Origin of the sequence: Aliiglaciecola sp. 2_MG-2023 (genome assembly GCF_030548145.1) — a bacterium.
GTDB lineage: Bacteria > Pseudomonadota > Gammaproteobacteria > Enterobacterales > Alteromonadaceae > Aliiglaciecola > Aliiglaciecola lipolytica_A.
The window spans coordinates 346,027-403,697 of sequence record NZ_JAUORY010000001.1 but is presented as its reverse complement, the minus strand read 5'-3'; the positions used below and the strand labels follow the sequence as shown (position 1 = coordinate 403,697).

49 protein-coding genes (2 of these 49 only partly in view) are annotated in these 57,671 nt (G+C 39.9%); 23 read left to right on the top strand and 26 right to left on the bottom strand.

Annotated features, from left to right (window positions below):
• Positions 1–785 carry the 3' portion of an HlyC/CorC family transporter gene (locus Q4567_RS01660; protein WP_216048321.1) on the top strand. 508 nt of this gene lie to the left of the window's left edge, so the window shows 785 of its 1,293 coding nt (coding positions 509–1,293); its start codon lies off the left edge, out of view; the stop codon is at positions 783–785.
• 37 nt (positions 786–822) lie between these two features.
• Here the strand turns inward: Q4567_RS01660 and Q4567_RS01655 are convergent, their stop codons facing one another.
• Both Q4567_RS01655 and sixA read right to left on the bottom strand, forming a co-directional pair.
• A complete protein-coding gene (locus tag Q4567_RS01655; RefSeq protein ID WP_216048320.1) occupies positions 823–1,002 on the bottom strand; it encodes a hypothetical protein in 180 nt (59 codons plus the stop codon).
• Positions 1,003–1,076: 74 nt separating this feature from the next.
• Positions 1,077–1,556: a phosphohistidine phosphatase SixA gene (gene sixA / locus Q4567_RS01650; protein WP_216048319.1), complete on the bottom strand. Its 480-nt coding sequence runs from the start codon at positions 1,554–1,556 to the stop codon at positions 1,077–1,079.
• A 355-nt stretch (positions 1,557–1,911) separates the two neighbouring features.
• Here sixA and Q4567_RS01645 point away from each other — a divergent pair, with 355 nt between their 5' ends.
• From Q4567_RS01645 to Q4567_RS01635, 3 genes are all read left to right on the top strand, one after another.
• Positions 1,912–4,677, top strand: coding sequence for an insulinase family protein (locus Q4567_RS01645; RefSeq protein ID WP_303499104.1), 2,766 nt, complete (start codon positions 1,912–1,914; stop codon positions 4,675–4,677).
• Positions 4,678–4,945: 268 nt separating this feature from the next.
• Positions 4,946–9,472, top strand: coding sequence for an EAL domain-containing protein (locus Q4567_RS01640; protein WP_252729084.1), 4,527 nt, complete (start codon positions 4,946–4,948; stop codon positions 9,470–9,472).
• Positions 9,473–9,820: 348 nt separating this feature from the next.
• Entirely contained in the window at positions 9,821–10,051 is a 231-nt protein-coding gene (locus tag Q4567_RS01635) for a hypothetical protein (RefSeq protein WP_303499101.1), read from the top strand.
• Between the two features lie 79 nt (positions 10,052–10,130).
• Here the strand turns inward: Q4567_RS01635 and Q4567_RS01630 are convergent, their stop codons facing one another.
• From Q4567_RS01630 to fadI, 3 genes are all read right to left on the bottom strand, one after another.
• Complete coding sequence (locus tag Q4567_RS01630; RefSeq protein WP_216048316.1) at positions 10,131–10,328, bottom strand: hypothetical protein; 198 nt, start codon at positions 10,326–10,328, stop codon at positions 10,131–10,133.
• 192 nt (positions 10,329–10,520) lie between these two features.
• Positions 10,521–12,710, bottom strand: coding sequence for a fatty acid oxidation complex subunit alpha FadJ (fadJ, locus tag Q4567_RS01625; protein WP_216048315.1), 2,190 nt, complete (start codon positions 12,708–12,710; stop codon positions 10,521–10,523).
• Between the two features lie 10 nt (positions 12,711–12,720).
• A complete protein-coding gene (gene fadI / locus Q4567_RS01620; RefSeq protein ID WP_216048314.1) occupies positions 12,721–14,031 on the bottom strand; it encodes an acetyl-CoA C-acyltransferase FadI in 1,311 nt (436 codons plus the stop codon).
• Between the two features lie 255 nt (positions 14,032–14,286).
• On the opposite strand from fadI, the gene Q4567_RS01615 reads away from it, so the two are divergent.
• The 9 genes from Q4567_RS01615 to Q4567_RS01575 all read left to right on the top strand — a co-directional run bounded on the left by Q4567_RS01615 (position 14,287) and on the right by Q4567_RS01575 (position 24,632).
• Positions 14,287–15,243, top strand: a complete 957-nt coding sequence (locus Q4567_RS01615; RefSeq protein WP_303499098.1) for a MoxR family ATPase — start codon at positions 14,287–14,289, stop codon at positions 15,241–15,243.
• A 10-nt stretch (positions 15,244–15,253) separates the two neighbouring features.
• Positions 15,254–16,201: a DUF58 domain-containing protein gene (locus Q4567_RS01610; protein WP_216048312.1), complete on the top strand. Its 948-nt coding sequence runs from the start codon at positions 15,254–15,256 to the stop codon at positions 16,199–16,201.
• Positions 16,198–16,704 (top strand): DUF4381 domain-containing protein, encoded by a 507-nt coding sequence (locus Q4567_RS01605; protein ID WP_303499096.1) that lies wholly within the window; start codon positions 16,198–16,200, stop codon positions 16,702–16,704. Before Q4567_RS01610 ends, Q4567_RS01605 begins: the two co-directional genes overlap by 4 nt.
• The gene (locus tag Q4567_RS01600; protein ID WP_216048310.1) at positions 16,697–17,701 is read left to right on the top strand and encodes a VWA domain-containing protein; all 1,005 of its coding nucleotides are present in this window, start codon (positions 16,697–16,699) and stop codon (positions 17,699–17,701) included. The genes Q4567_RS01605 and Q4567_RS01600 overlap by 8 nt, the downstream gene beginning before the upstream one ends.
• Positions 17,698–19,584 (top strand): VWA domain-containing protein, encoded by a 1,887-nt coding sequence (locus tag Q4567_RS01595; protein WP_303499094.1) that lies wholly within the window; start codon positions 17,698–17,700, stop codon positions 19,582–19,584. The genes Q4567_RS01600 and Q4567_RS01595 overlap by 4 nt, the downstream gene beginning before the upstream one ends.
• Position 19,585: 1 nt before the next feature.
• On the top strand, positions 19,586–21,334 hold the full coding sequence (locus Q4567_RS01590) for a BatD family protein (protein ID WP_216048308.1): 1,749 nt from the start codon (positions 19,586–19,588) through the stop codon (positions 21,332–21,334).
• An 18-nt stretch (positions 21,335–21,352) separates the two neighbouring features.
• Entirely contained in the window at positions 21,353–23,206 is a 1,854-nt protein-coding gene (locus Q4567_RS01585) for a DUF885 family protein (protein ID WP_216048307.1), read from the top strand.
• A gap of 162 nt (positions 23,207–23,368) precedes the next feature.
• A complete protein-coding gene (locus Q4567_RS01580) occupies positions 23,369–23,926 on the top strand; it encodes a sigma-70 family RNA polymerase sigma factor (protein ID WP_216048306.1) in 558 nt (185 codons plus the stop codon).
• On the top strand, positions 23,919–24,632 hold the full coding sequence (locus Q4567_RS01575; RefSeq protein WP_216048305.1) for a DUF3379 family protein: 714 nt from the start codon (positions 23,919–23,921) through the stop codon (positions 24,630–24,632). Before Q4567_RS01580 ends, Q4567_RS01575 begins: the two co-directional genes overlap by 8 nt.
• A 102-nt stretch (positions 24,633–24,734) precedes the next feature.
• Here the strand turns inward: Q4567_RS01575 and Q4567_RS01570 are convergent, their stop codons facing one another.
• Positions 24,735–25,241, bottom strand: a complete 507-nt coding sequence (locus Q4567_RS01570; protein ID WP_216048304.1) for a DUF3087 domain-containing protein — start codon at positions 25,239–25,241, stop codon at positions 24,735–24,737.
• Between the two features lie 130 nt (positions 25,242–25,371).
• On the opposite strand from Q4567_RS01570, the gene Q4567_RS01565 reads away from it, so the two are divergent.
• The 3 genes from Q4567_RS01565 (at position 25,372) to Q4567_RS01555 (ending at position 27,067) form a co-directional block, all read left to right on the top strand.
• Positions 25,372–25,896 carry a hypothetical protein gene (locus Q4567_RS01565; protein ID WP_216048303.1) on the top strand — a complete coding sequence of 175 codons (525 nt, stop codon included), beginning with the start codon at positions 25,372–25,374 and terminating at the stop codon, positions 25,894–25,896.
• A 23-nt stretch (positions 25,897–25,919) separates the two neighbouring features.
• Positions 25,920–26,114, top strand: coding sequence for a YwbE family protein (locus Q4567_RS01560; RefSeq protein ID WP_216048302.1), 195 nt, complete (start codon positions 25,920–25,922; stop codon positions 26,112–26,114).
• Between the two features lie 95 nt (positions 26,115–26,209).
• On the top strand, positions 26,210–27,067 hold the full coding sequence (locus Q4567_RS01555) for a PA4780 family RIO1-like protein kinase (protein WP_303499090.1): 858 nt from the start codon (positions 26,210–26,212) through the stop codon (positions 27,065–27,067).
• 57 nt (positions 27,068–27,124) lie between these two features.
• Here Q4567_RS01555 and flhB read toward each other — a convergent pair whose 3' ends face one another.
• The 19 genes from flhB to Q4567_RS01460 all read right to left on the bottom strand — a co-directional run bounded on the left by flhB (position 27,125) and on the right by Q4567_RS01460 (position 46,290).
• Positions 27,125–28,249, bottom strand: coding sequence for a flagellar biosynthesis protein FlhB (flhB, locus tag Q4567_RS01550; RefSeq protein WP_216048300.1), 1,125 nt, complete (start codon positions 28,247–28,249; stop codon positions 27,125–27,127).
• Between the two features lie 11 nt (positions 28,250–28,260).
• Positions 28,261–29,043: a flagellar biosynthetic protein FliR gene (fliR, locus tag Q4567_RS01545; RefSeq protein ID WP_216048299.1), complete on the bottom strand. Its 783-nt coding sequence runs from the start codon at positions 29,041–29,043 to the stop codon at positions 28,261–28,263.
• Positions 29,044–29,047: 4 nt separating this feature from the next.
• A complete protein-coding gene (fliQ, locus tag Q4567_RS01540) occupies positions 29,048–29,317 on the bottom strand; it encodes a flagellar biosynthesis protein FliQ (RefSeq protein WP_216048298.1) in 270 nt (89 codons plus the stop codon).
• A 12-nt stretch (positions 29,318–29,329) separates the two neighbouring features.
• Positions 29,330–30,079 carry a flagellar type III secretion system pore protein FliP gene (fliP, locus tag Q4567_RS01535; protein WP_216048297.1) on the bottom strand — a complete coding sequence of 250 codons (750 nt, stop codon included), beginning with the start codon at positions 30,077–30,079 and terminating at the stop codon, positions 29,330–29,332.
• Entirely contained in the window at positions 30,072–30,485 is a 414-nt protein-coding gene (gene fliO, locus Q4567_RS01530) for a flagellar biosynthetic protein FliO (protein WP_252729157.1), read from the bottom strand. The genes fliP and fliO overlap by 8 nt, the downstream gene beginning before the upstream one ends.
• Positions 30,486–30,519: 34 nt before the next feature.
• Complete coding sequence (gene fliN, locus Q4567_RS01525; RefSeq protein ID WP_216048295.1) at positions 30,520–30,933, bottom strand: flagellar motor switch protein FliN; 414 nt, start codon at positions 30,931–30,933, stop codon at positions 30,520–30,522.
• Positions 30,934–30,960: 27 nt separating this feature from the next.
• Complete coding sequence (gene fliM, locus Q4567_RS01520; RefSeq protein ID WP_216048294.1) at positions 30,961–32,019, bottom strand: flagellar motor switch protein FliM; 1,059 nt, start codon at positions 32,017–32,019, stop codon at positions 30,961–30,963.
• Between the two features lie 31 nt (positions 32,020–32,050).
• Positions 32,051–32,572 (bottom strand): flagellar basal body-associated protein FliL, encoded by a 522-nt coding sequence (fliL, locus tag Q4567_RS01515; RefSeq protein ID WP_216048293.1) that lies wholly within the window; start codon positions 32,570–32,572, stop codon positions 32,051–32,053.
• Between the two features lie 93 nt (positions 32,573–32,665).
• On the bottom strand, positions 32,666–34,954 hold the full coding sequence (locus Q4567_RS01510) for a flagellar hook-length control protein FliK (protein WP_303499087.1): 2,289 nt from the start codon (positions 34,952–34,954) through the stop codon (positions 32,666–32,668).
• A gap of 41 nt (positions 34,955–34,995) precedes the next feature.
• Positions 34,996–35,433 carry a flagellar export protein FliJ gene (gene fliJ, locus Q4567_RS01505; RefSeq protein ID WP_216048291.1) on the bottom strand — a complete coding sequence of 146 codons (438 nt, stop codon included), beginning with the start codon at positions 35,431–35,433 and terminating at the stop codon, positions 34,996–34,998.
• Positions 35,433–36,767: a flagellar protein export ATPase FliI gene (gene fliI / locus Q4567_RS01500; protein WP_303499085.1), complete on the bottom strand. Its 1,335-nt coding sequence runs from the start codon at positions 36,765–36,767 to the stop codon at positions 35,433–35,435. The genes fliJ and fliI overlap by 1 nt, the downstream gene beginning before the upstream one ends.
• 3 nt (positions 36,768–36,770) lie before the next feature.
• Positions 36,771–37,580, bottom strand: coding sequence for a flagellar assembly protein FliH (fliH, locus tag Q4567_RS01495; protein WP_303499084.1), 810 nt, complete (start codon positions 37,578–37,580; stop codon positions 36,771–36,773).
• A gap of 28 nt (positions 37,581–37,608) precedes the next feature.
• On the bottom strand, positions 37,609–38,646 hold the full coding sequence (gene fliG / locus Q4567_RS01490) for a flagellar motor switch protein FliG (protein WP_216048289.1): 1,038 nt from the start codon (positions 38,644–38,646) through the stop codon (positions 37,609–37,611).
• Positions 38,647–38,654: 8 nt separating this feature from the next.
• Positions 38,655–40,358, bottom strand: coding sequence for a flagellar basal-body MS-ring/collar protein FliF (fliF, locus tag Q4567_RS01485; RefSeq protein ID WP_216048288.1), 1,704 nt, complete (start codon positions 40,356–40,358; stop codon positions 38,655–38,657).
• A 19-nt stretch (positions 40,359–40,377) separates the two neighbouring features.
• A complete protein-coding gene (gene fliE, locus Q4567_RS01480) occupies positions 40,378–40,698 on the bottom strand; it encodes a flagellar hook-basal body complex protein FliE (protein WP_216048287.1) in 321 nt (106 codons plus the stop codon).
• Between the two features lie 272 nt (positions 40,699–40,970).
• Positions 40,971–42,314 (bottom strand): sigma-54 dependent transcriptional regulator, encoded by a 1,344-nt coding sequence (locus Q4567_RS01475; protein WP_216048286.1) that lies wholly within the window; start codon positions 42,312–42,314, stop codon positions 40,971–40,973.
• Complete coding sequence (locus Q4567_RS01470) at positions 42,311–43,492, bottom strand: PAS domain-containing sensor histidine kinase (protein WP_216048285.1); 1,182 nt, start codon at positions 43,490–43,492, stop codon at positions 42,311–42,313. The genes Q4567_RS01475 and Q4567_RS01470 overlap by 4 nt, the downstream gene beginning before the upstream one ends.
• Before the next feature lie 179 nt (positions 43,493–43,671).
• Positions 43,672–45,141 (bottom strand): sigma-54 dependent transcriptional regulator, encoded by a 1,470-nt coding sequence (locus Q4567_RS01465; protein ID WP_216048284.1) that lies wholly within the window; start codon positions 45,139–45,141, stop codon positions 43,672–43,674.
• A gap of 348 nt (positions 45,142–45,489) precedes the next feature.
• Positions 45,490–46,290, bottom strand: coding sequence for a flagellin (locus tag Q4567_RS01460; RefSeq protein ID WP_216048283.1), 801 nt, complete (start codon positions 46,288–46,290; stop codon positions 45,490–45,492).
• Between the two features lie 291 nt (positions 46,291–46,581).
• Here Q4567_RS01460 and Q4567_RS01455 point away from each other — a divergent pair, with 291 nt between their 5' ends.
• Positions 46,582–50,187, top strand: coding sequence for a 6-hydroxymethylpterin diphosphokinase MptE-like protein (locus Q4567_RS01455; RefSeq protein WP_303499083.1), 3,606 nt, complete (start codon positions 46,582–46,584; stop codon positions 50,185–50,187).
• Positions 50,188–50,214: 27 nt separating this feature from the next.
• Here Q4567_RS01455 and Q4567_RS01450 read toward each other — a convergent pair whose 3' ends face one another.
• Positions 50,215–51,150, bottom strand: a complete 936-nt coding sequence (locus tag Q4567_RS01450) for a hypothetical protein (RefSeq protein ID WP_303499081.1) — start codon at positions 51,148–51,150, stop codon at positions 50,215–50,217.
• 293 nt (positions 51,151–51,443) lie between these two features.
• On the opposite strand from Q4567_RS01450, the gene Q4567_RS01445 reads away from it, so the two are divergent.
• The 6 genes in view from Q4567_RS01445 to Q4567_RS01420 are tightly spaced (at most 8 nt apart) and all read left to right on the top strand, a layout consistent with a single transcriptional unit that may run on beyond the window.
• The gene (locus Q4567_RS01445) at positions 51,444–52,157 is read left to right on the top strand and encodes an SDR family oxidoreductase (protein WP_303499080.1); all 714 of its coding nucleotides are present in this window, start codon (positions 51,444–51,446) and stop codon (positions 52,155–52,157) included.
• Entirely contained in the window at positions 52,151–54,532 is a 2,382-nt protein-coding gene (locus tag Q4567_RS01440) for an FAD-dependent oxidoreductase (RefSeq protein WP_303499078.1), read from the top strand. The genes Q4567_RS01445 and Q4567_RS01440 overlap by 7 nt, the downstream gene beginning before the upstream one ends.
• A gap of 8 nt (positions 54,533–54,540) precedes the next feature.
• Positions 54,541–55,620, top strand: coding sequence for a hypothetical protein (locus Q4567_RS01435; RefSeq protein WP_303499076.1), 1,080 nt, complete (start codon positions 54,541–54,543; stop codon positions 55,618–55,620).
• Positions 55,620–56,666, top strand: a complete 1,047-nt coding sequence (locus Q4567_RS01430) for a class I SAM-dependent methyltransferase (RefSeq protein ID WP_303499074.1) — start codon at positions 55,620–55,622, stop codon at positions 56,664–56,666. Before Q4567_RS01435 ends, Q4567_RS01430 begins: the two co-directional genes overlap by 1 nt.
• The gene (locus Q4567_RS01425) at positions 56,659–57,348 is read left to right on the top strand and encodes an acylneuraminate cytidylyltransferase family protein (RefSeq protein ID WP_303499073.1); all 690 of its coding nucleotides are present in this window, start codon (positions 56,659–56,661) and stop codon (positions 57,346–57,348) included. The genes Q4567_RS01430 and Q4567_RS01425 overlap by 8 nt, the downstream gene beginning before the upstream one ends.
• On the top strand, positions 57,345–57,671 hold the start of the coding sequence (locus tag Q4567_RS01420; protein ID WP_303499071.1) for a Gfo/Idh/MocA family protein. The gene runs 627 nt beyond the window's last position; the window shows 327 of its 954 coding nt (coding positions 1–327); the start codon lies at positions 57,345–57,347; its stop codon lies beyond the right edge, outside the window. The genes Q4567_RS01425 and Q4567_RS01420 overlap by 4 nt, the downstream gene beginning before the upstream one ends.

Below are 57,671 nucleotides of genomic sequence, written 5' to 3'. Positions count from 1 at the left end.
TAAGTCGAGAAGAGCTACGCACAGTTGTGCATGAAGCCGGTGCCTTGATCCCTCAGAAGCACCAAGAAATGCTAGTCGGTATTTTAGATTTAGAAAAAGTTACCGCTGAAGACATTATGATCCCACGTAGTGAAATTGTATCGATTGATATTAATGACGAATGGAAGGATATTCAGCGCCAATTAGTCAACGCACAACACACTCGTGTGCTGTTGTATCGAGACAGTATTGACGATGCAGTTGGCTTTGTTCACATGCGTGACGCATTAAGATTGTTGTCTAAAGATCAATTTACAAAGGCGAGCCTGTTGCGTGCAGTGCGAGAAATTTACTTCACTCCAGAATCAACACCTCTGCACACCTTAATGTATCAATTTCAAGCGGCCAAAGAACGAATTGGTTTAGTCGTTGATGAATACGGCGATATACAAGGCTTAGTCACACTTGAAGATATCCTAGAAGAAATTATTGGTGATTTCACCACTAGTATTGCGCCAGATCATTCCAAAGAAGCAAATATTCAACAAGATGGCAGTGTCTTGGTTGATGGCAGTGCTAACCTTAGAGAATTGAATAAAGAAATGGATTGGCATTTTCCGACCGAAGGTCCAAAAACACTAAATGGACTTATATTAGAGCACTTAGAAGACATTCCAGACGCAAACATCAGTGTTCGTCTTTATGGTTATCCTATAGAGGTTATTGAAATTAAAGATAACATGGTGAAAACCGTGAGAGTATTACCAGCTTATTACAGCATGCCACCTGAAGAAGACACGAATTAACCGTAAATTTTCCTAGCGCGTAAAATTACTTTCCGTATTAAGATTGTTTTTGTGCACGCTTGAGTAGGATGGCTTGCTTCATTTTCTCTACGTTTTCGTTAAGTTTTGCTAAGCGCACGTAAATATTCTCCAACTCATCATCATGAGTTAGTTGCGATTGTTCCACGTGCTGCTGCAATGCCTGCTGTAAGTAAGCAGGTAAACTTTTACTAGACATAGGCCTCCCCTCAGATTTTTATCGGAATAAAACGCAAAAACTGTAGGATATTGAAGCGGAATTTAGCAGATATATTATTTAGGGGTGTATGTTTTAACGATGTGACCTTTCGACTCTTCAACATTATAGTCAATACAAACAATTGTACCGGTAGAAAACATTCTCAATTCATCTATTTCACACATCTCATCAACCAGATAACTGACAAATGGCATATGGCTAACTAAAAGCAATCCAGTAACATTTGGGTGTTGTTCAGCAAATTGGTCAATAGAATAATGTAATGCCTGACAATTGCCGCTAGGCACTAAATCTGAATTAGAGCGTATATCAACAATCTTTGTCGCAAGGTTTACTTGCTGAAATGTTTGTTGCGCCCTTACAAATGGGCTCACCATGGCGTGGCTTAGTGGTACCTTTGACTCTTCTGCAAACGATTGCAGCCAATTCCCACTTTGCTTAGCCTGAGAAATACCATAGTCATTTAACGGTCTTAATTGATCATTTTGCAAAGATGGTTTGGCTTCACCATGGCGCATCACAAAAATGTACATAATTGGTCCATATTACGAGAGCTTTCAACACAAACTATTGTGCAGATTGTTATGAATATCAATATTGCCTGAATTCAATTTCATATAGTAGAGTCGAAATGCAATAAAAACGATATGTTTTAGAGGTTTATTTTTTAATTTAGACAAAATAGCTGTTAAGGGTAAGTTAACTACTCATTTATTGAGATTTAAAGTCGATATGAATAATTAAGCACGAAAAATAAACAGGTTCAATTCGTTTCTACTTTTTCATTTTTCCAATTCGTCATTTTTTAATAAACAAATTCAGCCAGTTTATTTAAAAAAATTTTTATTGAGTTATGCTTGTTATCAAACTTCCAAGAAGGTGATCTAGTTGCAGCTAAGTATAAACGACAAACGGGCCTATCTACAGGTTACACTTGCCAATGGCCTGCGAGTATTATTAGTGAATGATGCTGATTGTCGAAAATCTGCAGCAGCAGTGTGCGTTCAAGCCGGACATTTTGATGATCCGGCTGATATTCATGGCCTAGCCCATTTACTTGAACATATGCTATTTAATGGCAGTGAGATGTTTCAAGATGCAGACAACTTAGATAAATTCCTTTCGCCCCATAGCGGCAGTGTTAACGCTTATACCGGCACGGAATTTTCGAATTACCATTTCGATGTATCACATACATATTTGCCAGAGGGGCTGCAGCGGTTTGCTGACATGCTGTTTAACCCGCTATTTAGCAAAAAGGCAATCGACAAAGAAATAAAAGCCATTGATGCTGAGTTCAACTTAAAAATACATGACGATTTGCGACGCCTCTACCAAGTACACAAAGAAACATGCAATCCAAATCACCCATTTAGTAAATTTTCAGTGGGTAACGGAGAAACGTTCTGCGCGCACTCCATAGAAAAAATTCAAAGTGCGCTAATTGAGCTGCATAAAAAGCACTATATACCCAACAATATGACCTTATGTGTTGTCAGTAACATGTCTTTAGAAGAACAACAAAAATGTGTAGAAGACAGGTTTGGCACAATCAAATCTGGTAGTGATTTTGAGCGCCCCACGCCACCACCTTTGTATTTGCCAAACCAGTTGGGTGTCAAAATAAGTATTAAACCGATCAAAGATGCGCGCCGCTTAATAATTAGTTTCGCATTACCAGACATGCAACATTATTGTGATTCAAAACCACTGGAATTTATTAGTCATTTATTAGGGGATGAGGGTAAAGGTAGTCTACTGACGCATTATAAGCGCATGAATTGGGCGACTAACCTAAGTGCTGGAGGCGGCATCAATGGAACTGGCTTCAAAGATTTTAATGTCAATTTACAACTTACTGAAGTCGGCAAAGACAATATTTCAGAAGTGCTAAATAGTCTATTTTATTACCTCAAGCTCATTCGCAATAATGCACTTGACGAATGGCGCATTAAAGAGAAAGCCATTTTAGGAAAATTGGCTTTTGACCACATCGAAAATGCAAAACCCTTAGATGACGCAATACAATTTTCCAATTTAATGTTTCACTACCCTGAAGCCGATATTTTAACAGGTGATTATTTAATTACCGATTTTTCAGTGCAACCAATTGAGACTTGCTTAACTTTCATGAGTCCAGAGAATATGCGCTTGAAGTTAATCAGTAAAGACGTGCAAACAAACAAAGTTGCACGTTGGTACGAAACCCCTTATGCGATTGAATCTATAGATGGGAATTTATTAAAAGCACTGTCGACACCTAGCGACCTCGATGACGTTCATTTGCCTCCCCCCAATCCATACATAACAGAATCCTGTGAACTGGTAGACGTGGATGACAAATATCTCTTACCTAGCAAAATTTTGCATGAGCAAAACTTACAGGTATGGTTTGCGCAGGATTCACTGTTTAGTCAACCCAAAGGAGATTGCTTTATTTCGTTTGATTGCGAGGCAGTTACCCAAGGGGCCAAAATTTCGGCCTACAAGCGTTTATGGGTTGCATTGATGGTGGAGCATTTAAACGACCAATTTTACCATGCCGGTGTTGCTGGGTTGCATTATCATTTGTATGCGCATCAAGGTGGTTTTTCTATTCACACAAATGGTTTTTCGCACAACCAACTTGAACTCAGTATAAATATTTTAAATCAAGTGATGGCCGACGTTGATCTAAAACCGCTGTTTGAACAGGTAAAACACAAACAACTTCAAAACTTACAAAATTCACTATTAAATAAACCGATTAACCGTTTGTTTTCGCGGCTTTCAGGCTTAATTCAGCGCTTTACTTATGCGCCACTAGAATTATTACCACTGGTTGAAAATGCCACAATAGAAGATATCTACTGGCTCAAAGAGCAATTATTTAAAAATTACTCGGTTGAGGCGTTTGTGTTTGGCAATTGGACAATGCAACAATCTAAGCAGTTTGCAAGTAGATTGAAAGATATGCCTAAACCTAGTCAAACGGGAAGTCAAATAAAGCGTGAAGTAGTTGATTTAAAGCATACTATTCACTATAAAAATCAGGTAATGAGTCAACACCCAGATTCTGCAGTAGTGCTTTATTTACAAACACCTACAGCCTCAATTAAAGATGTTGCGTTAACCATTTTAGTGGAACAGCTATTGGCCTCACCCTTTTTTCATGAAATTCGAAATGAAAAACAATTAGGTTACTTGGTTGGCAGTGGTTATTTACCCCTTAATCAACACCCCGGCATGGTTTTTTATGCACAATCACCTAATTTCAGCGCGAAACAAATTTTGATTGAAATACAGAGTTTCCTTGCACAAATCACTGCAAGCATAGATGACTATGAAGAAGTTTGGTCGCACGTTAGAACCAGCGTGTCTAAACAGTTGCAAGGTAATGACACCAATCTAACCGCTAAAGCACAAAGGTTATGGCTTGCCATTGGTAACCAAGACCTTGAGTTTAATTTACAGACAGCAATAGCAAAAGCCCTTTTTTCATTAACCTTTGACGACATCAAGACCTTCTGTCAACTACTGATAGCGCCTGCAAATGTTGGGACCCTCGTACTATATTGTTGTGGAGATAAAAATAAGCCGGAAGATATTCCAGCAGATGGCAAAGAGATCGATGATTTAACGGCGTTTAAACATCAAGCAAGTTACATTATCTAAATTTTGAGGTTGCGCAAAGTGACATGGCGCTTAACTACCATCACTTCCAATTTGCATGTTCCTGACTTTTTAAACCAGTATTTTAGAACGGTTTTTAAACGAAAATGTAAATATTTGTTATTTAAACGGTAAAGAAGTCACTCAGAACTTGTACAGTGCACTTAAATTGGGCATATTAGCTACCTTAGTTCGTCACATTGTCATTGCTTTTTATGAAAATAATAATAATAAAAAAACAAAATGCATTTGAGATAGGTGAAACATCGATTTGAGACGATTATTTCAGTCTACTGGGCTAATCGCATTAATCATGCTTTTGTCCTTATCCTATTCTAAATCCTACGCCAATGTAGCAGATATTCAGCTTCGTAATTTCTCGGTGCAACAAGGCCTGTCTCAAAGAACCGTTTTAGATATTATTGAAGATAAAGATGGATACATTTGGTTCGCCACAGTCGATGGCTTGAACCGTTTTGACGGCACAGATTTCAAACAATATACCCCTAAATTACCAGACGAAAAACAGTTTCCCATTGAAGTGATTCGAAAATTATTTATCGATTCCAACAATAACCTATGGTTTTCAAGTATGGGGGCAATTGCCAGGTACCTACCGGAAAAAGATGATTTCCAAGTGTATGGCCGAAAGAACTCTAATTTAAAATCCAATATATTTTGGGCTATTGGTGAAACCAAACAAGGTAAATTACTTTTTTCAGGTGAAACATCACTTTACGAATATAACCCAGAATTAGATGACTTTACTGTCGTTGAATTTAGTAACGGTGCTAAATTAAATGACTCAGTAAGAACTATTTACGCTGAAGACGATATTATTTGGTTAGGTACTGAAAAAAGCGGCATTTATGCTATCGACCCAAAAACTAACTATTTATACAATTTACAAGAGAAAAACCCCTGGAATATTCAGTTAAATGCGAAAACCCTGTTTGATATAGTAAAAATTGATAACCAGTATTGGTTAGGTACTTCGGTTGGCGCTATTGTTTTATCAGAAGATTACCAGATAGAGTTACAACTGGATGCCTTGCGAAATGATCAACTGAAAATTATTAACAACACTGTTCGTACCATAGTACAAAGCGATGATGGCAACGTTTGGTTAGGTACCACAGATGGTATCAGTATTTATGATAGTAGAGAGCAGTCAGTATTTTCCATTGACCGAGATAATGGGAAATACATAGGGTTAATTAACACAATCATTATTAAAGCTTATAAAAGTAGTAATAATTCAATTTGGTTTGGTACACATGCGGCAGGTCTTTTCCAATATCATAAATTGTTTTCCGCGATTAAACATTTCAAAATAGTTAATGATAATTTGCCGGGCATTAGTAATAGTGTCTGGGGGTTTGCAGATAACGGTGATAAAACTATATGGATAGCTCCGTTAAGTGGAGGAGTCAGTCTATATAATATCCAAACAGGTGAATTTAGACGCTTTTTGCAAGAATCCACTACTCTCGTCTGGGATGTGGAGGTTGATGCAGAAAAACGCTTGTGGCTGGCCACTGATACCGGTATTCATGTTTATGAATTCAAAGATGACAATTTAAATCATGTAAAAACGTTATTTTCAGGAACACCGATAACCGAATTAGAGCCGATGCAAGAGCAGTTCTGGGTAAAAGACATTAAGGAGCATTCTTTTTTAGTCGATGCTAAAGACCTAGCCAAAACACCAACAGAAATATCTTATAAAGGCTTGAATAGTGGAGTGATAGCCCAACTGCTTTTAGATAGCCAAAACAATATATGGCTAAAAACTGATGCAGGCATTGTTGTTACCGATCAAAACTACGCAAACTCTACTCGTATCTTATTACAAAACAATTTAGACGAAGATCAACCCGTGGTTTATAACGTTCATGAAACGGCTGATGCGTTTTGGGCGTCCACAGGAAAACACGGAATTTTCAAACTTGATAAAAAAACATATGCCCCGATAGAACAGATCCACCCCCGTGGATATAACGTGAGAGGCATTGTCGTAAATTCCGTACTAGATACCCAAAATCAAACATCGGTATGGCAATGTAGTCAATCAGAAATTTGGCAAATTTCATTGGAAACAGGTGAGATATTACAGTTAATTCCTCGACAAACTTTGGATTACAATGATTTGAACCAAGGCGCCACCTTGATGACAGCAGAAGGTATGTTGTTTTTTGGTGGCACAGATGGCTTCCATGTTTTTAATCCCCAAAAACTCACAGATTTAACGCTGGGAAATAGCGGAACAGCATCCCCCTTACCAACTTTAAGTCCGCCCAAAATCACTGAATTATGGATTCACAATAAACCTGTAGCTATCGGTGTTGAAGGCTCGCCATTAACTAAACCCTTGAGTTTAACTAGTTCTATCTCTTTGTCTTACGAAAACATTCCATTTACTTTGTATTTCGATCATATTAATTCGTTGTATCAAAATGAGTTGAACTATCGTTATCGATTACTGGGTTGGCGAGATACCTGGATTGAAACCGGCAATAATGGAAGGTTTGCTTCCTTTTCCATTGAAACCTATGGAAACCATGTTTTTGAAGTCCAAGGACGTATTGGTGATGGGCCTTGGTCCAAGACCGCAAGACTTAACATAATGATTTCACCGCCGCTTTGGCTAGATACACCAGCCATGGCGTTGTATGGATTGTCCGCCATTCTTGTATTATTGCTGATGTTACGGCAATACAGGCGTAAACTGGCGGTACAAAATGCCATTAAAGAAAGTGAAGAACGTCTAAAGCTTACCCTTTGGAGCAGTGGAGATGAACTCTGGGATTGGGATGTTTACCGAGGGCAGGTATATCGTGCCAATACATGGGGAACGATGGATTTTCCGCAAGACGACATTCGTTCGAACAGTTCCTATCAAGCCAATATCCATCCCAATGATATGTTACGGGTTCAAGAAGCGCTAAAGACCCACATCGATAAAAAATCGGACTATTTCCAAGTTACCTATCGAGCTCGCACATTTAAAGGTGATTGGGTTTGGATTTTAGATAGAGGGATGATTGTCAAGCGGGATAATAATGATCAGCCGATTAGGATGACTGGTACCCTTAAGAATATCAGTCATTTAAAACAAGCCGAAGAACAGCTTAAACTTTACGAACGTTCAATTGAAACCATTTCTGACGGTGTGTTTATTGCCGATACAACCTTCCGCTTTATTTCAGTTAATCAGTCTTATTGTAATTACACCGGTGAAACCCGTGAGCAGGGTTTAGCTAGCTATCTTAAATTCAATCAATACCCGGAAGCTTTCACCGAGGAAGTGAAAAAAGCACTGCGTCAAAAAGGCAATTGGAATGGCGAAGTTGAATCTAGACGCGCCAATGGCGAACGCTATGAAATGGAATTGAATGTCGATGCGATCCATGGAGAAGATGGCAAAACAACTCATTATGTGGGTGTATTTTCGGATATCACTTCTCGTAAAAGCACCGAAAAAGAATTGTTGAAATTGGCCAATACTGATCCACTAACAGAAATGCCCAATCGATCTTTTTTCCAAGCTAGCCATCACAACCTAGTGCGTAAAGATGTGCCCCATGCGTTAGTGTGTTTAGACATGGACAACTTCAAAAAAATCAATGACTCTTTAGGCCACCAAACTGGTGATATTTTGATCAAGCAAATTGGTAAAAGGCTGCAAAAAATTACCGGCACCAATGCAACATGTTACCGCTTAGGCGGCGATGAATTTAGTATTCTAGTCGACCGCGAAGAAGATATGCAGCGCATTAACCATTATGCCCAGCGTATTTTAGATCAGATGGCCCACCCGTTTTTGATTAACAAACAAGAATTTGTTTTAGGGGCAAGTGTTGGTATCGCTTTCTATCCTGAAGATGGTACTTCAACTCAAGAGCTGTTAAAAAATTCTGATACTGCGATGTATTTTGCCAAAAATGCTGGCGGCAACAAATACCAATTCTTTAGCGGTGAAATGAACCAAAATGCAGTTCGCCAATTACAAATCGAAAACCTTATCCGCTATGGTTTGAAAGATGACTTGTTCACTGTTTTCTATCAACCTAAAGTTGATATCGCCACCGGCAGACTTGTAAGCATGGAAGCCTTAGTACGTTTTGAACACCCCGACAAAGGTATTGTCAGCCCAGCACAATTTATTCCCTTAGCAGAAGAAACGGGTCAAATCATTGACATTGGCGAGCAAGTACTTCGCAAAGCCTGTGAAGATACTAAACGTTGGGTTTCACAAGGGTTATTCACTGGGCGTGTAGCAGTGAATATCTCGGCTCGGCAATTTGAATTGCCGGATCTTGATGATCGTATTTCCCGTATACTACAAAAAGTAGGCTTATCACCGCTCCATTTAGAGTGTGAGATAACGGAAGGCACGCTAATGCAAAATCCAGAGCAAGCCTTGCAAATGATGCAAAGATTGCGTGAGAAGGGCATACACCTCGCGTTAGACGACTTTGGCACCGGCTATTCATCTTTAGCCTATTTGAAGAAGTTCCCGCTCAATACGCTGAAAATAGATAAAGCTTTTATTGATGACATCGCTATTAGTAGCGTAGACAAACATATGACCGCAGCAATAATTAATATTGCCCACAATCTAGGGTTAAAAGTAGTTGCTGAGGGCGTAGAACAAGAGAAACAGCTCGAAATTCTGAGCCTTTATGATTGTGAAATGTTGCAGGGCTACTTATATAGTAAACCCTTAAATGCCAAAAAGTTTGAAAAACTGTTGGCCGAAAATGTCCACATTAGCCAATTAATCGGCACGAATTAACCTACACTCCGGTTAATTCGTTATCTTCTAGGTATCACCAACCCGCTCGCTTGCTGACTAACAGTCAAAATTCCAACGCCAGAATATCGACTTTTGATATTAGTTGTGGAATTGACGTCCAATGATGAACTCTTAATTTTTAAAAAATCCTGCAAAAACAACAAAAATCCCAAACCATTGAATTATAGGGTTAATTTATCTGAATGTGAGGATTTCAACGCTCTAATCGGTAAAATATTTCAGCAAAAGTTAAAGTTGGCATATTCCTCGCAGATATATAAATGATTGACAAAAAATTGTCAGTTATAAAATTAAAATAATACAGAAGTATCAAAGAGGAACCGAAAGATGTTAAAAGCTTATGCTGTAGCACTAATGCTAACTACGACACCTACAAGCGCAAACTTAGATGGTGCCAATATAACCGAACAGCAAAAAACTGTATCGACTAGTTCAGACAAAGTCCTTAAGCCTGGTGGCGGTATTGGATTCGACACTAACAAGGTTCTTAAGCCTGGTGGCGGTATCGGATTCGATAATAATAAGGTTCTTAAGCCTGGTGGCGGTATTGGTTTTTAAGTGCTAATGCATTGGATTTTAGAATATGACAAGGACAGTATTTGAAAAAAGAGAGGTTATCCTCTCTTTTTTTTATGCCCTACACTCTTAGCAGAGAATTATTAAAACCACGAGATTGACGCAAAGCGACTCGTTGAGAAATTGAAAACATTGGTAAGATCATGGGACCAAACATAAGCCCTGCTAACGCCCACTTTTTCGCTGGTAACGCACTTTTGAAAGCTTCAACATAGTAATATACGCTAAACACTAAACAACTTATTATCGCTAAAATCATTTTCGCCCGCCTATGCATAGTTTCAATCGCGCAAATTATACTCAAGCAAACTTACAAAACTAGTAGTTTTAGAGGTTTCAACTAAAAAAGCCGAGCAAAGCCCGACTTTTAACAATTTAATTACAAAAACAAACCCTTTAAGTAGACAATTCATTTACCAGTAATTTACATTCCATCAATAGATTCAGCAGCTCAATAGAAGGTTTCATCATTATCCGCCATCTCAACCAGTTTGGTTGCTGGAAGATATCTATCACCGAATTTACTGCTGTAATATTGTAAACGCTCGACAACAAATTTTGCGCCAAGCTTATCCATGTAATGGAAAGGACCACCAAGAAATGGCGGAAAACCAATACCAAAAATAGCGCCAATGTCACCATCTCGTGGATTACGAATCACACCTTCATGCAAACACATTGCCGCTTCATTTAGCATTAACATTACGCAACGTTCAGATATTTCAACTCCGCTCATGCGTTGTTCTGGTTTTATGCCCAAAAGCTCATAAACACTTTCATCAACTTCTTTTCCTGAATTCTTTCCGGAATAAGCGTAAAAACCACGTTTGTTCTTTTTGCCTTTACGATCATCAGCAAGCACCTTATCGAATGCATCTGCTGACTTAAATCGGTCACCAAATTGAGCCATTAAAATAGGTATTATTTTCGTGCCTACATCTATACCAACTTCATCTAACAACTTAACAGGCCCCACTGGGAAACCGAATTTAACTAAGGATTTATCAATATGCTCAATTGGCTCACCGGATAAGAGTATATTTGCCGCTTCATTCATATAAGGAGCTAGAATACGGTTGACGTAAAAGCCAGCTCCATCTTTAACCACAATAGGTGTTTTACCCTGTTTACGAGCCAGCTCCACCGTAGTTGAAATGGTTTTATCTGAGGTTTTATCATGGGCAATAACTTCAGCAAGCGGCATCTTGTCTACCGGTGAAAAGTAATGCAATCCAATAACTTGTTCTGGTCGAGCAGCCTTTTCAGCTATTTGAGCAATGGGAATTGACGATGTGTTAGAGGCAAATATCGTATTTTCATTACAATTCGCCTCTACATCACAGACCATGGACTGTTTTAACGCTAAGTCTTCAAAAACGGCCTCAATCACCACATCGGTATCTTTAAATCCTGCGTAATCAACACTCCCAGTCAATAAAGACATTTGCTGCTGCATTTCAGACTTTCGCATAAACCGGCGTTTAACCTTTTTATTTAAAAGATCAAAGGAGTATTTCATCGCATTAGCGACTCCCTCAGACCGGATATCTTTAATTCTGGCGGGTAACCCTGCTTTAGTAGCGGTAACAAACGCGATACCACCGCCCATCAATCCACCACCTAAGATACCCACTTTTTTCAACTGTCCAGGCTCAACACCGCTAACACCTGTTTCTTTTTTCATTTCCGTAGTTGCGAAAAAGATATTACGCAGTTGTTCAGATTCAGGGGTCATAACCAGATAAGCAAAGTTCTTAGCTTCTACCGCCATCCCTTCCTGTATGCCTTTATCAAAGCCTGTTTCAATACAATCAATAATTAATTCAGGAGCGGGATAATTGCCCTTAGTTTTACTTATGGTTTGTTTTCTTGCTTGTTTGAAAAGAGTATTGCGTCCAATTGACGTTTTTTCTAAGAATTGGCTCGCTAAATTCATTTTAACGGGTGTGCGTTGCGGTTTTGACTTCAACGCCATTTCTGTGGCCACCTCGAGCAGAATCGAACGTGGAACCATATCATCAACAATACCGTATTTTAGTCCTTGCTTAGCTCGTACTGCAGCACCAGTGAGCATCATTTTCATCGCTTGCTGGATACCAATTAATCGCGGCAAACGTTGCGTGCCGCCGCTTCCTGGAAGCAACCCAAGTTGCACCTCAGGCAAGCCCATTTGGGTTATTTTATCGTCAGTACATACTCTTGAATGACAAGCTAAGGCCAACTCAAGACCGCCACCTAGTGCCGGACCATGAATTGCAGCGACAAAATGCACTCGCATGTCTTCTATACGCTGAAAGATTTGTTGTCCGCCTGTGGCAATCGTCTCGACATCCTGAGCAGTCTCACAAGAGGCTAACATACTAATATCAGCACCCGCTATAAAGGAGTTTTCTTTGCCACTGACAACCACCACCCCCTTAATTTTACTATTGCTTTCGATTTCATCTAGCATTACTGAAATTTGATCTGCAAATTCCATTTTTAGCGTGTTCATCGACTCGCCAGGCACATCAATAGTTAATATAGCAACGCCATTGTCTTGTAGATCTAGAGTAAAGGCGCTATTTTGCTGAGATACTTTAGTCTCTTCAGATACTTGGCCCGCTTGAGTTAGTTCAGTTTCTTTATTCGCATTATCCACGTAATTCCCCTTACTCTGTTTCAACAATCATTGCAGCACCAAGGCCACCTGCAGCACACGCAGTCACTAAACCTGCACCACCGCCTTTGCGGTTAAGATCATTTAGCATTTGAGTGATCATCCGCGTACCGGTTGCTGCAAATGGGTGTCCGTAAGCAATTGAACTTCCCATTTGATTGAACTTGTCCATATCTATTTCACCAGTGGCTTTACTTCGCCCTAGCTTTTCTTGTGCAAATTTGTCGCTTGCAAACATTTTGATATTTGCCAGTGTTTGCGCAGCGAACGCTTCATGCATTTCTATTAATGTTAGGTCGTTTAAGGTCATCCCTGCTCTGTCCAATGCAATTGGTGACGCATAAGATGGTCCCATCAACATATCTTCCCAAACGTCTATGGCAGCAAACGCATAACTACGAATGTACCCTAACGGTTTATAGCCTAATTCTTTTGCGCGGCTTTCCGTCATCATCACGATTGCAGATGCGCCATCGGTTAATGGTGTTGCATTGGCAGCGGTTACTGTACCGTGTTTTTTATCAAAAACAGGGCGAAGCTTGGCATAGCCTTCTAACGTTGAATCGAAGCGCACATTGTTATCTTTTTCCAATGCCCCTTTGTATGGTTCGGCGTAAGCTGTCATGACTTCATCGTCTAAAAAGCCTTCATTCCAGCTCTTAGCTGCCAAGGAATGAGAACGATGAGCTAAGGCATCTTGTTCCTGTCGTGAAATGTTATGGGTTTTAGCCATTTGCTCGGCTGTCTGTCCCATTGATAAACCAGTGGAATATTCAGCTACTGCGGGCGGAACAGGCAATAAATCTTTGAATCCAAGCTTTTTAAACACATTCCACTTCTGACCAAGTGTTTTGGTTTTTTGCAGATCGGTAAGCGCTCTAGCAAGAGGTTTTGAAACCCCAATAGGCGACACTGAAGTTGAGTCAGCTCCGCCAGCAATACCAACGGCGATGTTTCCTGCCATCATAGATTCAGCAATATTGACTGTGGCTTGAAAACTAGTCGCACAAGCTCTGGAAACGGAATACGCATCAGTATGCACGTTCATGCCAGTGCCAAGTACAATTTCTCTAGCAATGTTTGGCGCTTCAGGCATTTGCACAACTTGGCCATAAACAAGTTGCTCCACTAAATTGGGATCCAAATTATTGCGTGTAATCATCTCGTTGACGACTAATTTCCCCAAATCAACAGCGGGTACGCCATGAAAATAGGTCGCCATTTTCGCAAAAGGAGTCCGTAGACCCGCCACTATAGCGATCCTATCGCCACTGCGAGTAGTAACTGTTTGTTTTGCTGACATTATTTGTCCTCGTATTTTTGCCGGCCAGAGTGGTCTGACCTGTAATGTATGAGCCAATTGTACAGAGTGTTAGATAAAATTCAAATTCTAGTTAACAAATTAGCTTTTCGCATAGATTCCCGATTAATTTGGCAATTTGTAACATTGTATTTCGAAAAGGGAACCTTATATAAAAGGATGTGTCACTATGTAGCACCAAATGCACATCGCATTTATCTGATGTACACCCTTTTTCATCGTAGTTAGGACAAATTAATGGCAGTTGAACAATTCAAGCGATTACAAGCGTATCTTGATTCGCAGGTGATCGGACAAAATAACCTAACCCACAACATTATGATCGCCTTGTTGGCAAATGGGCATTTGTTGGTTGAAGGCCCTCCAGGTTTGGCTAAAACACGAGCGGTAAATGCTTTAGCGCAGGGGATTGAAGGTGATTTTCACCGTGTTCAATTTACGCCCGACCTGCTTCCTGCCGATTTGACCGGGACTGATATTTATCGTCCTGAAACCGGAGAGTTCGTTTTTCAGAAAGGTCCTTTGTTCCATAACTTAGTACTTGCTGACGAAATCAACCGAGCACCGGCTAAGGTTCAATCAGCATTACTTGAAGCCATGGCAGAAAAACAAATCACCGTGGGTAATAAGACCTACCCTCTTTCAGATTTATTTTTGGTAATGGCAACTCAGAACCCGATTGAACAAGAAGGTACCTATCCATTACCTGAAGCTCAGCTAGACCGCTTTTTAATGCACTTAGAAATTGATTATCCTGGGGCCGAGACAGAGTTAGAGATTTTGCGTTTAACGCGGGATGAAGCCATTGGCAGTCACAAAATCAATTCTGATATTATGAATCAAGCGGATATTTTTGCGGCACGTAAAGAAGTATTGCAGATTCATTTAGCAGAATCTTTAGAAAAATATCTTGTAGAGCTCATCATTGCCACTCGGACACCGGAAAAATATGATCCACAACTGGCTAATTGGATTGAATTTGGGGCCAGTCCACGGGCAACCATTGCGTTAGATAAGTGCGCAAGAGCACATGCTTGGTTAATGGGGAGAGACTTTGTGGGTCCCGATAATATTCGTGCAGTATTCCACAATGTATTGCGCCACAGGTTATTACTAAGCTATGAAGCCGAGGCTGAAGGCGTCGATGCTAATCAGCTATTAGACCGTATTTTAACGCTTGTTCCAGTACCATAGACCTTATCCTATGCAAGATGTATCAAACTGGTTGACCCGGTTAAATGCTGATGGTGTTAGTTTAAACATCAAACAGCTTCTATATTACCAAAAAAAGACTAGCCTACTCAACTTGGCGCCCCGTAAAACCATCCAATCAAAATTGGCGGGAAGTTATTTGGCGAAAACCAAAGGCCGGGGAATGGAGTTTGATGAAGCGCGACATTATCAACCTGGTGACGATATACGAGCCATTGATTGGCGAGTCACCGCCCGTTCTGGAAAAACCCATACAAAGCTATATAGGGAAGAAAAAGAACGCCCCATTTTTATTTTGGCAGATCTATCGCCTAACATGCACTTTGGCACTCAATTACTCTATAAGTCGGTGCAAGTTGCTCATTTAGCGGCATTGATTGCATGGTCTGCGACAAATCGTGGCGATCGAATTGGTGGCCTGGTGTTTAATCAACACCAACACCGAGAATTCAAACCACTGACTAGGAAAAAGGCTGTTCTAGGATTACTACACGGATTAGTAGAGGTTCATCAACCTGATGATTTACAACCTGGAAACTTCCAATTTTCTGATGCTTGTGCACGCTTGAGAAGACTAGTTCACCCTGGTAGCTTAGTCTTTGTACTAAGTGATTTTCAAAATCTCAACGAAGCAGCGAAACAGCACCTGAGTCGTATATCAAGGCACAGTGAAGTAGTGGCTTATTCCATCACCGACCCCTTTGAACATGATTTGCCCAAAGTATCAAATTCACAAACGGTTGAAGTTACCGATGGCGTTGATCAGCAAACGTTAGTGTTAGGAGAAAAAACCGTTTCTCAACAATATCATCGATCTCATCAACGTCAATTTGAACAAATATCACGCACCTTGCAGCAATGCAAAACCCAGTTATTAAATGTTAGTGCTGCGGTTCCTATCGAACAACAGCTAGTTGAAAAGCGTGGAGAAATTGCATGAATCCGCTAGATCAGTTAGCCGACATTCAACTTCCCCAAGAGGTCAGTATCTGGCCTTTAGCCTGGGGATGGTGGGTATCAGCTATTTTGGTTTTGTTAATCTTAGTTAGCATTATTTATAGCGTTCGACACTACATACTTCATCGTCGAGCCAAAAAAGCAGCACTTTTGGCGCTATCAGCTATCGATTTAAACCAACAAAATGCGATTTCGCAAATCAATATTGTGCTAAAACGAGCGGCCTTAAGTTATTTTCCTCAAGAGCAAATAGCCTCGCTTCACGGGCAACAATGGAGCGCATTTTTAAGCAGTCAATTATCTGCAAAACAACAACAGAGTTTTCAACATGAAATTCAAGAATTTGTTGATTTACTGTATCGAGATGCGCCTAACAAAGATGTTAATAAAGCGGCCCTAACGGCTAAAACGTGGTTGCAATCGGCATTACCACCTAAACGAAAATCCAATCGCCCGGTGCTGATTGAGGAGGCTCCTAATGTTTGAGTTTGCTTGGTGGTGGGCATTGTTCGCATTACCGTTGCCGTTGCTTGCATTGTTACTGCCCAAAAAGGAAAGACAGCAAGGAGCTGCTTTACGCGTCCCAGCGTTAACGGCAAATTTGGCAACCAATAACAAAAAAACCGGCCCGAATCGAATCAATTTGATAATCGCCATTTTGGCCTGGATAGCATTAGTTATCGCAGCCGCTCGTCCACAATGGTTAGGCGAGCCTGTTAACATTCCATCTGAAGGACGGGATTTAATGCTAGCGGTAGATTTATCCGGCAGTATGAATCAAGAAGATATGGTGGTGAATGGCCGTCGAGTAAATCGCTTAATCATGATTAAAAGCGTACTCAGTGATTTTATCGAAAGACGGGTTGGTGACAGGTTAGGTTTAATATTATTTGCCGACACAGCTTATTTACAAGCTCCACTAACCTATGACAGAAAAACGGTTGAGCAACTGCTACTTGAAAGTCAGATTGGCTTAGTTGGCGAACAAACGGCAATTGGCGATGCAATTGGATTGTCTATAAAACGTTTTGCCAACCGAGAAGAATCAAACAAAGTGATCATTTTATTGACCGACGGACAAAACACTGCGGGCAATATTACTCCGGCACAAGCCAACGAACTGGCCATAAACAATGATGTAACCGTATACACGATAGGGGTTGGCGCAGATTCTATGATAACCCAAGGTTTTTTTGGGCAGCGTCGAACGAACCCATCGAGAGATTTGGATGAAAAAATGCTAACTGAACTTGCCGAGTCCACGGGCGGCCAATACTTCAGAGCCAAAGATACCCAGTCTTTACAGCAAATTTATTCTATTTTGGATGCTCTAGAGCCCATTGAACGAGAAAACCGCCAGATGCGCCCGTTGCAAGCGTTATATTTTTATCCGCTAGCATTGGCACTTATTTTCAGTTTTTTAATTGCCTTAAATAGTTCTCTAGGATGGATAAAACAACGATTTTTGGGGAGGCTACAATGATTAATTTAGACAGCTTCCATTTTTTACGACCTGAATGGTTTTTTGCATTAATCCCACTGCTGTTATTACTGATTTTATTGATGAACATACACAGACGTCAATCTGGTTGGCAGTCAGTTGTAGCAAGTCACCTTTATCAGCACCTTATATCTGAAAAAGGCAACAGCCAAAGGCGTCCACCATTAAGCTTAGTGGCTTTAGGCTGGATAATTGCCGTTACCGCGTTGGCTGGACCAAGCTGGGAAAGGCTCCCTCAGCCGGTTTTTCAACTCAATGCTGGCAAAGCAGTAGTGCTAGACATGTCCATGTCGATGCGCTCCACAGACTTAATGCCAGACAGATTGACCCGTGCAAAATACAAAGCTATTGATTTAATTAATGAAATTTCTGAAGGTGATGTTGGATTAGTCGCCTATGCGGGCGATGCTTTTACTATTAGTCCGTTAAGTTCAGATGCGCAGAACCTAACAGCTTTACTACCAAGCCTAACGCCAGAAATTATGCCGGTATCAGGCAGTGAACCCTATCTAGGTCTCAAAATGGCGGCCGAATTACTCAAAAATGCTGGTTTTTTAGAGGGCGATATATTTTGGATAACCGACGGTGTGGAAGTTTCACAATTAGCCGAATTGAATACTTATATTGAAAGCCTTCCCTATCGTATTTCCATTTTGGGAGTGGGCACAGCTGAAGGTGCTCCTATTCAATTGCTTGATGGTGACTTTTTGAAAGACAATAGAGGCGCCATAGTTATCCCTAAAATGGATGCACAAATATTGTCAGGTTTAGCCCGCAAAAGCGGTGGAAAGTTTTATGCGATTACAGCAAATGACAGTGATATTAAATATTTAACGGAGCAAAGCCTGATAAATCACGAAACAATTTCAAACAAAGATGACAATGAACAGTTTGGTGATGAATGGCAAGAAGCCGGTCCTTATCTGCTTTTGCTGTTGTTACCGCTCGCCGCTTTGGCTTTTCGAAGAGGTTATGTTGCGATATTTTTAGTTACCTTGGTAACCAGTTCATTGGCGCCCCAACCCGCCTTTGCAAATACCTGGCAAGACTGGTTTAAAAACAGAGATCAACGCGGTTTAGAGTCTCTGCAAAAGCAAGATTATGAGCAAGCAGCAAACGAGTTTGAAAGTCCTATGTGGCAAGGCGCAGCGCTTTACAAACAAGGTAATTATCAAGCCGCTTTGGATGCATTTTCAAAAGCTGAAGGCCCACAAGCACTATACAATCAAGGCAATGCACTGGCACAGTTGGGCGAATTAGATGAGGCCATACAAAGGTATGATGAAGCTCTTGCGCAACAACCTGATCATGCAGATGCGTTGAAAAACAAAGAGATACTCGAACAACTAAAAGAACAGCAAGAGCAAGAACAACAAAACCAACAGCAAGATCAACAAGGTGACGACTCTGAAGAGCAGCAATCTGAAGATCAACAGTCGCAGCAACAACAAGACTCGCAAGATCAACAGAACCAAGACCAGCAAAGTCAAGAGTCTCAGCAAGAGCAGCAAGAGCAACAAAATCAAGAACAGCAAGATCAGTCTCAAAATGAACAAGATGCTGAACAAAACCAACAAGATGATTCCGAACAACAAGACGAATCTGAACAACAAAACGAGTCAGAGCAACAGCAGGACCCGTCACAACAAGAGCAACAGACTGAACAAGAACAGCAAGCTGCACAGCAGGTGCAAGAAGCAGAAGAATCAATGACGGATGAGGAGCGTGAAGAAATGCAAAGAATGCAAAATTTGCTCAATCGCGTCCCCGATGATCCGTCCTATTTACTCAAGCGCAAAATGCTGCTGGAAAATCAACAACGACGTCGTCAACGTACGCCAAGCCAGTCGAAGAGGAATTGGTAATATGTTAGTTAAATTGTTAACCCGCAAAACCTTATTGTTAACTTTATTGTTTTTCAGCTTACTGAGTATTACCAATGTGTATGCACAAGTTGAAAGTGTGACGGCAAGTGTCGATAAAAATCCAGCCATGGCAGATGAATCTATCGTGCTGTCTGTCGTCGCTTTTGGTAACCCAAATAATGATGCCTTTGACCCTAGCGTGTTAGAAGATGACTTCGTTGTGGGTCGAACGTCAGTGAGCACGCAAACGAGAGTAATCAATTTTGATACGACTCGCTCTACCACCTGGACGACAATTTTAATTCCACGCCAGCAAGGAACGTTTACAATCCCACCCTTCGATGTGGGAGGCAAAAAAACTCAACCGATAACGGTTAGAATACTACCTGTTTCAGCTGCCAGTAACAGTAAAGCACGAGAAGCTTTTATTACCGCAGAAGTCGATGTAGGCCAACCCTTTGTACAACAAATGGTGAAATATAAAGTCAAAATTCACCTTGCTACCAGTTTACAACGAGGCAGTTTGTCTGAGCCTTCTTTGGAAAACGCAGACATCAGCCTAATTGGTAAAGACAAAGATTATTCAGAAATTGTCGATGGTCAACGTTACCGGATAATTGAACGCAATTACGCAATTATTCCTCAGGCAAGTGGTCAAGTTAAAATAAAGGGACCGCTGTTTGAAGCTGAGGTTATTGATCGAACTCAAAATAGCTTTAGTTACTTTAATCAGACGCGCCCTATCAATCGAGTTGCGCCCGACGTGGTTCTGGATGTTCAGCCTATTCCAGTTGATTTTAATGAGCATTGGTTACCCAGTGAATTTGTACAGTTGAATGAAGAATGGCAGCCTGACTTGTCACAAATAAAGGTGGGCGAACCTATTACACGAACGCTGACCTTATCGGCACTGGGTGTATCCGAACAACAATTACCGGAAATGACAGGAATATACCCACCTGATTTTAAAATCTATCCCGATCAAGCGACTACAGCGTCCGTTACTCGTGAAGACAACATTATTGCGCAACGTGTTGAAAATATAGCTATTATTCCAAATCGAGCGGGACAATTTGTTTTGCCTCCGGTGAAAGTAGCGTGGTTTAATACGTTAACTAAGCAAACTGAATATGCAGAATTACCCGCTCGAAGTATTGAAGTGGCTGCAGCCGCATCTTCTAATCAAACTGGTTTACCCCCTACTTCCCCAAATCCGCTATTAGAAACACAGGCACCTGCTAGTGTAGATACCCAGACTCCAGGCCCATTAACACCAACGGTGCAGACAGTCACAGTAACATCATTGTGGAGTATTAGTAGCTGGGTTTTATTAGCTATATGGTTGCTTACATTACTGATTTGGTGGTTTTCAAGTCGTTCGAAAAACGCTCCGCCCTTGGCCAAACAGGAATTGAATACTAATAACCTAGAGTCTGAAAACTGGAAATTGCTAAAAGCGGCGTTAAAGAGTCATAAAATCGGCGAAATTTATCCTGCATTACTTAAATGGCAAACAAGCTTAGCAGTATATGGTGGCGCCAAATTATTAGATGAAAATGATATTTCAGACTCAGAATTACAAGATGAACTGAAATCAATGTTTGCCAGCCAATACGCGCAAGGTGACAAAAATTGGAAAAGTGATACCCTATTAAATGTATTAGCACGTTTACGTCAAGATATAATAAAAAATAAAAATAAGTCGCCTTCGTTGCAACCTTTATATGCATCCCAACGGGTTGCGCACTAACGTCAGGAAAATTACACCATGAAGACATTGAAATCATTTGTTCCGCTAAGCCTTATCTCACTTGCGCTAATGGCGTGCTCCGAACCGGCTCAAAACACAAATTCGGATACACAAGCTCAACTGCAAGAACAACAAAGCCAGCAAGTTAAGCTTAGTGAATCAGAAAGATTAGCTGCCTTTTTCGCTGACATGTTTGAAGAAGATTTGAAACGCTCCCCTATGTCCCAAAGTTATCTTGGTTATAAGTGGGATTACGATAAATGGGATGATATTTCAGATAACGCCACAGACCAAGACATTACGATTTTACAACAACGTCTAAAAGCTTTAAACGAGTTCGATTCAGCGCAATTAAATCAGCAAGAAAAAATGAGCCTAGAAATTGCCAAAGTTGATATTCAACGTCGATTGGCAAATGACAAGTTTAGACATCACACTTACATCATGGACCAATTCCGCGCTTTTCATACAGTTGTGCCAAGCTTTTTAGTGAATATCCATAGAGTAAATGACGTTGAAGATGCGCAAGCGTATATATCACGATTGGAAAAAGTCGATGACCTTTTTGGGCAAGTGATAGAGCAATTAAAAATCAGACAAGAACTAGGCGTTTTCCCACCTAAATGGTCATACGACCAAATGATCCAAGCGTCGCATAACGTCATCAGTGGTAACCCTTTTATCGAGTCAGCTGAAGATTCCACCATTTGGAAGGATTTCCAAGACAAACTGAATGCCTTAGATATTTCTAATGCCGAAAAGACTGGCATGATGAAACAAGCAAGAGATGCACTTCAAGAGTCTGTTTTACCTGCCTACCAAGCACTCATTGCAGAGCTAGAAATACAGCGTGAACTATCCCCTGAAGGTGATGGTGTTTGGCGCTTACCTGATGGAGACAAATGGTATGACAACCGATTAGCCTGGTTTACAACCACCGATTTGAGCGCCCAGGAAGTTCACGAGATAGGTCTTAAACAAGTAGAACGTATTCACGACTTGATGCTTGAAATTATGGAGAAAGTCAATTTTGAAGGTTCTCTTCAGGACTTCTTTGTCTTTATGCGCACTAGTGATCAGTTTTATTATGCGAATGATGATACTGGCCGTGATCAGTACTTAGCTGATGCAACCGCACTCATCAACGAAATGAAAAGCAAGATCCCTGAATATTTTGGATTAATGCCACAAGCAGAAATGATTGTTAAGCGTGTCGAACCATTCAGAGAACAATCTGCCGGCAAAGCCTTTTATCAAAGCCCGTCAAAAGACGGTTCACGACCAGGCAGTTACTACGCGAATCTTTACAACATGAAAGATATGCCAACCTATCAAATGGAAGCACTAGCTTATCATGAAGGGATCCCTGGACATCACATGCAACGAGCGATTGCGCAGGAATTAGAAGGCATACCAGAATTTCAAAAATATGTATCTTTTACGGCTTACACCGAAGGCTGGGGTTTATACTCTGAAGAACTCGCCAAAGATATGGGATTTTATCAAGACCCTTACTCTGATTTTGGACGTTTAGCAATGGAGCTTTGGAGAGCATGTCGTTTGGTGGTAGATACAGGGATTCATTCGCAAAAATGGAGCCGTGAACAAGCCATTCAATACCTCGTTGAGAATACGCCGAACCCCGAGGGAGATTCAGTCAAAGCGATTGAACGCTACATTGCAATGCCTGGCCAAGCCACGGCGTATATGATTGGTAAATTAAAAATCATGGAACTACGCGCCTATGCAGAGCAGACCCTTGGCGAAAAATTCGATATTCGTGGATTTCATGATGAAGTGTTAAAAGACGGTCCCGTGCCGCTTAATATATTAGAAGATAAGATTAAAGTGTGGGTTCAAAGCCAACAATAAATGAAGCTAAATTAGCTGTGACATTAAAAATCCGGGTAATACCGGATTTTTAATGCCCTAAACCCTGTCAATAGTTAGCTCCATAGGCTAAATTTATTGTCATAAACTTAAAAATAAATTCTTATACTAATCATAAACTTAATAAAAAAGGCTTAAGAACCTATGTTTTTTCGAAAGCAATCTGCCAATGACTCGGTCTCTGATGATGTGGTAGCAAAACAAAAACGGTATGAGGCGTTAGTACATAGCCTACATGCCGACATATTTAGGTACGCCTACTGGTTAGTAAAAGATAAAGCAGTGGCTGAGGATATTGTTCAAGAGACCTTTTTACGTGCTTGGAAATCATTAGATTCGTTAAAAGATGAAAAAGCTGCGAAGTCTTGGCTAATCACCATTCTTCGTCGCGAAAACGCTCGGCGATTTGAACGTAAACAGTTTGATTTAGTCGATATGGACGATGTGTCTTTAGAAGGTGATAATTTGTCAAACGAATTAGAAATTGAGTATCAAGAGCTCAGATTGCTAATGGCAGGTTTAAACGAAGAGTATCGAGAACCCCTTATACTTCAAGTTATGTACGGATATAGCGGAGACGAAATTGCTCAGCAATTGGATCTCAATAAGAATACGGTAATGACCAGGTTATTTAGAGCGCGCAGTCAGTTAAAAGAAGCTTTAGAGAAATCAAATAACAGCAGAGGTTATAAAAATGGATGATTTAACATTCCGTCGTACCATTTACGCAGACCCAAACTGTGCTGAAGACGACGTAATACAAGCAGCTAAAGAAGATGCTAAAAAACAAGAGTTTTGGGACGAAATTAAGCAATTAGATGAATCTATTGCTAAGGCAGCCAGTATTTCTGTTCCTGAAAACCTTGCTGAAAAATTAATTTTAAGACAATCAACAGAAGTAGTTAGAACACAGCGAACTAAAAGTCGCATACATTTAGCCGTTGCAGCATCAGTGGCCTTTGTTATTGGTATTAGTTTTAGCCTATTTCAACAACCACCAGGTATCGATTTAGGCGAACATGCGTTAGCCCACGTTACTCAAGAAGGTAATGGTTATGCACTGCAAGTTGATGGTGATTTTTCCTTAGATAACGTCAATGTTCAGTTAGCGAACCTTGGTGCGGAGTTCACCCAAAAAGTAGGACGCATTTATTTTGCTAATTTTTGTGTATTCGATAACGTTCGCAGTTTCCATATGGTGTTGGAATCTGAAGAGGGTGAAAAGATAACCGTCTTTGTAGTTCCTCAATCAAATGATATGCACAGCGATGAAAACTTTTCAGGTAACCACTTAAAAGGGCAAATGTTTAGTAGCCATCAAGCCAACGTAATCGTTGTTGGTGAGCATGGAAAGTCTGTTGGAAAAATGAAAGAAAAACTGCAAAAAACATTACGCTTTAGTGCTTAAATATTATAGCTAGAAAGGTTAATTCTTTCTCATCAACTGATGATAGTGGCTTGAAACTATCCCACTATCATCAGCGCTAAGTTAACAACTCTCTGATCTGATTTAAAACTGCTTTAACATCTCTTCGTTGTAATCATTTGCATCCAAGGTTAAGTTGTATTGCGAGGCAATAGCGTCAAGTTCAGCTTGATGAATGGCTAATTCATCCATCGTAATCGTATTATCGTCTAACTGCCAAAGTTGCCTTGAGCCAGCGTAGCTATACTGTAAGGTAATCAAAGCGTCGATGTTCCCCTTTTGTCCTGCAGCCTTAATTTGGGTCATCTTACGATTAATTTTATTCAGCGCTTTTTTAAGTTCCCATACATAAACCACCTCAGTCATAAATTCGTTCGACCGGTACTTATTTAATAACCATCCAATGGTTATGGCAGTTATTAACACTCCTAGAAAATTCCAATGAAAATGGCTACCGCTTGGATCTGGAAATAACCAGATCAACAGTTGCGAGATGGCTAAACTGCCTAACGCAAAAATGATGACACAAGACAAAATAATACGATTTAGGCGCTTGCGATAACGTGCTTTGTTAATGTCTATGAGATGCATAATTATCTGAGTACAACTTTTTAAGATATTTGATGTATTCAATTGTAACTAAGTTACTACCTTAACTAAAAAGTATTTTATACTGTGAGCCAATAAACTACTTTTCAATATATTGCTAAGGGAAAACCACGTGAAGAATATCGCATTCATCTTATTTGCAAGCTGCCTTCTTGTGTTTAACGCCCATGCAGCGGAAAATACCCTTGATATATCCACTCCTGAGTTAAAGAACTATCAAGTTAACAACGAAAAAATGGTGAGTTCAGGTTTACCCACTAAACCACACCTTGAGATGTTGCAGAAGATTGGTTTAAACCAGGTTGTGGATTTGATTCCAGGGGATCGGACTGAACACCAACAATTAATCAGCAGCTTAGCATTGGGGTATCATAATATTGCTGTTGAATGGGAAAACCCCACCCTAGCAAATTTCCAAGAGTACGTTTCAATTATGCAGAATCTCAATGAGCACGATGGGGTTACGCTCACTCATTGCCGTTTGAACTGGCGAGGTTCTGTTTTCACATATCTATATCAAGTCACGCAATTACAAGTACCAGAAGAAACTGCGAAACAAGAAATGTTAGCGATATGGCAGCCAAATGAAATTTGGTTAAGCTTTATTGACCATGTATTAGCTCACTACCAAAGATAGGGCTAGGTTAAAAGGAAAAATGAATGGACGGCAGTAAACGCGAAAATATTAAAATTGGTTCAAAGGTAGCAATTGTTTTGAAGCAAGATCAGCGCAGCGGTAATCTTACAGAAGGTGTCGTTTCGACGATCCTGACTAAATCTAGCAACCATCCCCACGGTATAAAAGTGCGACTTGATGATGGTCAAGTCGGCAGAGTGAAACAGATTTTGTCTTAAAAGAATCGCTAATATGTTTTTTTTGCTTGTACATAAACAACATAATTCACCCACCAGCTATTTAAAAACACCAGTGAGTGCTGTATAAACGCGCCATGAAAATTCCAAAACGTTTACAACCTTTAGTCGAAGACGGACTAATCGACGAAGTACTTTACCAACTTATGAGCGGTAAAGAAGCCACTGTGTTTGTGGTGAAAAGCCAAGGAGAGATCCGCTGCGCCAAAGTCTACAAAGAGGCAATGAAACGCAGTTTTAAAAAAGCAGCACAGTATCAAGAAGGTCGAAAAGTTAAAAATAGTCGGCGCGCAAGAGCCATGGAAAAAGGTTCTAAATTTGGCCGCAAACAACAAGAAGACGCATGGCAAAATGCCGAAGTAGACGCGCTTTTTACCCTTTCTAAAACGGGGGTTAGAGTGCCGCAGCCTTTTGGTTGTTATGATGGGGTGTTGCTGATGGAGCTTGTCACTGTTGAAAATGGTGATGTTGCCCCACGTTTGAATGATGTGTCCATGTCAAAAGAACAAGCCTTAGAAGATCATGCCCAAGTCATGTTCTACGTAATGTTGATGTTGTGTTGTGGCTTAGTACATGGCGATTTATCGGAATTTAATGTATTAGTTGATGATTACGGCCCAGTAATTATTGATTTGCCGCAGGCAGTTAATGCAGCGGCGAATAATAACGCTTTTAGCATGTTACAGCGTGATGTGCGCAACATGACCGATTATTACGCGGAATTCGCGCCAGAATTACGCCACACTCATTATGCTGAGGAAATGTGGGCATTGTTTGAAGCCGGTGAATTAACCCCTGAATCTGTGCTAACTGGGCAGTTTGAGTTTGATGAAAGTGCCGCCGATGTCGACAACGTTTTAGAAGAAATAAAAGCCGCATTTGCCGAAGAAGAAGAAAGATTAGCGCGCATTCGTGCCGCTGACAGTGACGAATAACCCAGCATTGTCATTTTTGATGTTTTGGCGCTTCTGTACGCGTTTCTCACTCAGGACTTAATAACGCATATCCTCTGGTATCGGAAGATTCTTGTTCAGTGGTGCAGGTCGTTTTCCTTTGCCGCTCTTGAACGATTTAACCTGATATACATAAGCCAATACTTGAGCCACAGCCATAAATAATTTTTCAGGAATTTCGCTATTTGCTTCTGTGGTGTGGAATATTGCACGGGCTAATGGCGGCGAAGAGATAATAGGAATTCCGTGTGCGCCAGCTATCTTACGTATGTGCATGGCTAGTTCATCTGCCCCTTTGGCCACCAGAATAGGCGCTGTAGCGCCATTTTTATCGTATTTCAAGGCTACTGAGAAGTGAGTTGGGTTAGTCACCACCACATCAGCTTTAGGCACTTCTTGCATCATGCGTTTTGCTGCCGCTTGATATTGTAGTTTTCGAATTCGACTTTTAACCAGTGGATCACCTTCAGAGTTTTTGCGCTCATCTTTCACTTCTTGTTTAGTCATTTTCATTTCTTTGTCATGTTTCCAAGTCTGATATGGCACATCAAAGGCTGCGATCGGTATCAAGGCACAACACAAAAACAAAAAGGCCCATGCCAATAGCTCCATGGCGTGGAAAAGATTACGAGGATATATTTCCATATCTAAATGCAAGGCTTCGTCTTGAAAAACAATAAACGCGATGTATGCGGCGCAAGCCACTACCACAAATTTAGCAATTGCTTTTAATAACTCGACTAAACCATTGACTCCAAACATGCGTTTGAAACCGGCTAAGGGATTAATTTTACTCGCTTTGGGTTTAGTGGATTGCCAAGTGAAGTTGTATCCCCCCAGGGCTATGCTGCCGTAAATACCAGCAATCATAGCAATTAACAGGAAAAACAATACGGGGATACTGATAGTTTCAAAGGCGTATCCCCAAGCTTGAAACATATGAATAAAATCATAGCTTTCATCTCTGGAGAGTGTGAAAGTTCTTTGCATAACTTGGAATAATGCGGTGGCGATTCCTTCGCCAATTAACAAAAATGCAATGGCACTTCCCACTAACACTAGGGTAGTTGATAACTCACGGGAGCGGGCAATCTGCCCTTTCTTTCGGGTATCACCCTTCTTTTTTGCCGTGGGGTCTTCTGTTTTTTCGCTTGAATCAGCCATCTATGCCGTCCTCAATTCGCGCAAACTTGCAATAAATTACACATCAACTGCTGGGCTCTTTGCCATTGCAATTCGAAATGGTGGGTGAAGTTATCCATGGTTAACCAAATAATGAGTAGTCCCATGATTTGTGCTATTGCAAAGCCAATACTGAAAATATTCAGTTGTGGCGCGGCTTTTGTCATAACACCAAAGGCTAAGTTAACCAGTAAAAGCGAAACAATAGGTGCAAGAGAGAGTGTTACCGCAGCAACAAACATCCAACTTGCCCAATGGGCAATTTCTCTAAATTGCTCAGGTTGAAACCAAGCTTCACCAATTGGAAACGCCTCAAAACTCATAACAACCATACTGATCATCGCTAAATGGCCATCCAGAGCCCAAAAAAGCAACGTGGCTAATATTAGGTAAAACTGACCTACTGCAGGTACGTTAATGCCATTAACAGGGTCAACAATTGAGGCAAAACCTAGACCGGTTTGCATCGCAACAACTTGCCCAGCAATAACGAATGTATCCAGCATCATTGCTGAAATAAATCCAATCGCCAAACCGATAATTAATTGCTGAATAATTAACACAAAAGTGCTGACTGAAAATATCTCTGATATATCCACAGGCGGCACGACTGGCATAATAAGTAAGGTAAGAAAAAGCGTAAGTAGAGTACGAATTGGAGTGGGAACCGTTTTCGCACTAATACCCACCATAGCTGCAAACAAACCAGAGATACGCATAAATGGCAGTAACATATCTGCCATATAATCGGTGATAGTGGACGCAGCAAATTCCAAAAGGTTAACCTACAACTTCAGGTATGCGTTCAACCATGGTGAAAGTGAAATCCATTAACTTTTGCACTAACCAATGGCCTCCCCAACTCAACACTAATAAAGTCACAATTAAACGGGGTAAAAAACTCATGGTTTGTTCGTTGATAGAGGTGGCAGCTTGGAAAACTGCCACTATTAGACCGACGAATAAACTGGGTAAAATAATCGCCGAAACCAACAAAATGACCATTTGTAAGGCTTCTTTTAGTATTTCGACAAAGACTTCTGGTGCCATAGCAGTATCTCCCTAACCTAAACCAAAGCTTGTGGCCAAGGTGCCAAAAATAAGATTCCAGCCATCCACTAACACAAACAACATAAGTTTGAATGGCAGCGAAACGATCATAGGAGATAACATCATCATCCCCATTGCCATCAGGATTGATGCCACCACTAAATCTAAAATGAGAAAAGGAATAAACAACATAAAGCCAATTTGAAAGGCCGTTTTCAGCTCACTGGTCACAAACGCAGGGATTAATACATTCATCGGCACTTCTGAAGGATCATCAAACTGCCCTTGCATATCGCCCAACTGCACAAAGGTTTCTAAATCTTTGATGCGTGTTTGCGAAAGCATAAAAGCGCGCATGGGAATCTTCGCCTGTTCATAAGCCTCAAGAGAGGTCATTTCTTCATTCAGATATGGCTGCAAGGCATTTTCGTTAATTTGTTCAAAAACTGGCGCCATAATAAACATAGAAAGAAATAAACTGACGCCAATCAATATTTGATTTGAAGGCGATTGCTGAAGACCAATAGCTTGACGCAAAATTGACAGTACAATAATAATTCGCGTAAACGACGTCATCATCATAACAAACGCAGGCAACAAGCTCAGTGCAGTCATTATTGCCAGCACTTGCAACGTCATGGTGTAATCTTGTGTACCGTCTGGATTGGTAGTAATTGTTAATGCATCAACACCAGGAGCCGCTAGCGCATCCGTAGGAGCCAATAAAATGGCGCCCAACAATACCAGTAAAAATCTAATCATTGTTTTGCCCATTCTGTTTGTCAAAGCCAGGATTGATTTTACCGGCAAGTGCTTGAGTTAATTTGTCTTTAAAGCTATCGGCTGATGAATTGGTCGGTTTTTCCAGAGGCTTTTCGAGCTTTGCTAAATGGTTAATATTAGTCGCCGTTACCCCAATTAAATGCTGCTCGTCACCAACTTCGATGACCATAATTCGTTCTCGAGTGCCTGCCACCATAGATGCTACGACATGCAACTGACCATTTCCGGTTGCAGTGACATTAAACCGTCGCATTAACAACGCCAACGCAACAACTATCACGATAACCAGCAATAATGATAGAAAAATTGACACTACAGAAGTGGGGTTTGAAAGGCTTTCGACTTGCGCGAAAGCACTTTTAGAAAGGATGAAAAGTGGGCTCAGCGCAATCCAAGCCCATGTTTTATATGAGTTTTTACTACCTAAGCTTTTTAATTCTCTCGATTTGACTAATAACATCCGTTAACCGAATCCCAAATTTATCGTTGACGACTACTACCTCTCCATGAGCAATCAACGTGCCATTTACTAACACATCAAGAGGTTCGCCTGCGACTCGGTCTAATTCAACCACCGATCCTTGGTTCAATTGCAATAAATTACGGATGCTAATATGACTGCGTCCCACTTCCATAGAAATGGTTACAGGTATATCCAAAATCGTATCGAGCTTTTTCTTTTCTTTTTGAGTTATAGGCGCATCTTCAGACAATTCGTCTAATTCAGCTACCGATACTTCAGCGTCTTGATCGGCGTTTTTATCTGCACCTTCTTCTTCAGCTTGTTCAGCCATGGCTGCAGCCCAGTCGTCCATTGCATCATCTTCACTCATTGTTCTTTACCTCGTTTTTGCAGACGCTCATAAATCTTCCTCAAGTATAGAAAGTTCAGCATCACTGTCTATTCGGCGTCCGCCTTTCGTTAATAATTGCAATTCAGATTTAACTGAAGTGGGTCGTGGAATCTTTTCCGTAATTTTTACCGCTATATTGTCTCGTGAGCGGCCTAGTTTGGCCCTAAACGTGGGTAACTCCTCAATCAATACGGTTATTGTTTCAGGCATTTCAATCGGAATAATATCGCCAGGTTCAAAATCCATTAACCTTTGTAGGGAGATGTCCACATCTAACATATGGGTTGATACAGCCACTGTCACATCGAGGATTTCATCTCGAAGCGCTTTACTCCAGCGTAAATCAGTGTCTTCCTTATCACTTTGCACGCCGGCATCCAATAATTCTCGAATCGGCTCTAACATAGAGTAAGGTAACGAGACGTGAAAATCACCACCTCCCCCATCTAGCTCAATATGAAACGAACTGATCACGACCACTTCTGTGGGGCTGACGATATTAGCCATTGCCGGATTCACTTCTGAATCTAAATATTCAAAAGAAACATCCATCACAGGCGCCCATGCTTCTTTGTAATCTTCAAAAATTAATTTAAGTAACATTTGGGTTATGCGTCGTTCAGTTGGTGTGAACTCACGGCCTTCAATTTTTGCATGATAGCGACCGTCACCACCAAAAAAGTTGTCAACTAAAATGAAAACCAAACGCGCTTCCATGGTAATTAAACCAGTACCTTTGAGTGGTCTAAAACGAACCATATTTAAACTTGTAGGCACAAACAACGTATGGATATATTCACCAAACTTAATCATCTGAATACCGTTGATTGATACCTCTGCAGAGCGACGCATCATGTTGAACAAGCTCACACGCATGTGTCTTGCAAATCGCTCATTCACAATTTCCAGCGTGGGCATACGGCCACGCACAATGCGGTCTTGTGAAGAAAAGTCGTACTCAATCATCGAACCATCAGATTCGAGATCCTCTGTATCGTCTTCTTCAACGTCATCAACACCGTGGAGTAGCGCGTCAATTTCGTCTTGTGATAATAAATCGCTCAAAGTTTTGCTCGCTTAAATCAACATTTACCGATTATTGCATTACAAAGCCAGTGAATAGTACTTGTTCAACTACTTCATTACCGACTGTTTCTTTTAATACTTTTTGTACTTCTCTACCTGCTTGGTCTCTTAATGAAACTTTACCGGCCTCAGTGACTAAATCATCTGCATTTGAACTACTGAATACTTTTAACAAGGTACCTTCAATTAAAGGGACGTGCATTTTCGCCAATTCTTCGTTATCGGTTCCGCGCACCATCAATTGCACTTTTATTTGTGCTAAACGGTCTTTACCTTGTCCAGGGACATTAAACACAAATGGACGTGGCATCGCCACATACAGAGCCGTTCCTTTATTAGCAGAGGACATCGCAGCGCCATCGTCACCTGACTCTGCTGTCATTTCAGAATTAACTGCCATATCTGGCTCATCTGAACTACCAAGTAAAAAATAGGCTGCAGCACCACCGCCAATCAAGACTACAGCGATGATGATAATAATCATCATTTTGCCTTTACCGCCCTCTTCCATTTGTAACTCTTCTTCTGCCATTGTCTTCTCAGTTAAATTTGTTGTGACTATTAGGTGGATTGTATCAATAAATTGCTTTGACTGATCGATTCAAATCAAACAATCACGCATCTATTACACAAAGTAGTCTATTCCACCTAATCTGCCATGGGAAATTCGTTGCTCAATAACCTGTGACTCTTCCCCTTGCATATTCTCTTCTGCTTGATGAGTGCCAACATATTCTGAATCTTGTTGCCCCTTATCATTTTGTTCCTGTTGCACTGAAGACTGCCCAAGTTCAATACCTTGCTGTTCAAGTAGTTCTTTTAGTCTTGGTGTTGCCTGCTCAAGCACATCGCGGGCCTGTTGCGATTGCACCACAATATTGACGCTCGCGGTGTCACCAGACATGTTCAGACGCACTTTCATGGCTCCCAAGTCCGGCGGATCTAAACGAATCTCGGCTTGCAAATTGTTTTGATTCGCCATCCAGCGCACTTTTTCAGTTAACTGCTGCAAACCTTCATTGCGAGTGATATTCACCGCTTTATCAAATTGCGCTAACTGCTGACCTTGTTTAGTTTGCAAATGTTGCGCCTGATTTATATTTTCTTTCACTAATGTTTTTTCAGATACAAAATGATGCTGCAACTGTTCTATTTTGGCATTTAATTGACTCGCCAATTCTAAGCTTTGGTTAAATCGAGTCACCGATTGATCCAACACTTCTGGCACAATTGGCATTGCACCGACTTTAGTTGCAGCATCAGTTACCAATGTAGATAAATCTATTGCCGGTTGATGACCTTGCTTAATTTGCGCTTTTACCTCTTCAACCCCACTTTTAAGAGCACTGATAAAATCAGTTTTAATGCTAGTGCCAGAGGTGTCAGCTTGGTCAGTAGACGGTTTAACGTCTAACCGCTGAGCCAGATTTGCTAAGGCCGCGTCAAGTTTGTCAGAAGGTATATCGAGTAATGCACGAACACTTTTATCCAGTTGTTTACCCGAGGCTGTTAATTCTTGATTTGCAATAGTTGTAATATTTTGCGCTTGCGATGTTATTGTTTGCTCGTCACTGGGCTGAGTATTGCTATTCGCCGGCATCTTAGTGGTTGCATCTGTGACGTTTGAAACGGCCAGTAAATCTAACAGTAACTGCATATCTTCAGTGATAGCGTTATCCGTGGGCATTTCTGTGTCCGCCAGCATGTTATTTGACACCGCCCCCGCTTCTGACTCAAGTGTTAAACTTTGCTGTAATTTTTCCATGACCTTGGGATCAATCTGTTCGACAAATTCGCTAATGCGAGTTAACAGTTGATCTAAGGATTCTACTTCACCACTTTCCGTGTTTTGCTGGGATGCTTTAAACGCAGCTTGTAATTCAGTGATTAAGGTCGTCAATTTTTCCAATGTTGACTTGGTTTCTTGCTCTAGTGAAATATCGTTCCTTTCCACTTTGTTTGACTCATCGTTTGACAAATTATCGACACTCGCCAAAATCGTTTCTTGACTGCTCACTTCCAGTTCACTATTTGTGATGTTAACTTCAGATTGAACATCATCATTTACCAATTCAGAATTTTCAGTTGGTAGTAAAGCATTAAACGCCGCTAAATCGATACCTTCATCTGACTCCAATGCAGATTGATCAGTTGAGAGTTTTTCGGCTATCGAAGGGTCTAGCAACTCCCCTTCTTCTTTTACTTGCGGTTCGCCACCATCAGTCGCTTTGGCAATGCTTTTTTCCAACAATGATAACCAATCTATTAGGCTAGCTTCGTCAACCATTCCTTGTTCGGAAACAGATTCATCAAGATTACGACTATTCTGTTCAAGAGACGTTGAAACCGTATTTTCCAGATCTTTTTGTTCAGCAGAGATAAGCTCACTTTCATCTCCTGCTTTGTTCAATTTTGACTCTTCAACACCGTTAGCTTGTTCCGAATGATGCTTTGAATTAAGCCCTTTCGTTTGGCCACTTACACTAACTTGTTCTTGGACGTCTTGTACTGTTGAATCAAGACTGTCTTTAGAGCCTGAGGTTTGAGGGTTATCTGTATTCGAGCTCTGAGGTGCATGATTGGAAGATTTTTGCTCAACAGGCTTAGCGTATTCTCGCGAATCATCTTTGCTTTTTTCGCGCAGCGCATTTTTTTGATTTTCATCAACGGGCTTTATATTTTCCTGAGCAGTATGATTTTTACGAGGCTCATCAGGATAGCCATATACTCTATCGGCTTGTTTCAAATACGAACCAAACTCTTGCTGTTGATTAAAATTGTTGCCAGAATAATCATTCACCTTGGTTACCAAGGCGGCAATTTCTGATTTAGTGGTGGCAATATCTTGCATCTCTAATTCCCGTTTCAGCATTGATTTATGGCTTAAATCAATCATCTTAACTGGATACAGCAAAGAGTGTTCCAACCTGTCAAATAAGGGCTAGAAAGAACAAATTACTGATTGCGGATAAAGCGTTGGGTTGAAAGCTCGTCCATAAACAGCTGTTCAAGTTTATTATTCCTCACTTCTTGCGCTTGACGTTTTTTCTCTAACAGCATCTCCACAGCTTTGCGTTTACGCTGTTGCGCTAACCAAAGATTTTTGCGTTGTTCAGCAACTAAAACAGATTGATTATGCACTTGCATTTGTTGCTGACAGGCTCTATCTAATTTGCCAATAAATGAATGTAACTTATTAAATTTATCAATATTGAGCGCTCCTGCTCCCTTCATCTGCGTCTGACGCAAATAATCAAGGCGATAGCCTTCTAAGCTCGACAGCTTTTGCTTGTTTAACTCGGCATGTTGTTGAGCCAACTGAAAATCCTGAGCAAGACGATCTTCTTTGTCTTTTTCCCACCTTGCTACTAATTCTAACTGCCGCTGCGCCATTAGCCGTTACCCAAACCTTTTGTCAAAGACATCATCCCTTCAAGACATTCATCATAGGGCAATATTTGTTTCATGCCTTGCTGCAGGAACGTGTTGATTACGGGTTCAGCAGCTATGGCTAAATCCATTCTAGGGTCAGTTCCTTTTGTATAAGCACCGATATTGATTAGATCTTTGTTCTGTTGATAATTTGAATATACCTGTTTAATCCGACGACTCGCCATTAGGTGTTCTTCACTCACAACCATTGGCATAACACGACTGATAGAAGCTTCAATATCGATTGCCGGATAGTGACCAGCTTCGGCTAGATTTCTTGATAGTACGATATGACCATCAAGAATCGCCCGCGCTGAATCTGCAATGGGATCTTGTAAATCATCACCTTCGGTCAACACAGTGTAAAACGCAGTAATAGATCCCTGACCTTCTTTACCGTTTCCGGCCCTTTCCACTAATGCAGGCAACCTGGCAAATACTGAGGGTGGATACCCTTTGGTTGCTGGCGGCTCACCAACCGCTAAGGCAATTTCACGTTGCGCCATTGCGTATCGGGTTAATGAATCGATTAGCAGCAGCACATTAAGGCCTTTATCTTGAAAATATTCAGCGATAGCCACCGCGGTTTCGCAACCTTTAAGTCGCATTAATGGTGAAGTGTCTGCAGGAGACGCCACAACCACTGACTTTTGCCTTTCTTGATCACCTAAAATATCTTGAATAAATTCTTTTACTTCGCGGCCACGTTCACCCACTAACCCAACTACCACAACATCGGCTGAGGTGCCGCGAGTCATCATCCCCAACAACACACTTTTGCCTACACCACTACCTGCAAACAATCCCATTCTTTGGCCTTCACCAACGGTAATCATTGAGTTAATCGCGCGAACGCCAACATCCAAAGGGTTAGTGATAGGTTTACGGGATAAGGGGTTGATGGGTGCTTTGCTCAGTGGAACTCGTTTTTCTGCTTTAATCGCACCAAGGCCGTCTAATGGTTGACCATTACCATCAACTACACGTCCTAACAAAGACATGCCAACAGGCAAACCAGGCTCGCGATTGAGTGGTTCTACACGGGAGCCAGGCACTATCCCTTTAACCGCTTCGGTAGGCATAAGATAAGTGATGTGTTCCGCAAACCCGACGACTTCAGCTTCAATCTGTCCGTCTACTGTTTTAACTAAACATTGACTTCCCACTGGCATTTGACAGCCAACCGCTTCTAGCGTTAAGCCTATGCCTCTGACTAATTTACCAGATGCAACAGTATGCGCTTCAGGGATTTGGCTTTGCAGTGATTTAATTCGATTAAGCAGCTGTTGTGACATGGTTTAGGACTCACTTTCAATATCGCTAAGTCCCTGCTCAAGCAAAAATTTATTCAGCACGTCCTTCACTCTTCGTTCAATTGAAGCATCAACTGCGTTATTTTGTGTGCTGATATCACAGCCTCCTCTCGACATATTCTGGTTTTCCACAAATACCCAAGCGTTTTTTTCTATTTGTTCAGGAGTATAGCGTTCTTTGACCAGCTCGATATCGCCAGGATGCATGTGAATTTGATATTGAGATTCATGGATAGGAAGTGCTTTTAAGCCTTCGTTTAAAGCGTTAAATAGAATTTCTGGATTAGTTTGTACTTCTGTGCGAATAACTGATTTTGCCAAGGAAACGGCCAGTTTGACTAACTCCGACTGCAACACCTCTTCAACTTGGGAAACCGGTTGATGTAACTGCTCCATCAACCCATGCCAAGACTCTATTTGCGACTCAACTTGTTCTTTTCCTTCGACCAGACCTTGCTCTTTACCTTCTTGCAGACCTTGTTCTTTACCTTCTTGCAGGCCTAACTCTTTACCATCATTATAACCTGCTTGATGACCTTCTTTTTTCCCTTGTTCAAAACCTTCTTGATAAGCAGACTCGCGGATTTGCTCGATTTCTTGGGCCGTAGGAGGCAAGACATCTTCTTCCACCTCCGGAGGTTCATATTTCCAGGTTGACTGTCGATTAAATACGTTGGTTTTGCTGGGATTGGCATCAAATGTTTCTTCTAAGACAGGCAATTCCCAAGCGGCAATGTCGTCATCACTTAAGTCTTTATCACTGTTATCTTTTTCAGTCACATTTTTATCCGTCACAAAAAAGCTCGTTTAATAATAGGTGCCATTATAGGAATTCTTCCCCGCCGCCACCGCCAAGCATAATTTCTCCGGAATCAGCCAATCTTCTGGCCACCGATAAAATTTCTTTTTGCGCTGTCTCTACTTCACTAATACGAACAGGACCAAGCGCTTCTAAATCATCAATCAGCATTTCTGCAGCTCGTTTGGACATATTCTTAGTGATTTTATTTTTCAGTTCTTCATCGGCGCCTTTAATCGCTTTGAGCAATGAATCTTGTTGCACTTCACGCAGTATTGCCTGAATTGCGCGATCATCCACATCAGCTAAGTTATCAAAGACAAACATTAAGTCTTGGATTTGCTGACTCATTTCCTCATCTTGCTCGCGTATTGCGTCCATCAACTGACCTTCGATATTGGTATCAAGGTAATTCATGATATCTGCTGCAGATTTCAAGCCGCCCATTTTAGCCGCTTGCGTACCCGCTTGACCGGCAAATTGTTTTTCCATAATTTCATTTAATTCTTGCAAGGCTGCTGGTTGCACTTCTTCAAGATTGGCCACCCGCATCATCAGATCTAAACGTACTTTTTCTGGGAATTGCGACAATATCTCTGCGGATTGTTCCGCATCTAAGTAAGACATGACGATGGTTTGAATTTGAGGATGTTCATTTCGGATGATACTGGCAACTTGCTTAGAATCCATCCACTTAAGGGAGTCGAGACCTTTCGCGCCACTTCCCATCAGAATCTGATCAATAAGATTAGCCGCTTTATCTTCACCTAGCGCAGCAGTCAACGCACGTTTCACAAAGTCTTGGCTTTGGAAACCGATAGTGCTGTAATTTTGAATCTCTTCGATAAAATGTTTATGCACGGCCGTGATTTTAGGCTGCGTCATATCATCGATTTGCGCCATTGCTTGACCCAAACGCTGTACTTGTTTGGGCTCTAAATGTTTAAGAATTTGTGCGGCATCCTCTTCTGATAAACTCAAAAGTAAAATTGCAGCTTTATCTACACCTTCTAATTTTCCAACGTCATATCCGCTGGATTCAGTCAACTCTTCATCAGGCATGTTCAATCCTACTCATCTTGCATCAACCAGCCTTTTACTACCTGAGCTGATAATTCCGGTTCATTGGCAACTAAGGCGCGAACCGCTTTTAATACGTCTTCATCTTTGTGTAAATCAGGCAACATCAAAGAACCGTCTGCAGCAAAACCAACCTGCCCCTCATCAAATTCCTGAGATAACATACTAATGGTTTCATCACCTAAGTCTAGCGCGCTATCAACATCAAAGTCTTCGCTTTCAGTGGTGTCTTGAGGATTAATTAAACGACTTAACATCGGTCTAACTAAGGCAAATATCAAGACGATGATAATTAGCGCTCCGGCAGCTACTTTTACCGTTTGCGCAAACCATTCCTCTTTGTAATAAGGAACCTCAACTGGCACATAATCGTCGTCTCTACTAAAGGGGATACTCACCACTTCCAACGAATCACCACGGGTAACATCAAATCCAATTCCACCTTGTAATAAACGGCGAATATTAAGTAATTCCTGTTGTGCTCTAGGTGAGATTGACTCAGTGCCATCTTCTGCCACTTCAGTAATATAATCCACTGCAACCGAAACACTCAATCGTTTAATAAAGCCAGTCTGCTGCTTGGTATGACTAATTGTAGTATCTAACTCGTAATTTCGCGTTTCTTCCTTAGAATTTCTACCCGGTAATGTCGTTTGCGAATTACTACCAGTGGCATTTTCAGGAATTGTCGAATCTAAAGGCGGTTGGTTCGTTAATGCTCCAGGTATACCTGCGATTGCTCCGCCTATGCTGTTCTCTTCCACCAGCATTTCACTGCGTATTGCCGGCAAATCTGGGTTATATCGGCGCTGGGTCTGTTCAACAGCGGTGAAGTCCATGGTTACGTCAGCTTGCGCTGTGTAATTTCCTAAGCCCAATACTGGGATCAAGATAGAATCAATTTTTTCTAAATAGGCATTCTCGCGCTGTTTCTCTAACTCATATTCTTTTCTTGAGCGCGCAGATGCTGCATCTTGAGAACCGGAGTTGAGTAATCGGCCATTACTATCTGTGACCGTAACTCGGCTTGGTTCCATACCTTGAACGGCTGAACCAACAATATCAATAATCGCGTCGACTTCTTCATTTGATAAACTAGAACCTCGCCCAGAGGTAACAACAACAGTTGCACTGGCTTTTTTCTCACGTCGCGCAAAAACGTTTTCAACCGGTAAAGCTAGTAACACTTTTGCCCGTTTAACCCCATTTATTTCCTCAATAGTTCGCGCTATTTGTTGTTCTCTGGCGTGTTTTAAACGTTCTTTTTCAACCCGTTGTGAAACCCCAAATCCCATGTCTTGCATGATAATGTCTGCACCAGAGTTTTCAGAAGAAGAAGAAAGCCCCTGACGAGTCATATTTAGTTTTATATTTTTGTAATCGCTTTCTAAAACTTTAACGACATTACCCTCAAGAATATAATCTGGATAATTTTGATCAAGATAATCAAGGGTCTCGATAAGCTCTTGGGTGTCCATTTTGCCCAATGGGCGGTAAGTAGGTTCTTGCGCCCAAATGACAATAAAAATAGCAATGGCGATACAAATTACCAGAGCAATCACTATGGTTACTTGGCGCATTAAATCTACGCTACCTAATGCGTCCATGAAACCAGATTTATGCTCTAGTTCTGTGGAGTCTGAATAATTATCATTGTCACTAAGTGCAAGCTCAGTGCTAGTTGCCTCGGCCACGAGTTATCCTCTTGCTATGTTAAACTGGCATGTTCATGATTTGCTTGTAAGCTTCTAGCACTTTGTTTCGTACTTGTACTGTAGCTTCAAAAGCAATACTGGATTTTTCTTTAGTCAACATGACGTCAGCTAAACTCATATTCGGATCCCCCATCTCAAATGCCTCTTGTTTGCCTTTGGCATCGAGTTGCATATCATTAACTGTGTTAATAGCCTGACCTAGCATCTCGGCAAAATTATGGGAGGAAGGATTGGTGCCAGGAAGCTGGGCAACATCCATTTGTGCATTTGACGCCATTGCCTGCATTTCTTGATATAAAGATTGTGCTTTGATTTCCATGTGTCGCTCCAGTGGTATAATCAATAGGCTTTGCGAGAGTCAAAAAAATGCGGCAAAGCGATAGTTTTTTAAACGTATAGCATAACTAAGCAATCTCAATGCCAACCTTTATTTACAATAAATATCAATGAGTTACAAATTTTGTCATTTTATTGACGGAGCCACTTGCTTTAAGTGTGATGGGGGTAGGATGGAAGTCATGCGGAATTCCCCCCGTAAAAACCATAAAAAATAGCCGTTGGAGAAACGGCTATTGTGAAAACGTGGGATAATTAAGCGGGTAGCTCTATTCCTACCTCGCGCATACGCGCCAATTTATATCGCAAGGTTCTGGGACTAATACCCAATCTTTCAGCTACATCTTTACGACGACCGTTGCAGGATTGCAAAGTGTCTAAAATGATTTGGTGTTCTTGATGACGCAGTTCACTACCTAATTTACTATCATCAACTTCATTTTGACTTGATTGGTCACTAACAAGTGTCTGGCCTGTCTCGATTTCAATCATCAAGTCATTAGCATCAATTGTTTCTCCATCGGATAAGATAAGTGCGCGCTGAATTACGTTCTCTAATTCTCTCACGTTGCCAGGCCATGCATGCTGCATCAACTTACTTCGCGCAGAAGCGGTTAAACTAGGAGCAGCCTGTTTACCATTATAGTGTCGTTCTATCATGTGCTCGGCCAAAGGCACTATGTCCCCTGCTCGCTTATCCAACGGGTGCCACATCAATGGAAAAACATTTAATCGATAGTACAAATCTTCTCTAAATTTTCCGTCACTAACCACTTGTTTTAAATCGCGGTTACTAGTGGCAATTACGCGTACATCCAATGCAATGGTTTTACGGCCACCTAGTCTCTCAACTTCTTTTTCCTGCAATACACGCAATAGCTTCGCTTGTAGTGCTAAATCCATTTCCGTGATTTCATCTAATAAAATACTACCACCTTGGGCCAGTTCAAACTTACCTGGCGAGGCTTGAAATGCGCCGGTAAAGGCACCTTTTTCATAACCAAATAAAGTCGCTTCCAACATATTCTCTGGTATCGCAGCACAATTAATTGCTACAAACGGCTGGTCTTTGCGACTAGATTGATCATGGATATAACGGGCCAATACTTCCTTACCTGATCCACTCGGTCCCAATACCATTACAGTGGCATCAGAGGTAGCGACTTTCTTAGCAAGATTAAGCAAGTTAATACTTAGTGGATCAGCAGCAATAGGATCGCGAGACTCCACCTGCTGAGCAGGTGCATATCGCCCAACCAAATTTAGCAACACTTCAGGACTAAATGGTTTTGATAAATAATCGGTAGCGCCATCACGCATGGCTTGAACCGCATCATCAATAGTGGCGTACGCTGTCATAAGCAAAGTAGGTAAACTGGGAAACTTGTTTTTAATACTGCGCAGTAATGAAAGACCACTCATCTCACCCATTTGAATATCGCTAACCACTAAGTCAACTTTATGTGAGCTGAGTTTGACCATCGCTTGTTCAGCCGAGTTTGCCTCTATCACTTCATAACCGCCAAGTAATAAGGTGTCGACTAATGCCTCTCTTAACCCGGCATCATCTTCTACAATTAATATGCTGGTTTGACTCACGATTTCTCTCCCAAAGCCTGTTTAGTTGTCTGGCTTGATTTAATGGTTGGAAGCATGAGACTAAAACATGCTCCTGCGCCTGGCATATTTGAAACAGTCACCGAACCACCGTGGGATTTAGCCACTGTGGCAACTACCGAAAGTCCCAAACCTGTACCATGGCTTTTTGACGTATAAAAAGGTTCAAAAACTCGATTTAGACTTTGTGGATTTATGCCGGGGCCGTTATCTTGGATTTGTAAACTCACTTGCTGACTATCGCTCAAACAGCTAATAGTTATCTGGCAATCTTCAGGCTGCTCTTGAATCGCATTGTGTACAATATTTTGTAGCGCACCTATAAGTGCGGGCTTGTTACCTAAAATTGTTAATTGTGGATCGATATCTTTCACGCTCAACTGTGCGTTTGCTTGCTGAACCATGTTTTCTGATGAAACCAATAATTCAGACATCAATTCTGCTACAGAGATGTTTTGAACGACTTGCTCTTCGCCACTTTTAGCAAACAACAACATGTCATTTACCTGACCTTCTAAGTCTTTCAACCTGAGCATTAACTTTTCACTAAAACGCTCTCGCGCACTATCACTAAGTTGGTTACTTGCTAAATTAGAAGCGTATAAAATGGCTGCCGACAGAGGTGTACGTATTTGATGCACGATCGAAGCCACGGTTTTGCCCAACGAAGATAAGCGTTGCATATGGCTAATGCGCTGCTGCAACTGTCTGGTTTCAGTCAAATCGGTTAAAACTATGAGCTGTCCAGGTTCGGCTGTTAATGGCGTGATTGATAATTTAACCTTTCTACCATCATGTAATGAGACTTCATGACCATCGTCGGCTTGAGGTTTAAACGACCGGGCAATAATTTTTCGCCAAGCTTGCCCTTCTAAAGGCTCTCCTAACAACGCTTTGGCTAAGGCATTAGCTTGTTTTACCTGACCTTGTCCATTAATTACGACAACGCCAGCCGGCATTACCTGTAAAAGGTGTTCAAGCCGAGTGGCTTGGCTTTTCAACTGTTCGAATTCTTGTTTCGACACTTCAGTAGTAGATAAATTCAGCGGTTGAGGTGCAGCTAAACAAGGGTCAAGCTCACGTGAATGAGACGATGATGTACTGCGAACTTGGTTTTGGTCGTCTTCATACGATATGTTGAATACACTGCTTAGCGCCATAATGTCCTCACGTCAAAAATATTACATATAGTGAGTATTTAGCATATCGCATGCCAATTATTTTACTCTTAATATCAAAGAGTTAAATGATTTTAGAAGAAATATTAAACGTCAACAAAATGACGGGAGGGAGTTTTATCAAAAAATAGCGCAATTAATGTATCAATTAAAACATCGCGTTAGTCGCGAACAATTCCGTATTTACGCATTTTCTCAACCAGAGTTGTACGGCGCATCCCCAAGACTTCAGCGGCTCTTGCAACAACACCATCTTGCTGATCAAGCGCTTGATTTATCATACTGATTTCCAATTCAGATAAATATTCTTTGAGGTTCATACCATCTGATGGCAAAGCTGAGTTGGTATGTAACTCACCATTTTGAACTTGTTCGCTATTATCATCGGAATCAACCAATTCATCATCGCTGTCATTTGTATCGTTAAATAATGCGATTATAGCTTCACGTTCTAACAACTCTTCAGGGTAGTCAGGTTCGAAGTTATCACCATCTGTATACTGATATTTAGTTGGTAAATCGGTGACATCAACCACTTGATTGGGGAACAAAATGAGCAATCTTTCCACTAAATTGGAAAGCTCACGGACGTTTCCAGGCCAAAGGTGCTCTACCAGTGAATTGATTGCACTTTCGGTAAAACGCAGTGATTTCTCATTTTCTTGTTCCAATCGCGAGACCAGTTCTTGCAATAATAATGGAATATCTTCTTTGCGCTCTCTTAATGCCGGGCTTTCGATAGGGAAAACATTTAAACGATAATATAAATCTTCTCGAAAAGAGCCTTCAGCGATCATCGTTTCTAGCTCTCGGTGGGTAGCAGCAACAATGCGAACATCACATTTTATGGGTTTATTTCCCCCTACTCGTTCATATTGTCGTTCTTGCAAAACACGTAACAATTTAACTTGCATTTGCAAAGGCATATCACCAATTTCATCTAAAAATAAAGTGCCACCTTCGGCAAGTTCAAAACGACCTTTGCGAGAGTTGATAGCGCCAGTGAACGCGCCTTTTTCATGGCCAAACAACTCACTTTCTAAAAGTTCAGCGGGAATCGCTCCGCAATTGACAGGTATAAAAGGCCCATTATTTCTATTCGACATAAAATGTAGATTACGGGCGATAACTTCTTTGCCAGTTCCGGATTCACCTAACACCAGCACATTCGCATCAGAGCTTGATACTTGCTCGATTAAGTGACGTACATTTTGAATTTCATCACTTTTGCCAACCAAGCTGCGAAATAATTTAGTTTTACTTGTATTTGCGGTCTTTGCAGGTCTTTTGCGCAAGTATTCCTGACAACGATGTAACATCTGAGTCAAAACGGGATATGTTACGGGTTCAACTAACTGTCCGACGATATTAGCTCGGAACTCTGCATCACCATCAACGGCTGAATTGCCAATAACAATGAAGGGCTGGGCTGGAAATTTACTGACTACGTCATCAGTAAGTTCTGGCGACTCAAAGTCGATGATGACAGCTTCAAAACTGTCTTGTTTTTTCAACGAAGAGATAGCTTGGGAAAACGGTACAATCGCACAATGCTCGCCTAAGAAAGACAAGATAGTTTTGAGATTATTGGCGCGCGTCATTTGCTCGCTGATAATCAGAATAGTGCTCATCCTTTCCCCAACTTTGTTATTTTTATTGTTTTTATTCAAGCGCGTGTTAATTCCAAGTAAATGTTTGCCAAGCTTTTCTATTCAAAATAGGCATCCGAAGATAACTATATTGAACATTCTGTCTAATCAAAGATTAGCGTATATTTTTACTCGTGTCAGCAAAGCATAAAATGAAACTTAAACACACTTATAAATGTTCACTTGATTTTAAACATTCGTTGTCGGATAGCAACAATCAATTTTTATGTTTATGAATAAAATCAGTTAATTGAACAAAATAAAAGCAGCCTAAGCTGCTTTAATGTGGTTATTGCGGTTTTCAAATAAACAAAACCATTTTTACCTGAATTAACTCAAAAGAGACAACACCTGACCTTGTTGCTGATTAGCTTGAGATTGCACAGATAACGAGGCCTGACTTTGAATTCCAGTGGCAATACTATCTGCTGTCGCTTGGGCATAATCGGTATCTTGAAGTCGACTTCTAGCAGCTGAAACGTTGACATCGGCTTGGCTTAAGTTTCGAGCCGCACTTGCAAATTGATTTTGCGTCGCACCTAAATCCGCTCTAGCACCACCAACAAACTCCAATGCATTATCCGCAATTTCTAAAGCCTCTTCAGCTCCAGCAGACGTGGATACATCGATATTCAATACATCATCAAGTTGTGCGGCAACATCTTGAGTTCCAACACCAATACGTTGGCCTGAATTAGCCCCCACTTGAAAATCAATATTACCTTCTTCTGACAACAAAGGCTTTCCACCAAAATTGGTTTGCTCAATGGTTTGGGTTATGTTGCTTTGTAATTGAGAAATTTCGGATTGCAGCGCTTCTCTATCTGAGTCACTCAAAATGCCATTACCAGCCTGAACAGACAATTCACGGATTCGATTTACATCAGTGTTAATCCCCGACAAGCCGCCTTCGGCAACTTGAGATAAGGAAACACCATCATAGGCATTGGAGATAGCTTGTCGATTCCCCTCTACTTGAGTGGTTAATCGATCAATAATCTGTTGCGCAGCAGAATCATCGGCAGCACTATTCACTCGCTTACCGGAAGCCAGCTTTTCAAACAAGGTTTCTTGTTTCTGCTGTAACTGCTGTAAAATTGATGAATTGTTGCTTGAATCAATATTAATCATAAATTTATCCTCTAACACCTCCCCTTGAGGATAGCAAAATATTGCCGATAAAGTAAGCAACCGACAATAAACACAGTCTAAACTAAGTATTAAAATTCATAACTATGTATAAATATCTATCATGAAAATGCAATTCAAGTAAACTCAATTGACTCCGATACCATCATCAGGTCACAATCATCCTAAGTATTAAATATCAAAAAGATAACCGTTTAACAGTGACAAATATTCAAATGACGTCACAGGCTGATAATAACGAGTTAACGTCTAGCACTATAAAAATTAGAAACCATGCTTAAAAATATACGATTACATATTGAAAAAGATGAAGAAAAACAACAAGAATTGGATCGCTCTTTAGCGGCAACCATTGTAGAAATGCAGCGCAAGAATATTAATAGCTTTGCGCGTAATATTCCCTCGTTAGTTCCGACAATCAAATCTACATCGCTGCAAAATCACTCGTTGTTTAATAATAAGTATGGTGAAATTAATATCGTAGATTACGGTATCGGAAGAACCTTGTATGGATTCCATCCTCTAAACGAAGTAAGCCAGCAAGTGAGCCGTTTTGAACATCACAGTCCAAAAATAACGTTAACTCAAAGCAGCGAAGTAAAATCAGATACAGAAAGCGCAACCTCATCTTCATTAGATTTTCATCAGCTTGCCGCATATCAAAATAGACAAAGCCAGCCGCAGTTAGACGAAGAAATAGAATGCTTAGTCGTATTAGGCTGTGGTTTGGGTTTGCATTTAGAGATGCTGCTTCGTCAACACAAAATCAAATACCTGATTGTTTATGAACCACAGATTCAATTTTTTCAATGCTCGGCATTAGCCATTGATTGGTCTTCAATTTTCGCATTAGCCAAACAAAATGGTACTGGGATTTTCTTACAAATAGAAAAAGATGGACGAAATTTAATTGAAGATATAGAACAATTACAAGAACATGAAGGTATTTCTGAGTTCCGTATTTTCAAACACTACAACCACCCAATTTTTGACGCTATTTTCAATGAACTAACCAAGCGTACTTGGGCTGATATCAAAAAGAATGGCTTTAAAGTCAGCGCTACTGAAAATTACCTCACCTATGTACCTAGCTGGACTCCAGAAATCGATCTTCAAAAATGTAAACCAGTCTGTGAAGAACAAACGCTATTTAGTAAAAATTTAATCGCATTTAAAAAGTTCTATCCGGCTATTTATGAACAATTTAAATCTTACACTCCAGTCAATTGGCTACCTATCGATAATCAAGATAATGAAGTTAATTTATTAAATAAAGAAAATCTCACCACTTGGTATGCTGAATCACCTATTCAAGATTGTGAATTAAACTTCAAAAACTTTTACTCCCAACCCAATAAAGATGGATTAGTTTTAGGTTATACGGGTACCAAATTAGCCCACTACGAACACTATAAATTTGTAAAGAAAACCGAAGAGCTTTTAAAAGAAGCCGAAGATGAAATTGGCGAATTACCCGAAACGGTTGCATCTATCATCATGTTTGGTTTGGGTGTGGGTTATCAGGTAGAGCGTTTGTTGGCAGATCATAAAGTAGAAAAGCTGTTTATTTGTGAACCTAACTCAGATTTTTTCTATGCCTCATTATTTGCCATTGATTGGACCGCAATTTTCGAAAAAATTGAAAAAACAGATGCACGAATTTATCTTAATATTGGTGATGACGGTACGAACTTATTCAGGGATTTATTAACTCAATTCCACTCCATTGGCCCTTACATTTTAAACAATACCTACTTCTATCAAAGCTATTATAACTCTGCATTGAACAGTGCTATTGGCCAACTTCGCGAGCAGTTGCAAGTGGTAATATCCATGGGAGAATATTTTGATCATGCATACTATGGCATCGCTCATACCAAAGAAGGTATGAGACGAAAGATCCCAGTTTTAACTAAAAACCCATCTGCAAAGTTGAGCTACGATGACAAAGAAGTCCCAATATTTATTGTTGGCAATGGACCGTCGTTGGATAGTTCGATAGAAGCGATTAAAGAATGGCAAGACAAAGCAATTATTGTAAGTTGTGGAACCGCATTACAAGTGATGTACAAAAATGGAATTGTACCCGATTTCCACGCTGAAATAGAACAAAATAGAAGTACCTATGATTGGGCAACGTTGATTGGTAGTTTAGATTTTTTAAAAAAGATCACGTTGATATCGTGCAATGGAGTTCATCCAGATACTTGCGATTTATATAAAGATGTTTTGATCGCCTTTAAAGAAGGGGAATCATCTACGGTTTCTGCATTACACGTACTCGGAGAAAAGCACTTCGAAGTGCTTAAACATGCCTTTCCCACTGTAAGTAACTTTGTCTGTGATATTGTCAATTCATTGGGCTTTACAAGTATCTATTTTATGGGCGTAGACTTGGGATTTGTAGATGTAAAACATCATCACTCAAAAGATTCGGGTTACTATCATGAAGATGGAGAAGAGACCTACGACTATGCAGAAAAAAACAATACTTCTTTAATTGTTCCTGGTAATTTTCGTACTTCGGTCAACACTAAACATGAATTTAAAGTATCTCGCCAAATTATCGAACAAGTAACATGGAAAAAGTCTCAATATCAAACTTATTATAATTGCAGTGATGGCGCGAAAATTCACAATACCACTCCACTGCATATAGAAGAGTTGCTGATCGTTTCAACAGAACAACAAAAACAGATGGCTCTCCAGCATGTCCGAACAAGAGCATTTTCTACTGACCATTTAAACGGTTTTGTAGAGAAGTTTGAAGGTACTTTTTTACAAACGAATCTAATTAAAGAAATCAGTGCTATGGAAAAGCTTCTGAGTCAAGATTTGGAGACACTAGAACAGGTAAATCAGATCATTGCGCAGCAAAAAGCCATGTTATTCCACTCTTACCGTAGTGGAAAATCCTTGTTATTTTATTATCTGTACGGAACTGTCAATTATGCCAACGCATTGCTTTTGAAACTATCTTTAAGCTACTCAAATACAAATCAACTTTCAGACAGTGTAGACAAGTGTATGCAAGAGTGGCAGAAAACCATTGGTGAGATAAAAACCCACGCCATTTCAAAAGTTGTTGAATTTGATACTTCAGAAAATCGCAGAGGAATACGAGAAAACCTAATTTTTAGTAATAAAGCGCATAATATCTCTTTATTGGTTGTAACGAACTCTACTGCATTTTCAGATACAATAAAAATTACTGCTGCAGCACACTATGAAAACCTAAATAAAGTTAAAGTAATAACTTACGAAACAGCTCTAAATTACAAGAAAAATGAATTCGATTTCGTGATTTATTTCTTTTCTACCGAATTTAATAACAATAAAGAAAATCTATTAATTGAGTCCAATAAATCACTTCCTTTATTTGGCACTAAAAATAGCCTTTATATTTCTCCTAAAAGCATTTCGGACACCAAAGAATGGGCAAGTGATATAACTGGCTTTTCTGTTATGCCCTGTTGGAATGTGCCATTAGACAAACAAGTTCATCTAATTACAAATATCTATTACCTCGCATGCATTTCTGTGAGAATGGTTTTTTCAAACGTAAAAGCTCCAATGTTAATTTCGAAACATGTCGCTGACAGATCAATAGAAAAATATATAGACTATCTACCTCCTATTAAAGTTTTACGAGAGAACATACTTGTAGATTTTGGACATTTCTGTGCTATTTACTTTGACGAAGTGGACCAACATCAATTGCTTTCTAACTTTGGGACTAGGGGCAAATATATGATAGAAGCGGACAAACAATCTATTTATATAATGGATTTAAGAGAAGAGCAGGAGATCAAGGAAATCCAAAAAATTCACTTACAAAGAAATCCCTACATCGCAGATGATGCAGTTTTTATCCTATAAACAGTTTTAACCATTGAGTTGGAAAAATTATTGCAGCCGGTGGCGATTAAAGTTTCCAACCATTGCTACCCTAAGTTCGCCATCAACTTGAGGTATTCCTCGATGGATTCCGGATTGGTCACTCAAAATTAAGCTGCCCGCAGGAGCCAAGAAGTTAACAGGCGATAAATATCTACTACTCCAGATATCTCTTGCTTTTGCACCTACTTTTTCAGTCAGTCGTAATTCCAAACGATGCACATAAGGCAAATGATTGCTGGCAGGTATGTAACTATAAGGGCCTTGTTTATTATTATTAACATCAGTCAAATACAAAAATGATTTAAATGTATGGCATAGATTATCTATATGGTAACCCCTCGTGTTTGTAACTGAATGATTTCGATATACTTGACTAGTAGAAAATCTATACCCTGAATTATTTTCTACCGCAGCTTGTACCATAGGTAATTTCAGAGTTTTTAAGCATTGTTGGAATAAGTGCGAATTTAATCCTGCCATTTTATCGATATTGAACATATCAAACATATTACCATCGATGCCAAAACTACCTCGTACATTCACTATTGGTCTTGGATAATTGCAAAAATCATGCATATTATTGGCATATACATTTTCTTTTTGCCAGACACCATTTCTAATTTCCCCGAAAGGTTTATCAGAATTGGAGCTTTCTTGTGATATTTGTTGACATAAATTTTCGATAACAACAGAAACGCTCTTAGCGACCTCAGGTGGTATTGCATTTAATATACAGATAACACCATATCGCCTCACGATCTCTGATACTTGTTCGAAACTTACATCGGAATAGTTAACTGTCAAATCATCAAGGCCAATTTCATGTAGATTCCGCATTAACGCTAACTTTCTCAAGAAATCATTTAAGTTATCACCGTTTACTTTGTTAGAGGGTAATTTAATATCTTTCACCAATTGTGGAGTAGCAGAAAAATTATACATTTAGCTTTTCTCAATCAATTCAGTTTTTAATAACATTAACAATATCGACTTAAACTTTAATGTCTTGAATGCTCTGTAATTATCCTCCACAATTTTAATATCGTAGGCATGTACAAAATGCATTAATCAATCTCATAGGATATGATTAGACTTTTATATTTCTATCAAAATGAAATTTCAACATCCCACGCAATATAATGAAGTAATTAGCTTTAACTAAAGTTTTTCTACTAATCATAGATAACTAAAGATGACGGCTAAAGTAGTTTCATAATTATCTAGAGGCACACTCATTGAAAAAAGTAATACTTACTGGTGCAAACGGTCAACTTGGACGTAGTTACATACAAGTACTAATGAAAACTGGTTTTCATGTAATAGCCGTGGACACAAATATAGAAAATCTAGTCCCGACTGAAAATTTAGATATTGTAGAATTAGATATTACTAATGCATCAGATGTTACTCATTTTTATGAAAAAATAGAAGACATTTATGCCTTGGTAAACAATGCCGGAATAGGCGTATTTACTCCTTTCGAAAATAGAACACCTGAAGAATTTATGAGTGTTTTGGAAGTAAATTTACTTGGTACATTTTTGATGTGTCAAGGTGCTATCAAAAACATGAAAAATCGACAAGAAGGTAAAATTGTAAATATCGGCTCAATTTATGGTGTAGTAAGCAGTGATGAGCGAATTTACGGTCAAAGCCAAAGAAATAACTCTGAAGTATACTCGATGAGTAAAGCCGGAGTAATTCAGCTAACAAAATATATGGCTGCACATTTTGGAAAACATAACATTCAGACGAATACTCTTTCACCGGGCGGAACGTTCAATAATCAATCTAAAGATTTTGTCTATAATTACGAACAAAAAACGCCGATGGGCAGAATGGCTTCTCCAGAGGATTTGCATTCTGCGCTATTATTTTTGTTAGATGAAAAATCCAATTATGTCAATGGACAGAACATAGTTGTAGATGGAGGATTTACGTCGTGGTAAGTAACTATTACATTTTGGGCGCGGGCGTAACAGGATTGAGTCTCGCATACGAGTTATTAAAGAAAAATCAACGCGTAACCCTTATAGAAAAAGCAAGCTCAGTAGGAGGTCTCGCTAAAAGTTTGACTTGGCGAAACCGACAAATTGACCTTGGCCCACACATATACCATACGCCAGACAAAGATATTGAAGAGTATTGGCAACAAGAATTTCCTTCATTATTTTACGAAAGACACCATTGGTCTAAAAACCTAAAAGACGGTAACTTTTATGATTACCCAGTAAACAAGGAGTTTATCAATAACCTCCCAAAAGAAATTGGTGACAAAATTAGATATGAGTTAGATAACGTCGACCATGACAAAATAGTAAAAGCAAAAAATTATTATGAATACATAAGAGAACTTGCTGGCGAAACACTGCAGGAGATGTTCTTTATTCGTTATCCTGAAAAACTATGGGGAATGTCGGTCAAAGATTTAGATGCTAATTGGGCGCCTAAAAGAATAAAAATACGTGAAAAATCTGGCCCATTTTTTGAGGGGCAATGGAGTGCGGTAGGAACCGAAGGAAGCGGAACTATTTTAGAAGAGTTGAAAAATAAAGTGATCGCTTTAGGAGGTCAATTTCTTCTAGATGAACAAATTGAGCGACTATCCATAAAAAACAATCGTATCAATAATATTTCTACGACAAAGCGAAACCAAGCGGTTAATGACGACGACATCGTTATTAACACGACATCTTACTGTACTGTAAGTGAATTTTTAGGTCATCAAACAGAGTTGAAGTATCGTGGAGTAACGTTAGTTTATTTAGCTGTCGAAACAGCAAACATATTACCCAATGGCGTTGATTTTATATACGTTGATGACCCTAAAATTTTATTCAACCGTATTTCGGATCAAAATTCATTTGTCAAAAAACCCGATCCCAGTAGCACAATTTTATGTTTTGAAATCACCTATAGCTTAAAAGATAGCGTTGACCTAATGAATGAAAAGCAACTTACCGAGCAAGTAATTAAGCAATTCATGAGTTTAAACCTTATTTCTGACAAGGCACTTATTTTAGATTCAAAAATAGTTAAGTTACCTGAAGTTTATCCAATGTTTTTTCTTGGATACGAAAACGCTCTTGCTAAAACCAAGGCTAAAATTGATGCTATAGAAAACCTTTATACGTTAGGAAGCCTAGCAGAATATGCTTATGCCGACTTACAAGTATTGTTTAGTAAAGCTATTGATTTAGCGGAAATATTAACTGATTCAACATTTAAATTGAATCAAATAGACAAAGCGAGGCCCAGGCTAAATTTTAACCCAAAAGTAAAGCTAGGAAACGAGTGGGTCGGGAACGGTCAATCAACCTATGTTATCGCCGAAATTGGACTGAATCACAATGGTAATTTTACGTTAGCTAAAGAGTTAATAGATAAAGCAATTCTAGCTGGTGTAAATGCTGTAAAATTACAAAGTTATAAAAGCCACTTACGGATTGCGATAGAGGGCAAAACATCTAGGTACGTCGAAAAAGTTCTGAATACTCAAGAAACAGATTATGAAATGTTTAAGAAAAGTGAATTATCACCCGATCAAACGAAAGAATTGTTTGAATATGCAAAACTAAAAGGTATTTCACTATTTTCTACACCGTTTGATCTTGAAAGTGTCGATGAATTAGAAAAACTCGGTGTTGATTGTTATAAAATTGCATCTTTTGACTTAGTCAATTTAGCATTAATAAAGAAAGTTGCAAAGACCGGAAAGCCTTTGGTGATATCAACGGGAATGGCAACATTGAGTGATATTGAAAGTGCATTGACCACGGTTGCATATACTGGCAATAGGAATGTTATTTTACTACACTGCACATCATCTTACCCATGCCCACCAGCATCAATGAATTTAAAAGCAATTGATACACTTAAACAGGCCTTTAATCACCTTCCTGTCGGGTTGTCTGATCATGTTATAGGGGAAGTGGTAACACTTGCTGCCGTCAGCAGAGGAGCAAATATAATAGAGAAGCATTTTACCATGGATAAACGAATGGAAGGTCCTGATCATGTCCTTTCATTGGAACCAAAAGAACTAAAAAATATGGTATCTAATATAAGGCTAATCGAAGAAGCTCTAGGGGATGGTATAAAACAACCAGCTCCAGACGAAATTAGTACGTTAATTCGATTTAGGAAAACCATGTACTCAAGCGTAGCAATCAAAGTAGGTGAGACCATAGAAAGCAAGCATATAGTTTATAAAGGACCGGCTTATGGGCTTTATGCAAAATTCGAAGATATCGTAATTGGTAGTAAAGCAAAAGTAAATATACCGAAAGATACCCCAATTTCATGGGACTTGATTCGTTCTTAGGAGAAAATATGGTTTCATTTATTGAGCAAATTAAAGGGATAATTCAGGAATTATCTTCTTTAAAAGTAAAAACAATATTTACCATTGCAACAACATCTAAAGAAGAAGAAAAACCTTATATTACGCCACTGCGCCTCAATCGCGACTTTGCAGTAGCAGGATGTGTTATCTTTGATCAGAGTTGTTTGTTACAAATAATTAAAATCATCGATGGTGAAGTTGATATTGTTTTAGTTGATACGGAAAAGAAAATTCCTCTTTCAATCCATACGGAGCAAATTACAGATAGTAACTCAATTTATGCAAATAGATTAACTGTTGGGGCTATTGAGACAGGTAATTTGTCTAAAATTTGTTTTCAGCAGATAAAAAAGAGTCAAACGTTCGAGTTTAAGCCTAATGACCTAACTGTAAACAGTGCTTGGTCATTTCTAAGCCAGCGACTTGGAGTTTTAAGTGGAAAAAGAATTGCGCTACTTGGTGCCGGCAATATTGGAAGTAAACTTGCACTTAAACTTGTAGAGTGCGGAGCTGAAGTTCATACATATCGACAACAAGCACATGTGGGTTATCAAATAGCTAGCGGTTTGAATTTAATTAAGCATGAAAATACGCTGTCCAATATTACTTTTCACAATAACTTACTATCTACAACGTTCAATGCAGACGTTGTTATTGGGTGCTCAAATGGTATCCCTATTATTTCTGAAGACGTAGTTCAGACAATTAAAAAAAATGCGCTAATTGTCGATTTAGGTAAAAATAATATTACACATACAGCTATACAATTTGCATTGCTAAATAAACTTGAATTATACCGTGTTGATGTTACTGCAGCTCTTGAAGGGTTTATTTATGAAATGCTAAAAATGGACGAAATCTTATCTTCAGCTTATGGACGCAAAGAATTAGCATATTGTACTTTAGTTTCTGGTGGGTATTTTGGCTCTCATGGCGACATAATAGTAGACAATATCAGTAAGCCCAGCATCATATTCGGCATCGCGAATGGTAACGGTTCAGTGAAAAAAGAACTTTCAACTGAAGATTCGCGCCACCTCGAGAAACTTAAAAGCGAGTTAGGTTAATGCTAAACCAATATGGAAAACCGTCATCCGCACTATTGTTGCAGAAGCAATCTTTTTTTAAAGAAAACCAATCTCATGTAAAAAAGCAAAGAAATATTGCAAAGAACTATATTCAGCAACCTCTGAGAAAAAACTGTAAAAATTGTAAAAATAAGTTACTGCTAGAAAACGACTTTATTAAAGATACTATCCCTTACAAAATTTGCCGAAAATGTACTCACTTAAACGGTGCACATGAAGATACAACTGAGTTTTGTTCTGAGGTATATACAGAAAATGATGCAGTTTACGCGGAAAATTATGAGATCAATGACAAAAGTGGTTATGAATACAGAACTGCAAGTATTTATTCTCCAAAGGCAGAATTTTTGTACACGTCATTAAAAGTAAATAATGTGGATCCTAATAAATTATCTTACTTTGATTATGGTGCAGGTTCAGGTTATTTCGTTTCCGCATTACGTAAACTGGGCTTAAAAGATATTTCCGGAACAGAGGTATCTGAGTACCAAGTTGAATTGGCAAATCAAATGCTAGAAGCAAATCTTATTCAATGCCACTCAATAAATGATAGCCACCTCAGTTTAAGTAACACTGCGGCACAAGTGGTTTCAATGATAGGTGTACTGGAACACTTACAAACTCCTCGAATAGCGATGGCTGCTTTAGCAAAAAACAAAAACGTAGAATATATTTTCATATCAGTACCCACGTTTAGTCTTTCGGTTTATTTAGAGCTATTAGATGACAATTTATTTCATCGACAATTACATGGTGGCCATACTCATTTATTTACTGAAAAATCTCTAAATCATTTATGCAATGAATTCAATTTTGAGGTAATAAGCCAATGGTGGTTTGGTACAGATCTGGTCGATCTTTACCGACAACTTAGTGTAAATTTGGAACAAAAAAATGTTTCTGAATACATGAAAACACACTTAAAAAAAACAATGACAAGCTACTTAGATAATGCGCAGTTGGAACTCGACAAACAACGACAGTCATCGGAAGTACATATGCTTTTGAGGAAGAAAATTGACTAAACTACTTGTGGTGATACCAGCAAGATCTGGAAGTAAGTCACTACCCAATAAAAACATCCGGCTACTTAATGGTAAACCACTCATTGCGCACTCTATCGAATACGCTACTAGTAGTGCGATAGTCAATAAAACGATTATTTCAACAGATAGTCAAAATTACGCGGATATTGCGATGCAGTTTGGTGCTGAAGTACCATTTATTCGTCCTGCAGAGTATTCTCTGGATACGAGCCAAGACTATGAATTTATGCGTCATGCATTAGATTTTTTTAAAGCTAAAAATGAACATTATGATTATTTGGCTTTGTTGAGACCAACCTCCCCATTGAGGCCGCCTAAACTACTAGAAAAAGCGCTAGAAATTCTAAAAAAAATACCATCTGCCAGTGCTGTTCGTACCGTTGCTCAAGTTAAAGAGCATCCCTACAGAGTTTGGCGCCCCAAAGATGACGGCAGTATTGAAGGCTTTGTTGATCAACAGCATGAACCGTATAACTTACCTAGGCAGCAATTACCATTGTTGTATTTTCAAACAGGTGATCTCGAAATGGTGCGATCATCGACTTTATTAGCGGGTTCTGTTTCGGGCAATGAAGTTTATCCACTAGTACTAAAACATGACCAAATGATAGACATAGATAGCGACGCTGACTTTAATATTGCAGAAGATAAAATAAGATGAAATTTTTAATTTGTGGAATGGGCTCTATAGGCGTGCGCCATTTTCAAAATCTAAAGCACTTAGGATTTAATGATATTAGTTTATACAGTACAGGCAATAGTAATTACCCTAAAATCGAAGAGCTAACTAAGGATATCCCTCGCTATAACAATTTAAATCAAGCTCTTGCCCAAAATCCTGACGTTTGCATGATTACCAACCCTACTTCTATGCATGTTGAGACTGCAATTGAAGCAGCTAATAAGGGTTGTCATTTATATATTGAGAAGCCACTTTCACATAATCTAACTAATCTTGCAGAATTGAACAAAATCATTAATCAA

What these genes read in the sequence shown, in the direction of transcription:
- fliN (WP_216048295.1), bottom strand. Translation starts at nt 30,933, where the DNA reads ATGAGTGAAGATGATGCAATGGACGACTGGGCTGCAGCCATGGCTGAA.
- Q4567_RS01585 (WP_216048307.1), top strand. Translation starts at nt 21,353, where the DNA reads ATGAAGACATTGAAATCATTTGTTCCGCTAAGCCTTATCTCACTTGCG.
- Q4567_RS01460 (WP_216048283.1), bottom strand. Translation starts at nt 46,290, where the DNA reads ATGATTAATATTGATTCAAGCAACAATTCATCAATTTTACAGCAGTTA.
- Q4567_RS01580 (WP_216048306.1), top strand. Translation starts at nt 23,369, where the DNA reads ATGTTTTTTCGAAAGCAATCTGCCAATGACTCGGTCTCTGATGATGTG.
- fliE (WP_216048287.1), bottom strand. Translation starts at nt 40,698, where the DNA reads ATGGAAATCAAAGCACAATCTTTATATCAAGAAATGCAGGCAATGGCG.
- Q4567_RS01590 (WP_216048308.1), top strand. Translation starts at nt 19,586, where the DNA reads ATGTTAGTTAAATTGTTAACCCGCAAAACCTTATTGTTAACTTTATTG.
- Q4567_RS01610 (WP_216048312.1), top strand. Translation starts at nt 15,254, where the DNA reads ATGCAAGATGTATCAAACTGGTTGACCCGGTTAAATGCTGATGGTGTT.
- Q4567_RS01575 (WP_216048305.1), top strand. Translation starts at nt 23,919, where the DNA reads ATGGATGATTTAACATTCCGTCGTACCATTTACGCAGACCCAAACTGT.
- Q4567_RS01570 (WP_216048304.1), bottom strand. Translation starts at nt 25,241, where the DNA reads ATGCATCTCATAGACATTAACAAAGCACGTTATCGCAAGCGCCTAAAT.
- fliQ (WP_216048298.1), bottom strand. Translation starts at nt 29,317, where the DNA reads ATGGCACCAGAAGTCTTTGTCGAAATACTAAAAGAAGCCTTACAAATG.
- Q4567_RS01595 (WP_303499094.1), top strand. Translation starts at nt 17,698, where the DNA reads ATGATTAATTTAGACAGCTTCCATTTTTTACGACCTGAATGGTTTTTT.
- fliJ (WP_216048291.1), bottom strand. Translation starts at nt 35,433, where the DNA reads ATGGCGCAGCGGCAGTTAGAATTAGTAGCAAGGTGGGAAAAAGACAAA.
- fliP (WP_216048297.1), bottom strand. Translation starts at nt 30,079, where the DNA reads ATGATTAGATTTTTACTGGTATTGTTGGGCGCCATTTTATTGGCTCCT.
- Q4567_RS01600 (WP_216048310.1), top strand. Translation starts at nt 16,697, where the DNA reads ATGTTTGAGTTTGCTTGGTGGTGGGCATTGTTCGCATTACCGTTGCCG.
- Q4567_RS01605 (WP_303499096.1), top strand. Translation starts at nt 16,198, where the DNA reads ATGAATCCGCTAGATCAGTTAGCCGACATTCAACTTCCCCAAGAGGTC.
- Q4567_RS01630 (WP_216048316.1), bottom strand. Translation starts at nt 10,328, where the DNA reads ATGATTTTAGCGATAATAAGTTGTTTAGTGTTTAGCGTATATTACTAT.
- Q4567_RS01560 (WP_216048302.1), top strand. Translation starts at nt 25,920, where the DNA reads ATGGACGGCAGTAAACGCGAAAATATTAAAATTGGTTCAAAGGTAGCA.
- flhB (WP_216048300.1), bottom strand. Translation starts at nt 28,249, where the DNA reads ATGGCTGATTCAAGCGAAAAAACAGAAGACCCCACGGCAAAAAAGAAG.
- Q4567_RS01635 (WP_303499101.1), top strand. Translation starts at nt 9,821, where the DNA reads ATGTTAAAAGCTTATGCTGTAGCACTAATGCTAACTACGACACCTACA.
- Q4567_RS01555 (WP_303499090.1), top strand. Translation starts at nt 26,210, where the DNA reads ATGAAAATTCCAAAACGTTTACAACCTTTAGTCGAAGACGGACTAATC.
- fadI (WP_216048314.1), bottom strand. Translation starts at nt 14,031, where the DNA reads ATGTCAGCAAAACAAACAGTTACTACTCGCAGTGGCGATAGGATCGCT.
- Q4567_RS01435 (WP_303499076.1), top strand. Translation starts at nt 54,541, where the DNA reads ATGGTTTCATTTATTGAGCAAATTAAAGGGATAATTCAGGAATTATCT.
- Q4567_RS01655 (WP_216048320.1), bottom strand. Translation starts at nt 1,002, where the DNA reads ATGTCTAGTAAAAGTTTACCTGCTTACTTACAGCAGGCATTGCAGCAG.
- Q4567_RS01465 (WP_216048284.1), bottom strand. Translation starts at nt 45,141, where the DNA reads ATGAGCACTATTCTGATTATCAGCGAGCAAATGACGCGCGCCAATAAT.
- Q4567_RS01615 (WP_303499098.1), top strand. Translation starts at nt 14,287, where the DNA reads ATGGCAGTTGAACAATTCAAGCGATTACAAGCGTATCTTGATTCGCAG.
- Q4567_RS01455 (WP_303499083.1), top strand. Translation starts at nt 46,582, where the DNA reads ATGCTTAAAAATATACGATTACATATTGAAAAAGATGAAGAAAAACAA.
- Q4567_RS01450 (WP_303499081.1), bottom strand. Translation starts at nt 51,150, where the DNA reads ATGTATAATTTTTCTGCTACTCCACAATTGGTGAAAGATATTAAATTA.
- fliG (WP_216048289.1), bottom strand. Translation starts at nt 38,646, where the DNA reads ATGCCTGATGAAGAGTTGACTGAATCCAGCGGATATGACGTTGGAAAA.
- fliI (WP_303499085.1), bottom strand. Translation starts at nt 36,767, where the DNA reads ATGTCACAACAGCTGCTTAATCGAATTAAATCACTGCAAAGCCAAATC.
- Q4567_RS01470 (WP_216048285.1), bottom strand. Translation starts at nt 43,492, where the DNA reads ATGGCGCTAAGCAGTGTATTCAACATATCGTATGAAGACGACCAAAAC.
- Q4567_RS01430 (WP_303499074.1), top strand. Translation starts at nt 55,620, where the DNA reads ATGCTAAACCAATATGGAAAACCGTCATCCGCACTATTGTTGCAGAAG.
- sixA (WP_216048319.1), bottom strand. Translation starts at nt 1,556, where the DNA reads ATGTACATTTTTGTGATGCGCCATGGTGAAGCCAAACCATCTTTGCAA.
- fliL (WP_216048293.1), bottom strand. Translation starts at nt 32,572, where the DNA reads ATGGCAGAAGAAGAGTTACAAATGGAAGAGGGCGGTAAAGGCAAAATG.